The sequence below is a fragment of the Bacillus sp. GbtcB14 genome (genome assembly GCF_019091205.1).
Taxonomy (GTDB): domain Bacteria; phylum Bacillota; class Bacilli; order Bacillales; family Bacillaceae_G; genus Bacillus_A; species Bacillus_A cereus_AG.
The window spans coordinates 173,014-230,403 of sequence record NZ_JAGXJT010000006.1 but is presented as its reverse complement, the minus strand read 5'-3'; the positions used below and the strand labels follow the sequence as shown (position 1 = coordinate 230,403).

The window sequence follows — 57,390 nt, the reverse complement described above, 5'->3', positions numbered from 1 at the left end:
GTGAGAACGCTTTTTTTTTGTGAAATATGGTTGTTTTACACATTGTTACGCTACTTGTGATAAAAGTCTATTTACAGCGTAACAGTGTTATGTTACATTGTTATCAGGAAGGAGTGTTATACAGTTGAGTACAGATTTAATTTCAAAAAAAGATTTATTAGAACTAACTGGTATTTCATACGGACAGTTATATAGGTGGAAAAGAAAAAATTTAATACCGGAAGATTGGTTTGTACGAAAGTCAACATTCACAGGTCAAGAGACATTTTTTCCGAAAGAAAAGATATTAGAGCGTATTGATAAAATCCAAACGATGAAAGAAGATTTATCTCTTGATGAACTAGCGAATATGTTTTCACCGAGTGTAAGAGAAATCCTTTTAACAAAGGAAGACGTCTTACGTAAAGGGATTGCATCAGAGCCAGTTTTACAATTCTTCATAGAACAAACGAATAAAACAACAGAGTTTCAATTTGTAGATATTCTTTATGTGTATATGTTAGAAGAATTACTACAATCAGGAGAGATTAGTTTAGAAGAAGGAAAAATGGTCTTACAAGTTTTACGTGAAAATTATGAAGCGATTAAGCATAAAACTTGTGATTTAATCATCGTTCGAAAGTTAGGGATTTCTACATGTTTCTTAGTTTCAAACGTGGATGATTTAATTTTTGAAAAAGGAACCAAAATTGTTTTACGCGAAGCGATTATGAAATATACCGAAGCATTAAAAACGAAACTGTTGTAGTGGAGGAGAAAGTATGCGTACAGATAATTTGATTATAAATGGTTACGGTTCATCGAATGGCGGCGAGTTTCATAAAGTGCAATTAAATGGAAAAGGGACAGTTAATGGAAATATTGATTGTGACCAGTTTGAATGTAACGGTTACGGTGCCGTTACTGGAAATTTGAAAAGTAGCAATGCAAGAATTAGTGGATCAGGTAAAGTTGATGGTACAGTTATTGCGGAAACGATGCGAATTGATGGGAAGGCAACAATTACGCAAGATGTGAAGGTGAACAGTTTAAAAATTGCAGGAAAAGGTACGATAAGTGGAAATGTCACTGGTGAAGAATTTAAAGTCAATGGTCAAGCGACAATTGACGGTAATTGTGAAGTAGATACTTTTTCTTCAGAAGGACAATTTACAATTGGTGGATTATTAAGCGCCGATGAAATCAATATTAATATTCACGGTACATGTCGAGCGAAAGAAATTGGCGGTCAAACGATTAAAGTAAAACATAGACTAAGTACTTTTAGTAGACTTTTTAAATCAGTATTTGGTGTGCAGTTAGAGGCTGAACTATTAGAAGGTGACAATATTGATATTGATTATGCTCACATAAGAACGGTAAGAGGAAACAATGTGAGAGTAGGAGCGAACTGTGAGATTGAACTCATTGAATATACGGGTGTTCTTACTGTCGATAAAAGCGCAAATGTAAAAGAGATTAAGCAGGTTTAATGGGAGGGAGAAAATAATATGGAACATCAACATAGCCTTACGGTCAATGGTTCTGGTAGTTCAGCAGGCGGGGATTATAACAAAGTGAAGATACGCGGCGAAGGAACGATTTCTAATGATATGAGTTGTAATGAATTTAAAACGTACGGAACGAGTGATGTACAAGGTAATATGAAAGTAAAAGATTATGTTGTGTATGGAGATAGTGAAGTACAAGGAAATGTAACTGCGGAATATGTAAAAGTATATGGAAATACACAAATGAATAGTGATGCTCATATTGAAAAAACGAAAGTAAGAGGTATGATAGAAGTTAAAGGGAAGTTTACTGGTGATTTCGTAGATGTGAAAGGTGCTTTAAATGTGAAAGGAGATATTGAAGTAGAGGAATTATCACTAACGGGTGGCCTTGAAAGTGATGGATTACTTAATGCTGAAAATATTGAAATTTCACTTCGTTATGAAGGAAGTAAAGTGAGAGAAATTGGTGGTAAGAAGATTTCCGTTCGTAAAAAAGCGAGATTCATTCCATTTACAAGTCACGCAGGAAGTCTCCAAACGTCTATCATTGAAGGGGATGAGATATATTTAGAGCATACGATTGCTGAAGTAGTAAGAGGAAACAACGTTACCATTGGTCCAGGATGTGAAATTAGTGTTGTAGAATATCATACTAGTTTTAACCAAAAAGGTAATGCAGTTGTAAAAGAACATAAACAAATATAAGTAGTACGAGGGAGAGCAAGGTTATGGTTGAGAAGAATAATAAGCTCGGCTTTGTTGTGGCGGGCTTATTGCTAGGTATTTTAATGGCATCAATGGATAATACCATTGTCGTAACAGCGATGGGCACGATTGTTGGTGACTTAGGAGGCCTTGAAAACTTTGTATGGGTCGTTTCTGCCTATATGGTCGCAGAAATGGCAGGTATGCCGATATTCGGTAAACTATCAGATATGTATGGTAGAAAGAGATTTTTTATTTTTGGTTTAATCGTCTTTATGATTGGTTCGGCACTTTGTGGTACTGCTGAAAATATTACACAGTTAGGTATTTATCGTGCGATTCAAGGTATTGGCGGCGGGGCATTAGTGCCGATCGCGTTTACTATCGTTTTTGATATTTTCCCTCCTGAAAAGCGCGGGAAAATGGGTGGTTTATTCGGAGCGGTATTTGGTTTATCAAGTATTTTCGGGCCGTTACTTGGTGCGTATATTACAGATTACATTAGTTGGCACTGGGTATTTTATATTAACTTACCACTTGGCATTTTAGCACTTATTTTTATTACATTCTTTTATAAAGAATCACGAGTTCATAGAAAACAAAAAATTGATTGGTTTGGTGCAATTACTTTAGTTGGTGCAGTAGTTTCGTTAATGTTTGCGCTCGAACTAGGTGGACAAAAGTATGATTGGGATTCTAACTTTATTTTAAGTTTATTTGGCGGATTCGCTATTTTAATTATTGCATTCATTTTTATTGAACGTAAAGTAGAAGAACCGATCATTTCATTTGAAATGTTTAAACAACGTTTATTCGGAATGAGTACGATTATTGCATTATGTTACGGAGCTGCGTTTATGTCAGCAACTGTGTACATTCCGTTATTTATTCAAGGTGTATACGGTGGTACCGCAACAAACTCAGGATTATTACTTTTACCGATGATGTTAGGATCAGTCGTAACAGCCCAGTTAGGTGGATTTTTAACGACGAAGCTTAGCTACCGAAACATTATGATCATTTCTGCGGTTATTATGCTAATTGGACTCTTCTTATTAAGCACGTTAACGCCAGAAACAAGTCGTGCATTATTAACGGTTTATATGATTATTATCGGATTCGGAGTAGGTTTCTCATTCTCTGTACTAAGTATGGCAGCTATTCACAACTTCGGTATGGAACAGCGCGGCTCTGCGACTTCAACAAGTAACTTCATTCGTTCATTAGGAATGACACTAGGTATTACAATCTTCGGAATGATTCAAAGAACCGGTTTCCAAGATCAATTAGAAGAAGCATTTAAAGGTATGAACGGAGGAATGAATACAAACGCTTTAGGAGATTCAAGAGCTATTCTATCAGAATCAGCGAGATCTCAAATTCCAACGCAAATATTAGATAAAATTATTGACGCTCTATCTAGTTCAATTGTTCAAACATTTATGTGGGCATTGGTACCAGCTGGTTTAGCATTCGTATTTATTTTCTTTATGGGAAATGAACGTATGGTAATTAAGAAACAACAAAAGAATAATAAGAGCGAAACATCAAAAGCGTAATGAAAAAGCTCCTTTCCAATTGGAAGGGAGCTTTTTCGTATGTACGGGATTAGCCGTCGATAATTTCGTATTCTTCGTCTGCTAATAATAAAATTTGTGTTTTCTTACCTTTGTTTTGAACTTCGATTACATCATATGTACCTAAGTCTCTTAGCTTGCTTTGAGAAGCGTTAACCATAACTTCCATAGAATCAATTAAGATATCTTCTTCAATGTATGATTCAGGCAATGCCATATCTTCAGTTTCTAATACACATGCGTATAGACTTTGTAAGTTTTCAGCAGTTGGGTTTTGTTCCTCAACATCAATGATGTTTTTTACTGTTTCCATATTTTCTTCTTTTGCTTGGTATACTTTAATTTTAGCCATTGTTTTAATCTCCTTTATAACGTAATCGTAGAGGCTACACCTCATTATAACGTTTTTTTCATGAAAGATGAAATTGTTATATGTATTTATAGGGAAATTTATGTGTTATTACTCATTATTGGCGTAATTTTATTAGTAATTCTATGATTAGGCAACTATATTCCTATGTTAAAGTTATATTGTCCAAGCTTTTCTCACATTCCGCTCATATTATATGTATTAGATAAAAACATATAGGGAAGGGATGGAGTGTAAGTGGGTTGTGAGCCGAAATGAAATCGTCGATGCTGCCAAAAAAGCATATGTGAATTTTTACAAAGTCTAGAACCATTTACTAAAGTTGAGAGTATCGTAATAGCCGGAAATGAAATTGTTGTATCCTATTTCCTTTCATTTAATGAGAGGAAAGGAATTGTATCATTCGTACAAGAGGGCGATGAGGTTATCTTTATAGATTGTTCGAGAATTGATGCAATCCGAATAGGAAAAGTATGTAGTTGCAAAACGAAAGTTAAATATATCGAAGAGGACTTTAGCTTGCTAGGAAATGTTTGCCCACAATGTTTAACAGAGGGGAGTACAATCTTTTTCGATTTTAATAATCCTGAATTAAATGTATCTTTACAAGCAGCAACAATTAATCCACCTAGATGTACTGAATTTACAGATGAACTTGGGAATGTCGTTAAGCAAATTACTATAGTCGGTAAGGCGATTGTTTCTAAAGATTTCGTTCAAGTTCCTGAACTGTTAAGTTTTCGATTGCTTTTATCACATCCAGCTGGAGATCCTTTAAACTACGGATTGCTATTTATAAATTTCCCTGATGTTACGTATATTTTTATTTTGGCATCAAGCGGATATCTTTCCATTTCAAACTGTTTAAAAATAGAGAGTGGGACTGGTAATACGGAAATAGAAGAGATGAAAAAGATGATAATGAGTGAAAATAATACGTATAATTCAGTTGTTAAATTAACGAAAGTATATAACAATGGAGTAACAGAATCATATATTTATAAGAATGAGTCATAACATATGTATTTAAATGAGCCCTCAAACTAATGTTGAGGGTTGTTACATAATAAAAGATTATAGATTGTAAATTATGATTAAGTATAGTAACTGTTAACCTTTATATAGGACAGTCAATTACTATTCATTAGATGTTATAATAAATTTATATTTATATAGAGTTTAGTAAACGTTTGCTTATATGTAGAATAAACAGACTTATGAAAAAGTAGGGGTACATTGATTCTAACGAAAGAAGGAATTTGAATGATATATGAAGCGAATATACATACGAGAGAAAAATTAGTTACTATGTTCGAAGGTTTCAATAATGTTGTTTTACTTTCTTATTTACAAGGACATATGGGTACTGCTTGGGTAAATGATCTTGAAAATCCAACAGTAGCGCAAGTTACCGTAGGGATTTTCACATTTTACGCTGGGGATTCAAATGTGAAAGAAACAGAAGAATTACTGCGTAACATTCCTGATAGAATGTTAGTAATCGTAAATAGTGAAGAGTGGAAAAAGCGTTTAGAAACATTTTACGAAAGAAAAATAGATAAGTTTTTACGGTATAAATTCAAACGTAATGCGGAAGTTTTTAATCCTTCAAAATTACAATCTTTTATATCAGCGCTTCCAAAAGGATACGAGTTAGGAAGAATAGATGAACATATCGTAAATAACCCTACATTACATAAGGTCTCTGAAGATTTTACAAGTCAATTTCAAACGGTAGAAGATTATTTAAACCGAGGTATAGGGTATAGTATTTTATACAAAAGTGAAGTTGTATGCGGTGCATCATCATACAGCATTTATGATAATGGGATTGAAATCGAAGTGGCGACTGATCATAATCATAGAAGAAAAGGGTTGGCAACTATAGTTAGTGCGGCATTAATCTTGGATTGTTTAGAAAAAGGTATATATCCAAACTGGGATGCAGCAAATACTACGTCTGCTAAACTAGCAGAAAAGTTAGGATACGTTTTTGATAAGGCGTATGATACATATTTTGTGGATAATAGATGAATTCGTTTTAAATAAAAGAGCAGCTAGCAAAAGCTAACTGCTCCTCTCCAAGGGGGAATGGAGAAATACAATCATGTTATGTACATTATTGACGACACAGTGATTTTTAATCAAGCAACTATAAAAGTTTAGATAAAATATCTTTAATTAATCCTGAGGCTCCGATTAAGAGTACTGATAAAAAAACGATTGAGAATATACTTTTTTTAGGTTTATTAAATTCTAAGTAAATGTTAATAATGGCACCAATTGCAACTACAATAAAGATAACGAGTCTTACTACATCTATCATGAATAACGCTCCTTTTAATTACTTAATTGTATTATATAGGAGTTTTCCTTTTGATTAGTTTGTTGGAATACGATTTAAGGTAATTTTAAACAAAATAATCTTTGACACAAAAGTAAGACTAGAGGTAAAAGGAAGCGTATGTAGTAATTGTATATCTTGTAGAAGCTGATGGTGACCAAATAAAGTACGGTTATTATTTAAGTCGGAAAGTATATAATTAATAGGAAGTAATTTATATTTTTATATATGCTCTCTTTAAGCACATTTACAACTTACATAATAAAACATGCTTATCATAATGATTCAAACACCAATTATATTTTTTTAGAATAATGGGATGAACAACTTCTTTCGTAGTATCGACCTCAGTATAGCCATATTTCTTATAAAACTTTTTTAATTCCTCAAAAGGAAGACAATATATATTTTGTACTTGCAATTTCTTAGCAGTTTCTACTAAAAATGAAACAAGTTCCCCAGCTAATTGTAGGCCTCTAAATTGAGGGAGAATAAAAATCCCACCCATTTCTATAGTATCTTCATCTATTTGGACTAATCGCCCAACACCTGCATACTCATTGTCGTATGTAATGATTGCAACTTTATCTCTTTTTAAATCACTTGGTACAAACTCTATCGATTTATATTGATTATTAACCCATTCTAAATCATTAGAGGTGGCTAACCGAATACTCATTTGAATCACTCCTTTGGAAAATTCGATATATTTGTATTATACAGAATGTAAAGCGGTTAAAGTTAGATGATTTTTAATAACAGTTCAAGTTTTGAAGAATAGTGCATACAATATAAAGTCTTTTCCTTTCTTCATTTAAGTTTTACGTATATAATTTAAAAGTACTATTTTTATTTTATATTTTTTATATTTATAACAGAATAGAGGTTTAAAAATGGGTGTTAAAATCATTACGGATAGTGCGGCGGATTTACCGGTAGAATTGCTGCAAGCATATGATATTGATTTAATTCCACTCCGTGTATATGATGAAGCAGAAACAGAGTATTTAGATGGAGTTACATTAGAGTCAGTTACATTATTGCAAAACATGAGAGAAGGCGCAGTTTATAGAACGTCATTGCCTTCACTTGAAACTTTCCAAGAAAAATTTGTTTCTTATGCAAAAGAAGGTAATCCTTGTATATATTTAGCTTTTTCATCTGAACTGTCCGGTACATATCAATCGTCAGTTGTTATTAAAGAAGAAGTAAAAGAAACATATGCTGATTTAGATTTAGAAATTATTGATACGAAATGTGCTTCGCTTGGCCAAGGGCTTGTCGTATTAGAAGCTGCTAAAATGGCGAAAGACGGCGCATCAAAAGAAGATATTTTAAAACGTGTTGATTTTCTAATGAACCATATGGAACACATCTTCACTGTAGCTGACTTACAGTACCTCGTGAAAGGTGGACGTTTAAGTAAAGTAGCTGGTTTTATCGGTGGTTTACTAAACATTAAGCCAATTTTAAATGTGGATGAAGGAAAACTTGTACCACTTGAAAAGGTAAGAGGGAAAAAGAAAGTATTAAGCCGAATTGTTGATATTATGGAAGAGCGCGGAAAAGACCTAAAAGGTCAAACAATCGGTATGACACACGGCGACGACTTAGAAACAGCCGAAGCATTAAAGGCATTAATTACGGAGAGATTTGGCTGTGAAGTATTTATTGTGAATACAATTGGAGCAGCAATCGGTGCGCATACAGGACCTGGCGCGTTAACATTGTTCTTCTTAAATGAAGTAGAGTAAAGGATTGATCTTTTGATCAATCCTTTTTTAATCTAATTTATATGTAATTATTTATTAACTTTCTCTTTAAAAGGTAAGAAGGTAGATAGGAAAGTGATAATCGCTAGTCCAAAGCCGAATCTTTCAGTTTGATCAATTACTAAGTCATTTTTCCACTGATAAATGAAAGAAGCGATTATTAAAAGTAAAGCAGCGCCTCCAACATATCTTACTATTTTTCGTGAAGATTCATCTTTAAGTCTTACAAACATGTATATCATCCTTTCGTTTTTATTAAACAATTCGACAAACTAATTTTTAGGATTTGATATTAATAATTCATCTATTAAATTTATTTAATTTTTTGGATTAAAATAGATATCTTCTATGTACTAGGTAAATGTAATGAACTATAACTATCTAAATGAAGAATGATAGTTTACATGTAGTTAAATCCTTTTCATTAAGTTTATCGTAATTCAAGTATATGATGCTGTGTTTGTTAATAACAAGTAGTAAAATCACATGAAAAAAATGGACGAAAACCCCAAATTTTAACCATAAAATTTAACAAGCCATCTAGAAATAATCATAGTATGAATGTAAAATTAAAATGTGTGATACATTTTTTTACATTTGTGAAATTATACATTTTCTTAATATGAAAGATTAAGCAATACATAATGGCTTATTTAGTAAAAAGCATGAAATGGTTAAGCAGGGAGAGTAGAAAGATGGAAATAGGGGAACGTATTCGCCATGTTCGAATGCATAAAGGATTAACTCAGGGGGAGCTCGTATCAGGAATATGTTCAATAACATATTTAAGTAGAATAGAGAGTGGAAAAATAAAACCGTCATCTTCTTTTATAAAAAAGGTTTCTAAGAAGTTAGAATTTAAGAGCGATTATCTTATAAATGGAAATTACGAGGAGATACAGCTTACTATTTTTAAAATATGTAATAAGTATAAAAAAGATAAAAGTATTACAGAAGCTGACTTATCTTTGTTAGAATTATACGTTCGTGAAGTAGATTCAATCCCTTTATTACTAAAGGGATATGGTGTACTTATATACTATCATGCCCGACAAAAAAACGTGTTATATGTGAAGTCGCTTATAGATCAAGCTTCGCAAATGATACCAAGTCAGGTCGAAATGCAAGATCCTGAAGATTATATTTATTATTTAAAAGCTCGAGGTTTGTATTTTTATAATAAACAAGACTACAGTGCTGCTCATGATATTTATGTACAGGCTGAGAGTTTACTTGGTGCAGAAGAAACTGAACAACATGGTCATATATACTATAATTTATGTCATGTATATAAGGAGCTTTATAAAGATAAAAGTATTAGTCGTTTGTATGCCTTAAAAGCTTACAACATATACAGAAAAAATGGTATGCAGAAAAACGTAATAAATACACTTTTAATGCTTGCAATATTGTATATTATGGATGAGTTATATGAAAAGGCACTTGAAATTTTACAGCAAGTAGAAAATAGTTTGGATACTAATGGTGATTCAAAGTATTTACCTATCATTTCATATGATTACGGTAAAATTTATCAAGGTTTGAAAGACTATACGAATGCTATTAAATACTACGAAAAAACTTTGGAATTAAGTGAATTTTTATCACAGAAAGATCAAAAAGTATATGCGTTACGAAACATGTTGGAGATTTACATAGAACTTAAAGATTGGAAAAATGTTAATAAGGCTATGAATGAAGCATTTCATTTTTTATCGATTTATGATGTGCCAATTGCATTTGTCCAACTATATGGTTTGAAAGCTAAAGTATTCAAAATACGTGGGGATTATTATGAATATGAGAAAAATATGCAAAAAGCAATTGAAGTGGGATTAGAAAAAAAACAACATCGCTTAGTTGCTGAACTATCCTATGAACTAGGTAACTTTTATAATGAAAATCGCTCTTATAAATTATCTGCGAAATTTTATAAAATATCAGTTGAAAATAAAATGGATTTATAAAGAAGTTTAGTCAAAAATTCTTATAAATTGTAAAAGGTTATCCAAAAAGTATATTCTATACTTTTTGGATAACCTTTTTTATTGCCATTCTATTATTATTGTTTGATATGGTAAGACTTCCTTTTATTAGAAATTAATACTTTTTCCAGTAGCAATACCATTCATCTGTTTATGCTATTTGCGTTTTAGTAGCAGAAGAAATGAGTATAAATAAAAATGCGTTAATAGAAATCTAAATATTTAAAGATATTAAAATTTTATCATTTCATATATAATTGTGTTGGGAGAAATATCTGTAACTATTTGTAAAAATAGGAGGCGGCTATAAACATGCAAGAAATTGCTAGGTGGAATTTAGATCGATTGTATCCGATGGAGGATATTCTAACCCCACTATTGGGGTTGAAAGAACAATATTTTGTAACAAAAGATAGAGAGATTCTTTCAAAACTTATACAAGCTATTGAAAAAGCAGAATACTATTTGTATTGTCGATCGGCTGAAGAAAGTATTTTATCTAACAATACTATATTGACTGTGAAGGTAAAGGAACTGAAAAGTGAAGTACAGCAAGTAATACAACAAAGTGAAGTGGAAACTTCCGATAATACTAAGTTATTAAAAGATGAACTGCATGCATGGGAAAATATGTACATACAATTAAGGGATAAGATAGAAATAGAGCACAATAATAAACAATTATCATTTGGCCAAGCAAATAATATTGCAATGAATAGCGATAATGAAAAGGAAAGATTAGAAGTATTCGAGTTATTAACAAGTGCCTTACATAAGGAAAAAGAAATCTTCGCTACTGTCTTAAATCAAATTGGGAGATTACGCAATACAAAGAGTAATGAATTAGAAGATAGAGAGATTTTAGCAGGGTCCCTTCATGCGAATGGTATTTCTGAAACTGTATTATTACAAATGTGGAATGCGACAGAAGAAAATCTTGATACATTAGTAAGTGCTTTAAATGTGTATAAGAAGGGTAAAGCTTCGATTACATGGCATGAACTTATGACTGTAAAGGAAAATAATGAGGTTAATATCCCTTTTTCAGTAGCAGTACAAAACATATATGATGCATTAAAAGATATTGATGAAGAATTAGCAGAATTTGCACGGAATGCAATAGAGAGTGGATGGATAGATGCGGAACTGAGAGATAATAAACCACCAGGTGGCTTTTGCGCTCCTTTTTTCAGTGAAAAAGAATCACGAATATCTATGCGTTATGACGGAAGTATTGATAGTGTAAGGATACTTGCGCACGAACTAGGACATGCTTGGCATTTTTATAATATGAGTTTTGAGCAATCTACTTCTTTTTTAGATGATTATTTGCCAATGAGTACGGCTGAATCGGCGTCTATTTTCTTTGAAACGATACTCTTAAACTATCTAATTCAAACAACAGAAAGTATAGATATGAAAAAGTCATTGCTTAGTTGGAAAATAAGAAACTGTTTTAATTATGTAATGGCAATACGAGCATCGTTTCAATTTGAGAAGAATTTTTATGAAAAGTGTAAAGAAGGTTCTTTAAGTGCTGATGAAATCGAAAAATTATCTATAGCAGCGCAAGAAAAAGCATACGGGAATGCATTATCAGAATATCAGCCGTTTGTTTGGATGAAATATGTTCAGTTTTATATAGCTGATGTTCCTTTTTACAATTATCCGTACACATTTGGTTATTTAGCTAGTTTTAGTTTATTAGAGATGGCTCAAGAAAGTAAAAGTACTTTCCATCCGAAATATAAAGAGTTTTTACGAGATACAGGAAAAGCTCCAGTGGAAGAGCTTATGAAAAAATATTTTGAAATAGATATAAGAAATTATGAATTTTGGAATAAAGCTTTTATTCAAATTTCTAAAGACATTGATGAATATTTGCAGCTTATATAAGGGGAGAGTATAGTGGATCAGCAGTTTATAAAAGGTATACCTTTTTCAACTTTAGAATATGCAAAAGCTATAAGTTTATTAAAAGGTTGGATACATGATGAACAACAAGAGAAACCAAGGTTTGTAGTAACTGCAAATCCTGAGATTGTTATGTCTGCAAAGGAAAACACGAAAAAATCAAAGCAGTTTAAAAAGATGTTACTATCTGCGGATTTAATAACAGCGGATGGCATTGGTGTCATAATTGGCTCGAAAATATTAAAAGGAACGCTGAAAGAACGCGTCACAGGGGCAGATATCACTCACGATTTAATCAAATATTGTAACGACAATGGATACCGTGTCTTTCTTTTTGGAGCTGCACCAGAAAGTAATAATAAGGCATTAGTAAAATTAAATGAGCAGTTCCCAAGAGCACAGTTTAAAGGGCAGCATGGATTTGTAAATAGTGAAGAAATAGAAGAAGTAAAAATGAAAATTAAGCAATTCAAGCCGCACTTATTGCTAGTCGGACTAGGTTCACCAAAACAAGAAGAATTTATCTATGAAAACATACAAATATTAAACGTTCCGCTATCTATTGGTATTGGAGGAATGATTGATATAATATCTGGTACTGTAAAAAGAGCACCAAAAATTATGAGGGATACTGGAACTGAATGGCTATATAGGTTACTCTCACAGCCGAAAAGGTTAAAGAGACAACTTGTACTTCCGAGATTTTTATTTTCGGTTATGTCTGAAAGAATTAAGGGAAGTAATTAATAAAAGGGACAACATACATGAACAGAATAGGAATTATCGGAGCAATGCAAATTGAAATAGACTTACTTTTAGAAAAACTAGCTATACAAGAGGAACAGACGATTGCGGGAATGCCCTTTTACATTGGCGAATTCATGGGAACAGAAGTAATTATTACACGTTCTGGTGTAGGGAAAGTAAATGCAGCTGCATGTACGCAAACGTTAATTCATAAATTTGGTGTAGATGCTATCATTAATACAGGTGTTGCTGGCGGGTTACACCCAGATGTAAAAGTTGGTGATATCGTTATTTCAACGAATGTTACCCATCATGATGTAAGTAAAACTCAAATGAAAAATTTATTCCCGTTCCAAGAAGAATTTGTCGCAAGTAAGGAATTAATAGAGTTAGCACGTATTGCATGCAATAGTAGTAGTTTACATATGGAGATTCATGAAGGAAGAATCGTCAGCGGTGAATGTTTTGTTGAGGATTCAAAACTAAAAGCGGAATTAATAGACGATTATGCACCACATTGTACAGAAATGGAAGGTGCAGCAATTGGACATGTTGCGTACATAAATAATGTACCGTTTCTCGTTATAAGATGTATTTCTGACAGTGCAGATGATGAAGCTCAAATTTCGTATGATGACTTCGCGAAAACTGCCGCAAATTATTGTTCAGAAATTATCGTTGAGATGCTGAAAAATATATCGAGTAATACTTATAGTTCAAAAGGAGAGAATGAAATGTTACAAGCATTAATTTTTGATATGGACGGTACGTTATTTCAAACAGACAAAATTTTAGAATTATCGCTAGATGATACATTTGATCATTTACGTTCATTACAATTATGGGATACGATAACACCCATTGATAAGTACCGTGAAATCATGGGTGTGCCTTTACCGAAAGTTTGGGAAGCTTTATTACCAAATCATTCTCTTGAAGTAAGAGAACAAACCGATGCATATTTTTTAGAAAGATTAATTGAAAACATTAAGAGTGGAAAAGGTGCATTATACCCAAATGTAAAAGAAATTTTCACATATATAAAAGAAAATAATTGTTCAATTTATATTGCTAGCAATGGTTTAACTGAATATTTACGAGCAATCGTATCTTATTATGATTTAGACCAATGGGTTACGGAAACATTTAGTATTGAACAAATAAACTCACTTAATAAAAGCGACTTAGTAAAAAATATTTTAAACAAATATGATATAAAAGAAGCAGCTGTAGTTGGGGACCGGTTATCTGATATAAACGCAGCGAAAGATAACGGCTTGATTGCGATTGGATGCAATTTTGATTTTGCACAAGTAGATGAACTTGCTCAGGCTGATATGGTAATAGATGATTTACTGGAGTTGAAGGAGATATTGCCTGCTGTGCAGAGATAATAAAGGTGTTTAATTTATAATAAAATCATTTGAAAAATAATATAATTATTTAAAAATCCTTCTTCCACTAACAAAGTAGATTAGCTCATTAAGGAATTAAAATAAGAACTTGTAGTTTCTGAAGAAATGGAAAATAGAAAGATTTTTTTATTCAAAATAGACACTGTTATTCAGAGGTAGATTGAGATTTCAATTCATTTGTTATGAATTAGTAATAGTTTAATTTCTTGAAAAGTGAGTAGAGGATTATAAAGTGTGTGTAGTTTTTTGCTAATTTCTATATATATTATTTTACGGAGGAAATATGCTTAAAGATAATTTTAAAATTGGTGATATTCCCGCGGTTTTATGGGGAGATAAAAGTGAAAAAATTTTTATTGCAGTACATGGAAATATGTCAAATAAGCAAGATGAAGTTATTCAAATATTAGCTGAAGAAGCTAATCAAAAAGGTTATCAAGTATTAAGCTTTGATTTACCTGAGCATGGAGAAAGAAAAAATGAAAATACTCCTTGCAAAGTACAGTTTTGTGTTAGGGAATTATCTATAATTATGGATTACGCAAAAGAACATTGGAAAGAAGTAAGTGTGTTTGCATGTAGTATGGGAGCGTATTTTAGCCTTTTATCTTATCAAAATGATGTGATAGAAAAGGCGTTATTTTTATCACCAGTAGTTAATATGGAACGAATTCTTGAAAATATGATGAAATGGTTTAATATAACACCAGAGCTTTTGCAAGAAGAAATGATTATAGAGACACCGATTGGTCAAAAGTTATATTGGGATTATTTATGCTATGTAAAAGAGCATCCTATTAGTACATGGAATACAGATACATATATTATGTATGGAGCTAAGGATGAGTTATGTGAATTTGAAACTATAAAATATTTTACAAAAAAATATCGTTGTGAATTAGAAATCATGGAGACAGGTGAACATTATTTTCATACTGAAGAACAGTTAAAGATTTTTGAACTGTGGTTACACAAGCATATAGATTAACAAATTATAACTTAGCTTGAACATGTTAGAGTAGAATGATGAATTTATAAATGGATATTATATTTGAGAGACACTATAAATGTAAATGTATTCACTTAAGTAAACAACTGCTTTAGTTCAATAAGACTTAAAGAACTATATTATCGATTTAAATCTGAAGTGAAGAATACACATACTAAGAATTGTATAAAGTAACAATCATAAAAATGCTCAGAATAAATGATTCTTGAGCATTTTTATGTATTTTTAAATTAAGGGGGAATTTACTTGAAAGATATACATATTCAACAAATTAAAGATTTAATGATATACGAACACGATTATCTTGTTCAAGAAAGCAAAGACGAAGGATTTAATTTCCTAGTAAAACTAATAAGTGATTATGAAAATAAAATAAACACATTTAATAAAACTGGAGAATGTTTATATGGTATTTTTCAGGGGGAAAAGTTAATTGGAATAGGAGGGCTAAATCAGGATCCGTATACAGAAAAAAATAAGATTGGTAGGGTAAGGAGATTTTATATTGCAAAAGAATACCGAAGGAAAGGATTAGGGAGGTTACTGTTGGTGCGAATTTTAAGCGAAGCTAAAAAACATTTTAATATTGTTGTCTTACATACAGATACAGAACAGGGTGACAAATTTTATACTTCGAGTGGATTTGTGAAAGGGACAGAATATGTAGGAGCAAGCCATTATTTGAACTTATATAAAAGGATGTAATAAATTATTATTTACCACTCTAATAGAACTTTTGTTCTGTCTAGTGTAGATTGATGTTATAATTTATATGAATCTAATATTAGAATGGGGAATTGGATGATGGGAGAAAATAAAATTATTAATGATTTCAATGAATATTCAATTTGGATACATACATTGAAAGGTATGAAAGAGGAATTGTGGGTGGCACCAATATCAGAGGGGAAATGGACTGTTGGCGAAATCGTATCTCATATTATGAACTGGGATGACTATCTATTACGTGAGACATTATCATCAGTGAGAGATGGAAAGGGAATGGAGTTCCCGGATTTTGATACATATAATAAACTAGCATCTAGTTATGCCAAATCCGGTATATCTAAGGTGAAACTTCTTGAAGAAGCAAAAGCTAAAAGAGAGTTACTCGTAAAGGAACTTAGATTACTGCATGATGAAAAACTAAAGAAACCTTTAACAGCCAATGGAGTATCACACTGTCCTCATACTGGAACGCCGTATTCTCTTATATATATTATTAAAGAATTTATAGAGCATGATAATCATCATAAAAGACAGGTGATTCATTTTTTAAATGAAAATGCAGTTGCTAACTGATAAAGAAAGATCCCACAAATGATATTTATGGGATCTTTCTTACATTATAATTTAACATTCATTTCTTTCAATAATCCCTTCGGATCACCTTTTACATAATAGAAATGTGGATTATTTTCATCATCGTAAAGCATAATATAAGGTTTTTGATTAAGGGGTAGAAGGATTAGTACTTCATCAATTGTTGTATGTAACCATTGATTTGTAATAGAAACTGGTTTAGATAAAGGGATTTTTATCATGTGACCATCTTTTGGAACGACATTTAAGTTTTTGAACGGGCCAGTAATGGATTTAGCATATTGAACAGCTTCTTTTTGAATAGCTGGATCTAAAGATTGTTTTTGAACGACCATTTCTTTTTGACAATCAAATACTTCAATTTGTTGATTTGTATTTGCGAACACATTTGTCGATAATAAGAAACAAAGAAGAGTAATGACCCCGATTTTTTTAATCATAATACAACACCTCGTTTTTACTATACCCTTAAAAGGTTCAAATATTTTTCTGTCACATACATGTAACAAAGAAGTTGTATAATACAATTGATTTTTGTTTAAAAGCAATGGAGGATAATTCATGAAAGTATTAATCGCAGATGATGAACAGGATATGTTAAGGATTTTAAAAGCTTATTTTGAGAAAGAAGGCTTCGAAGTTTTATTAGCGAAAGATGGCGAGGAAGCACTTCAAATATTTTATGATGAGAAAATAGATTTAGCGATTTTAGATTGGATGATGCCAAAACATAGTGGTATTACTGTTTGCCAGGAAATAAAAAAGAATTCAAGCGTAAAAGTATTAATGCTTACGGCGAAAAGTGAAAGTGAAGATGAATTAGCAGCGCTTCAAAGTGGTGCAGATGAGTACGTAAAAAAGCCATTTCATCCAGGCGTACTCATTACTCGAGCGAAAAAGCTTATACAGCATGATGATGTCATTCAAGTTCAAGATTTGAAAATAGATTTTACTAAAAATAAAGTTTATAAAAATGACAAAGAGTTAGATATTACAAAAACAGAGCTAGAATTAATAAAGTGTTTTTTAAATCATAAAGGCATGATTCTGACTCGTAAAAAATTGTTAGATATCGTATGGGGATTTGACTATTTTGGAGAAGAACGAACAGTTGATACACATGTAAGAAGGTTACGTAAAAAAGTAGGAGAAAATATAATAAAGACGCATCGCGGGCTAGGATATAGTTTGGAGGAACAGAGTGAATAAACTTGGAAAAAAGCTATTTCTCAGCATTTCTTTAACTGTAATTCTTATTTTTACGATTTCTTTATTATTAATTAACTACTTATTACCGAAATATAATATTTACAAAACGCGAGAAAGTTTAGAAGGTATTACAGCACAAATACAGTCCATACCGAGTGAACAACTAGATGAAGCAATTTCTAGCATTGAAAATGAGGGGAATGTTACGATTGCGTATACATCCATAAAAGATTCAGAAGATCATATTAATGATGAGTTACGTATGCAACTTACAAAAAAGAGAGTTGCTCTTAATAAACTTTGGATTACAAAAAAAGAAATAATGAAAGTAAAGAATTTCGGCCAGTCGAATAAAATATATGATCAAGAAAAGATGAAATCTAGTTTTTTTGTGAAATTTATTGCGAAAGACGATATGTTAATTTTGGTAGGGGTTTCTATCGCACATTCAAATGAAGTGCTAAAAACGCTAAACGCATTTTATTTATACATATTAGGTATTACAATTTTTCTCATTATCGTACTTGTATGGATACTTTCAAAAACAATCACCAGACCATTGAAAGAATTAAGTGATGTTGCAGAAGATATTTCACGTCTGAAATTTGAACGAGCGAAAGTGAAAACAAATGATGAAATAGGAGACTTAGCTAATAGTATTAATATCATGAGTGAAAAACTACATGAAGCACATGAAGATTTAACAGATCGTAATGAACATTTAAAACGATTTATGGGGGATGTGACGCATGAATTAAAAACACCAATCGCGTTAGTGAAAGCATATTCTATGGGAATAAAAGATGGTTTAGATGATGGTACGTACGTGGATACTATTATTAAACAAACAGATCAAATATCAAATTTAATTGAAGAATTATTACGATTTTCTAAAATGGAAAGAGATGTGCTGCAAAAAGAAGAATTTCCTATTGTATCACTAGTCCAAAGTATATTAGATAAGCATAAGATTGAGCTAGAGTCGAAAGAAATCAATTTACAAGTGAATTATAATGTTGGTAATGCAATTATTTATGCAGATGTAAATAAAATGAGAATGGTGTTTCAAAATTTAATATCTAATGCAATAAAGTATACAGCAAACCAAAATATAAAAATCACATTAGAAGATCGAAATGAAATTGTATATTTTCAAGTTCAAAATGGTATGAATGCTGAGCAAATGAAAGATATCGATAAAATTTGGGAACCTTTTTATGTCTTAGACTCTTCTCGTAGTAAAGAACATTCAGGTACAGGACTGGGCTTAGCAATCGTGAAAAGTATTTTAGAAAGACATGGTTTTGACTATGGAGTCTCTACTATAGAGGGAGAGATACAATTTTATATTCATATGAAGAATGAATAATTCAATACTATTAGAAGCATCGCCTATTAATAGGCGATGCTTTTTTATTGATTATATGTGAGTAGTAAGTCAAAATATATAACCTTGAAAGCTCGTTGAAGAGTGTTATACAAATTTCTCAAGTTATTGTATAAAATATAAACTGAATTTTCAGTAATTTTATTGTATAGTAAAAGGAGAAATATATGGGGAGGAAAGGGCATGGGGAAAAAGAAAATAGCTACACTATCAGCAATATTATCTTTATCAATTACATCAGGAGTTTCTAGCATGACTGCGTATGCAGACAATAAAGAAACAAACTACATAAATGAGAATGACGTAAAGTTAAATGGAAAAGTTTCAGAAGTGTTACAATCAAACACAAAAATTGAATTAGAAAACGGGATGACAAAACCGATTTATTCGCTTGATGAAGCAATTATTGAAAATTTATTTGTAGAAACAGAAGTTGATAGTGATCGAGATGGAAAAAAGGATCGTGTATCGGTAAAAGTTATGCGTCCAAAAACCGATTCGAATGTGAAAGTTCCCGTTATTTATGAAATGAGTCCATATCGATCTGGCTTAAAAGATGTTCCTGTATATAATGTAGATGAAGAATTGTATGCGTATGAAGGGAAACCGTATGGAGCTGTTAATCTGGGTTCATACGGAAATTATTATGTGCCAAGAGGCTATGCAGTCATTTTAGGTGAAAGTATCGGAACTGGGAAATCAGATGGATGTCCAACTACTGGGGATGAGCAAGAAATACTAGGAACGAAGTCTGTCATTGATTGGGTAAATGGACGTGCGAAAGCATATACAGAAAATGGTGAGGAAGTTAAGGCTGATTGGTCTACAGGAAATGTAGGTATGACAGGAGTTTCTTATAATGGTACGTTACCGAATGCCGTTGCGACGACTGGTGTTGAAGGTTTAAAAACAATTATTCCAATCGCAGCAATCAGTAGTTGGTATGATTATTATCGTGCAAACGGTGCAGTCATTGCACCAGGTGGATACCAAGGAGAAGATACAGATAATATGGCAGAAGCAGTACTAACAAGAGAAAATCCTGAAGTTTGCGGACAAGTAATAAAAGAGTTAACAGCTGGACAAGACCGAAAAACGGGTAATTATAATGATTTTTGGGATAAACGTAATTATGTAAAAGATGCTAAAAACGTAAAAGCGAGTGTATTTGTTGTTCATGGTTTAAATGATTGGAATGTAAAGACGAAGCAATTTGCGCAATGGTGGGATGCGCTTGGAGAGAATGATGTTCCTCGTAAAATGTGGTTACATCAAGGTGGACATGGTGGAACATCAACGAATGATTGGCAAAGAACACAAAATAAATGGTTCGATTATTGGTTATATGGAATTGAAAATGGCATTATGAATGAACCAATGGTTGATGTACAACGTGAAAATAAAACGTGGGAAAAATTAAAAAACTGGCCGGATCCAGCAGCTGTCCCGTCAAAAGTTCGTATGTATTTAAGTAATAAAGCAGTTAATTTGCCATTAAGTATGGGCTCTGTAAATAAAGTTTTCTCATTCGTAGATGATGCAAAAATGAAATCAAACCAATTAGTAGCAAACCCAGAATTAGAAGTAGCAAATCGATTAGTGTATACAATGCCTGTACTGCAAAAAGATACGCGTATAAGTGGTACAACAAAGATTTCAATTACAGGGAATATTGATCGATCTGTATCAAATTTAACAGCATTACTTGTTGATTATGGAGGAACGAAGCCAGAAATCGTAACGAGAGGCTGGATGGATCCGCAAAACTTAAAGAGTATAGAAAATTCAACAGCAATTCAACCGGGTAAAGATTATACATTTACCTGGGATATGCAGCCAGATGATTATGTATTTAAAGCAGGGCATCAAATAGGGGTCGTTGTAATCGCAAGTGACTATGATTATACAATTAGACCGAAAGCAGGCACGAATCTTACAGTGAAATTAAGTGAAGTGACATTGCCAATTGTGAAATAAATAGTTAAGGATAAAGAGCTTACTGCATAGTAAGCTCTTTACATTTGGAAAGGGGGAGTTTATTATGAATTTTTATTAGCAGAAACAAAAATACTTATGATAAATAAAACAATCGCATTTAGGATTAAAAGTCCACTAAAGGTTAACCCAGCAGCACCTCCAGCGAATCCATCTCCAACTTTTTCGCCAATTACATGCAAAGTGGCGAAGAAAACGATGGGGGAAGAAAGAATGAAAATGCCACTGGTAATTTTCCATATTTGCCTATATTTCTTTGCTATAAAGAAAATTAAAGCATTAAAAGCAATAAGAAGTAAAAGAAATATAATTAATGAATTCATTATATCCTCCTTTTAATAAAAGTCTGAATTTTCATTTTTTCATTTTCGTTTCGAAGGGAATATTATACAATAGGATTATATTGTATGGAAAGCGAGTGATATATTATGACAGTCAGCTCTTTCGAATTTTTATTAAAAATAAAGGTACAGGAAGATTAATTGAATGAAAATCTTCCATACGTAAAAAACGGAGGAGAAAATAAATGTTTAGTTTTTATAGTACACTTTGCACGGAACTGTATGATTACACAAAGCCTGTCGGTTATTCTTTAAATGGTGATATTGAGTATTACGAAAAACGTTTAAAAAATTGCACCGGAAGAATTCTCGAAGCAGCAGTAGGATCAGGGCGCGTCATCATCCCGCTTCTTGAAGCTGGTTTTACAGTTGATGGGGTTGACTATTCACCTGAAATGCTAGAATCGTGCCGCATACGATGTAAAGAGAGAAGCTTACATCCTAATTTATATGAAGGAAGCTTACAACAATTTTCACTGCCACATAAATATGAAGCAATTATCATTCCAACTGGATCTTTTTGTTTAATTGAAAATCGTACGGATTCTATAAACGCATTGAAATGTTTTTATGAACATCTTAATCCAGGCGGGCGATTAATCGTAGATGTTATGCTTCCGTATAACTGGAAGACTGGGGAGATTCATACATCGACTTTTTCTTTGCCGAGCGGAGAAGGAATTACATTAGAAAATAAATCAATTGAAATAGATTGGCTGAACCAAGTTACTCTATCATATTTAAAATATGAAAAATGGAGTAAAGGACAGTTAGTACAAACAGAACTACAACGCTTTGCGATGCGCTGGTATGGAATAGACGAGTTTAAACTTCTGTTAGAAAGTATAGGTTTCTCTAACATTACTTGCTCCGCTGACTATGTTTATGGAAAAGAACCGTCAAATGCAAATCAAATGTTTACTTTTGAAGCTGTGCGAAACGAAAAATAAAAAACTATGTATGAAAACAAGGGAGTCGATATAATATCGACTCCCTTGTTTTAGTTGTGATTTCCTTGTGGGTTATTATATATGCATTGTCCAAGCATTTTTCTACTAATTACATATACTATTTATGTTAAAGTCAGTCATTATTTTAAATAGGGCTGTTATTTTACTATAAATGATATTTTAGAGCAGTAGGGGGGATAAATTTGGAAAACGTAGAACAAGGAAGAATTGAAAATCAAGTGTATTCAAATCGTGTAGTAAGATCTGAATTTGATGCAAATTGGGAAACATGTATATCAAAAAGTGGTTATGTAATTTATGTAGCAACAAGTAATAATGCTGAAGTAATAGTACTTCTTGCAGATGCTTCAAGTAAATTATTAATTTTCGAAAAAGGCGGTAAAGTAGTAGTAGGCGGCGGTGGAACAAGTCACTACAGTAAGCCACATATTGCAAGAAATATTTAAGGTAGTACATGTATTTGAGAAGAAGCTGGAAAACGGATAGTCATTCATGTTTAGAGCATGTATGACTATCCGTTTTTATTTATTTAAATCATTTTAGAAGGACTTGATTTGTTATAAATAATTTTAGATGACCAGAGAAATTAGGAGGGAATTGTACGGGTAAGAGTTTAAGATATATTGTAGGTTCGGAAGAAACATATAAGCAATTTAAAAAAGCATTTCTTATTTCGGGAAATGCTTTTTCTATGTTATAGTATAATAGTGTTTTAAAACGATGTTATTTTAATATACCTCAAGTTTAGTTGTGTATTATTTTTATATTAAATTAGCTGCGTAAGTATTTTTTTATATAAGGAGTAATAATTAGAGAAATGAAAAATATAGACTTTATACTAGAAAGTGACGAAGCATTAAAACCGTCTGAACGATTAGTACTATTATTATTAGAGAAGCATAGAATGTTATATACGAACGATCTATTAGCATTATCTAATTTATCATATAAAACATTAACAGATTCATTAACAGCGCTCGTTTTAAAATCATATGTGTTAAAGGAAACCGGTAAGGGAAGACGACAGAATTGTTATAGATTGGTATGATAAGACTACTGATTTTAGAGAGTTTATACTAACTTTTTCAAATGTAAGGAAAAATATTATTTTTGTTTTCAAATGAAAAACAATCTACAATGCACGCTTAAATATTTAGATTTCATTTTTATTAATGGTAATTCTATTGTTGTTAAAAATAGAAAAATAAAATAAACTGCATAAAAAAGAAATAAAAAAACAATCCGTTTTAAAAATGGATTGTTTTTTTATTGGAATAATATTATTTGATATGTTGAGAGTATGAATGATTACTCTACTTCGCTTGTATACTTTTCAGGTAATAATTCCATGACGTTACATTTTACAAGTTCACCATTATAAGAAAGTATAACATTCGTATTTTTTCCGTAATCACTTATCAATTCTCGACACATTCCACACGGAGCAACAACCCAACATTTTTCTATATCTTCATGAGGGTGTGGGTGAGCAACTGCTACAATGGTATCAAATTCATGATCACCTTCGGAAATAGATTTTCCGATTGCCATTGCTTCACCACATACTGTTATTCTTCCAACATTCGCTTCAACATGCACTGCTGCATAAACATTACCTGTTTTAGTTCTTACTGCTGAACCGATATGATGACGACCATATTTATAGTTTTTTTCAATCACTTTTTCAGCGGCTTTAATTAAATCATAGTCTTCACTATGTAAAGGCATTACTTGTAACATAATTTCTCCTCCATATTAAACATGATTAATGTTATTTTAACAGAAAATTTTAATATTTAAAATAAAAGATAGGGTTGGATAGATAATATTATTATGTAAACTGTTGTTTTGACAGGAAAATATAATAATTAATAGAACATACTAAAGAGATTACTTTTAAAATTTGATAGGTGGGAGATTATTATGAAGATTTTACAATCAATAGCACAAGCTGCCATAAGTGGTAATAAGGAAAAAATAGTGGATTTTATAAAGACGAATCCAAGTGCAGTTAACGAATTTAGTGACGATGGCTGGACTTTACTTCATTTAGCGGCTTATTTTGGGCAAAAAGAGTTAGCAAGTTTTCTTTTAGAAAGTGGAGCAGATATACATAGTAGAGCAAAAAACGAAAATGAAAACACACCTTTGCAAGCTGCCATCGCGAATAAGCAAAGTGAACTGGTTGCTTTCTTAATTGAAAAAGGGTCGGATGTAAATGTTATACAAAGCGGCGGTTGGACGGGTCTCCACGAAGCAGCATTATTAGGAAATGAAGAAATTATTGTATTGCTTCTTAAAAATGGAGCTAATAAAACGATTAAGAAAAATGATGGAAAAACAGCATATGATATTGCATTAGAAAAAGGACATGAGCACCTTTTAGATCATTTGCACCAGGGAGCGAACGTATGATGAATAAATGGAGTGTAGGTATATTTTTATTTGATGATGTAGAAGTGTTAGACTTTGCAGGGCCATTTGAAGTTTTTTCTGTAACTGAAGTACATGAAGAAAAACCATTTACTGTGTATACAGTTAGCCAAAATGGAGAAATGATTACAGCAAGAAACGGATTAAAGGTAAAGCCGGATTATAGTATTGAAGATTTACCACCAGTTGATATTTTAATCATACCAGGTGGTAAAGGCGTTAGGGAAAATGAAGTGAAAAATGAAACTATAATAAATTGGGTTCGACAGCAAATGAAAGAAGTAAAGCTAATGACTTCAGTTTGTACTGGAGCACTATTACTCGCGAAAGCTGGTTTACTGGAAGGGTTACAAGCAACAACACATTGGGCTAGTATTCAAACTTTCAAAAAAGATTTTCCGAATGTAGAAGTAATGGAGAATGTGAAATTTGTAGATGAAGGGCACATCATTACATCGGCAGGGATTTCAGCTGGTATTAACATGTCATTTCATATTGTGAAGAATTTGTTAGGTGTGGAGATTGCTGAGGAAACAGCGAAAAGTATGGAATATGATATTGATTTACAAAATTAAAAAAGTCCAATTTGGGCTTTTTTCTTATTTTGAGTGTATATAGGTTATGATCTATGCTCTAAACCTAAGCTCTTAAACAGTTATTCTGGTTTTATCGAATGTACGACAATGCATCTTTTTTCTCCTTGTAAGTATGTTGAAATAAGGAGAAATTTGTGTGTAAAAAAACTCTTCTACAATAGTAGAAAAAGAATAACAGAAACTACTATTTTATGGCAGCATACATAAAAAAATTCAATGTAAATATGGAAATGTCGTCGAATGCTATCTTTAATTGGTTAATTTGTGAGATATTTTTGTGAAGGAGCTTATTTTATAAGAATAGAATTAAAGTTAGTAAGAGATCATGCCGATGGTAGTGAAAATATATGTGTTAGGGGGATTTCATAATGAGGAAACTCAAGCGAATAAATGTTCCTAATATACAAGAACAACTATCACAGTCTAATGAGAATCGAGCAATTAATAAGAAAAAACTAAGGCGATTTATATTCATGTTTATATTTATTGCGGCGGCTACTTTGTACGTTCAATTTATTTTAACGAAACAACAAGAAATAATTGTAGAAAAAAAAGATACAATAACGAATCAAAAAAAGCAATTGGTTTCTTTAAAGAAAAATCAAGCTTCTTTAAAGACTAACATAGAAAATTTAACAGACGACGAGGAAGAAATTTTGAAGTTTGCGAGAAAAGAATATCAATTTTCAAAGTCAAATGAAACAATATTTGTTTTGCCGAAGTAATGTAATAGAACAGTTAGCGATTGCTAGCTGTTTTTTCATGTATGGATGGCATGGTACAAGAAACAATCACATATTGTAAAAATGAAGAGTTTGAACTGTTTTCATAATTATGGAATATATACCGCGATAAATGTTGTTAAAATTCTGTCAATTGTATTATAATACAAGGTAAGCGGATACATTTCTTAATCAACGTTGAGTTTATCGCTCATACGACTATTAAGAAAACCGTTATCCCGTAGTAGAAAGGAAGATAGCTGTGTACGCTTCAAATACAATTTATGTCATAGGGGATGCGAAAGCACCCCAAAATAATCCTATTACCGAAAAGTTCAAAAGTTTTTTTGTAGCATTTGTACTTGTTAAGGAAACAGGGGAAATTGTAGATGCAGATTGCTCAGCGACAATTGCATTAACATCACAATTTGTTAAATATTTGTTTCTACATAAAAATATTAATGATCCACTATTGGTAACAGAAATAAAAAATAGATACTTTGGTTCGTCTCAAAAAGCACTACTTGTAGCATTAAAAGATGCACAGAAAAAATATAATCAAATCGCTGCTTTGTCTACCCATTCCTAGACAAAATCCAGCCATAAGAATCTTCTTATGGCTGGATTTTTTATTTCACATTAACTTCCTACATGAAAAGTAAGCGAAAGAGGAGATTTATTGTTCCCAAAAAATTAATCATTTTTTGGGGATTAAGGTTCCACTTTGTCAGACAACGAAAGGATGAACAATATGAAAATTACCGATGTAAAAGTAAATCGTAGACGTGTAAATCTTCATACACCGTTTAAAACGGCGCTTCGTACCGTAACCGAAATAGAAAGTATAGATGTATATATTCATACGGATGAAGGAATTGTTGGCAAGGGGGCTGCAGCCGCAACACCAGTTATTACGGGGGATTTCGCTAACGGGATTGAAGCAGCAATTTTAGGGCCGATGCGTTCCTGTTTAATTGGTCAAGAGATCATTCAGTTTCAGCAGTTACTGCAGCGCATTCAAATGAGTTGTATTGGAAATCCAAGTGCGAAAGCGGCGATAGATATCGCTTTATATGATGTATATTGTCAATATCAAAACGTTCCACTTTACGCATTATTAGGCGGGAAGAAAGAAATTCACACAGACATTACGGTGAGTGTAGATGAGCCTTTCATTATGGCAAAAGAGGCAAAGCAACATGTAGAAAAAGGATTTCAAACTTTAAAAATTAAAGTGGGGAAATCTGCTCATTTAGATTTAGAACGTATTGAAGCAATTCGAAATAGTGTACCAAAAAATACGACGTTACGATTAGATGCAAATCAAGGGTGGAATCCAAAAGAAGCGGTTACGATTATTAAAGAGATGGAAAATCGTAATTTAAATATCGAATTTATTGAACAACCTGTTCATGCGAAAGATTGGGATGGGTTAAAGTACGTCAGAGATCATGTACAAACGCCTATTATGGCAGATGAAAGTATATTTTCAGCAAGTGATGCATTGAAAATTGTTCAAGGAGGATATGCAGACTTAATCAATATAAAATTAATGAAATGTGGCGGCATACGTGAAGCGTGGCGTATTGCAGATATTGCTGAAACAGCGGGTGTAAAATGCATGGTCGGAAGTATGATGGAATCTTCACTTTCTGTTAGCGCTGTAGCCCATTTAGCTGCGGCACATCCTAATATTCATTACTTCGATCTAGATGCACCACTTTGGTTAATGGAAGAACCGGAAGGAATGACGTATTCTGGATCAAAGGTAAACCTTCAATCGACAGTGAATAGTAAATCTTAGGAGAAGAGACTAGTAAACTATCTTTTAAGGGGGATATTCATGAAAAAAGTAGGAACTGTATTTTTAACAACTTTATTTATATTTTCATCGTTCACATCAGCACATGCTGAAGAGAAGAAAGATAGTAAAGCGTTTATCGATGTATCTGCCGCAACACTTTGGACTGCACCTGATTCATTACGGCCAATTGATGCACCGAGTGCTACAAATCCAGCTGATTTGTGGAAGTGGACGAAATCAATGACGCTTGATGAGAAACTTTGGTTAACAAATGCAAATAAATTAGAAACGCAAGCGTTATTAGGTCAAGAAGTAACGGTTGTTGATAAAAAAGGTGACTGGGTGAAAGTGCTAGTCCATGGTCAGCCAACACCACGAAATGAAGAAGGTTATCCAGGTTGGATGCCTGAAAAACAATTAACATATAATCAAGGATTTGCAGATAAAACAAACGCCCCTTTCGTTTTAGTAACGAAACCGACAGCCATTTTGTATATTAATCCTTCTGAAAAACATAAATCGCTTGAAGTGAGCTATAATACGCGACTGCCGCTACTTAGTGAAGATACAATTTCATACCGCGTGTTGTTACCAAACGGACAGAAAGCTTGGCTACGAAAAAATGATGGAACGATTTACCGTTCGCAAAATGATATTCCAACTCCGGCGGCCGATGATTTAATAAACACTGGAAAAATGTTTTTAGGATTACCGTATATTTGGGCTGGTACAAGTGGTTTTGGATTTGATTGCTCTGGATTTACACATACAATTTATAAATCGCACGGTATTACTATTCCGCGAGATTCTGGTCCGCAATCGAGAAATGGAGTTGCAGTTGATAAAGAAAATTTACAAAAAGGCGATTTAATCTTCTTTGCACATAATCAAGGAAAAGGTAGTGTTCACCATGTTGCTATGTATATTGGTGATGGAAATATGATTCACTCACCGAGAGCTGAAAGATCGGTAGAGATTATACCGCTAAATACACCAGGTTATATAGAAGAATACGCTGGAGCTCGTCGTTACTTACCTTAAAAAAAGAGGGGGTTTTTAAATGGAAAAATTTGTTCGTTACTCATTAGTTAGTACTCTATTAGTCTCTTCATTTTTAGTTGGTTGCGCAAAAGAAAAAACTGCAACAAAGCCGAAAGAGGAGAAGAAAGTATTACAGTTACTAGAAACTGGTGAAATTCCGTCGTTAAATTCAGGGAAAGTAACAGATGCGGTCTCGTTTAACGTTTTAAATAACGTAATGGAAGGACTATTCCGTCTATCGAAAAATGATGAAGTAATTGAAGCCGGTGCACAAAAATATGAAGTGAGTAAAGATGGAAAGACATATACATTCCAATTGCGTGATGCGAAATGGTCTAACGGAGATCCAGTAACCGCTCATGATTACGTATACGCTTGGAAGCAATTGATTAATCCAGATACCGCTTCTCAATATGCATACATTGCGTACGATGTAAAAAATGCTGAGAAGATAAATAAAAAACAACTAGGTCTAGATGAATTAGGAGTAAAAGCGAAGGATGATAAAACATTCGTCGTAGAGCTAGAACATCCTGTACCGTATTTTACGAAACTACTTATTTTACCGTCTTTCTATCCAATTAACGAAAAATATGCGAAAGAACAAGGCGATAAATACGGATTAGAAGCAAATAAAGCGGTATATAATGGGCCATTTACATTATCGGAGTGGAAGCATGAAGCGAGTTTTACAATGAAGAAAAACGAGAAGTATTGGGATAAAAAAGAAGTGAAGTTAGATGAAGTAAACTATCAAATTGTTAAAGAAATTTCAACTGCGGTAAATTTATATGAAACAGATAAAGTTGATAGAGCGGTCATTTCAACAGAATTCGTAGATAAATATAAAAATAATAAAGAGTTAAAACAATATACAGATCCGGTTATGTACTTCTTCCGATTCAATGAAAATGTACCAATTCTTAAAAATAAAAACGCAAGGCTTGCGCTAAGTACAGTGTTTGATAAGAAAGGTCTTGCGACTTCATTTTTAAATGATGGTTCGGTTGCTGCAAACTATTACGTACCAAAAGGATTTTTAAAGGGGCCAGATAAAAAAGATTTTAGAAGTACGACAGGTGAGTTTAATAAGACTGATGTAAAACAGGCGAAAGAATATTGGGAGAAGGCTAAGCAAGAGACAGGTACAAATGAAGTGACGCTTGAGTTATTAAACTATGACTTAGAAAACTTCAAAAAAGTAGGAGAATATATTAAAGAAGAGCTGGAGAAAAACTTACCAGGATTAAAGGTAAATGTGAAATTACAACCACATACGCAAAAACTAGCGCTAGAGAAAAAGAAAGAATATGAAATGTCATTATCACGCTGGTTACCGGATTATCCAGATCCAATGACTTACTTAGAAGTATTCCTTTCTGGAAGCAGTGTGAATAATACAGAATATGCAAATCCAGAATATGATGCGTTAATTAAGAAGATTAAAACAGAATTAGGCAATAATGAAACAGCTCGTTGGAAAGCAATGCAAGATGCTGAAAAAATGTTACTGGATGACGCAGTAATTGCACCGGTATTCCAGCGCGGGTTATCGTACTTACAAAAGCCGTATGTGAAAGATTTATATGTACATCAATTCGGTCCAGCCACAAGTTTAAAATGGGCAGATGTACAAAAATAAAAGTATGGAAAAACAGACTGCACATGTGTGACAGTCTGTTTTTTTATTTAAAGTTAGATGAATAGTCCAAGTTAGAATTTACCAGTCTGTAAACAGCGATTGAAGGGGCATGATGCTTATGTTAGAAGAAAAGAAAGTAATAGGTACAAAAAAGATTGTTCATGAGGATTTATTTCATTGTATTAAAATAACAAAAGTGAACGTAAAAAAATGGGTTGATAACAAAATAGGTATAGTGTAAAATTACACTAAATAATACATAAGTTACTTTTCGGAGGGTGAGAGAATTGAATAAAGAGCTTACAATCGAACTCATATCAACAAAAATAAAGTTAATTCGTACGGAAAAAGGATACACACAGGAAAAAATGGCTGAAGTTCTTGGTATTTCAAAAAAAACGCTTGTTCAAATTGAGAAGGGACGAACAAATGCAGGATGGACCAATACCGTAGCAATTTGTGCATTGTTTAGGGATAGCGAGGTTTTACAGTCTAGTCTAGGAGATGATCCATTAGTAGTCATTGCAACTATAGCGCATAAAAGCATGAACAACGCCAAACAGAAAACACTGGGAGGAAAAGTCTGGTGGAAACAGATTCAAGAAAAAGGGAACTTTCGTTTACAACAAAATCTAATTAGTCAGCATTATCGTATTTTAGATAAACAAGATTATCGTTGGTTTAACTCGTTTGATTTAGAAGAATCACTTGGTCACCTTGAAAAATTAGCAGCAGATTCAGAAAATTAATAGACTACAATGACCCAAAATAAATAGGAGGAATTTACATATGCTCATCTTAAGTCTTCTTTGGATTCTATACTCACCTTATCTCGTATTATGCGGATTTGCGGGTGGGATTTACTTAATAATAACAGGGGCCAAATATCATAAACTACTCGTGAGTATTATGGGATTACTCAGTGTTTCCTTTGTCGTACTGCCTTATATTTTTTGGGGGCTTGGCGTTGAGGGTAGTCAATATCTTGATATCCCAACCGAACTATACTGGATCCTATTTTCTTTAACGGGTCTACTATCAGGGGTTATAGGTTTACAGTCAAAAATTAAAGGCATACGCAATATGGGATTTATTATTTTTACTAGTGGAATAATCGGAGTCTTTTTCTATTATTTAATGTCTGTACCTGGTTCTATGTATATTAGATAGTTTTTTCTAAATTTGACTTATCTACTACTATATGATACTGAATTCAAAAGGATAGTAATAGAAAGGAGATGCTATAGCGTCTCCTTTCTACTGTGGTCAAAATGATTGAGATCTTTGCTAATACACGCTTGTTTAAATTTCTTAGTATTTAGTAGATAACGAATATCAAAGAGATTATCATAAGAAAGCTGAATATGATAATTAATAAGATCAAGTACTGCAAAAACAAACGAAGAAGAGTAGGGAAAAGACTATCCTTCTTTTCTGCTAGCGCCATATATATAAGTATTATAAAATGGTACGAGAAATGAGGGAAATATACTTTACATAATGTAAAATATATCACCTGATGGATTATAGACATTTTATATATTTTTTCATGTCTTAAAAATAAAATTATTAGTAAAATTCCAGTGTGAAATGTATGTAGAATCTTGTATAATTAACGTGTTTCTATGGAAACATTTCCTTGAACTATTTATATAGTACTTAATAGAACAAGGAAAGAAATACATACATGTATATAATAGATAAATAGAATGGAACATGTATAGAGAAAAAGGAGAAAAAGATGACGTGTCAAAAACAAGGGTTACAATTTAATAGCGATAGAAAGAGGAAGAGACGATGAAAATGAAGCATGCTTTTGGACCTATAATTTTAGCGTGTGTGCTTTTTTTCATTATCATACTTATCCCATCGAAAAGTTTAGTATCACTTATTAGTGATAAGAAGGTAGAAGATGCGGCAACTTCCTTACAAAAAGAAAAATTACAAAGTGTTTTCTTACAGCAAAAAATGTTAGAGAATTCGCAGTATTTACCGATGTATGGTTCATCTGAATTTTTACGAATGGATGCATATCATCCGTCTAATTATTTCAAAGTAAATCCGGCAGGTTTTACACCATTTTTAATTGGAACTGGTGGTACACAAAGTTTGGCTCATATTTTAAATATGACGTCAACATTGGATGAGTTGGAAGGGAAAAAAGTCGTCTTTGTTCTTTCGCCACAATGGTTTACAAAGACTGGGGTATCACAGGGGGATTTTACAAACAATTTCTCCAAACAACAAGCATATCATTTTATTTTTAATGATGAAATAAAATTTGAAATGAAGAAACAAATCGCGAAACGACTATTAGATTATAAAGTTGTTCAAGAAGATGATATATTAAAAAATTCTTTGGAAGGAATTGTATATAACGATACGAAACATAACATAAAAGCAGGTTTAGTCAAACCAATCGCTTATATGCATCGAAATATTTTAGATCATAGAGATTTATTTAACTCCTTATTTAAGATTGAGCCGATGAAAGAAAAAACAAATATGGGACTACGTTCAATTTCTTGGGTAGATGCACGTAAACATGCGGAGGAAGAAGGGAAAGCGGAATCTACTACAAACACATTCGGAATTGAAAATCCGTATTATCATAAGAATAATTTTAAGAAAAAACTAAAAGGTTTAAAAAACTTTAGAGCAAATGAATCGTATGAAGAATCACCAGAATATGATGACTTACAAATTGTTTTAAATATTTTTAAAGAGAAAAATGTTAAGCCGCTCTTTATTTCTGTACCTGTAAATGGACCATGGTATGATTACGCTGGTTTCCCTAAAGAACGCCGAGAAGTGTATTATAAAAAAGTTCGGGAACAAGTTGAGAAAGCAGGATATCCAGTAGTCGATTTCTCTGGCCATGAATATGATAAGTATTTCTTAAAGGATACAATTCATTTAGGTTGGAAAGGCTGGATTTACTTTGATGAAGCAGTGCAAAACTTTTATGCTGAGAAATAAAAACGAATAAAAAGGAACGGCTATAAGCTGTTCCTTTTTTTAGTATAGAGGATTTTGATGTGGACAATTCGGAAAGGCATGTATATCTTGAATTTGTCTAAAATCATAATGTTTCATTGCGAACTGAGCTTGGTAAAGGTATTCATACACATATAATTGACTATCATGTACTGAACATAATACACCAGAAATACCTTGCCCATTGATAAAGGAAATGCCTATAGGGCGTCCAATTAAGTACGGTAGCTTTTGCTGCCAATGCATAGTAAAATCACTCCTTTTTGAGATAACATACGAAATGAGTGAGTGAATTGTTGCTTATCCACGTAAATATTAGATGAAAGGATTTGAATGTAATTTCTAAAGGATATTCAGTAGTAAAATAAAAACCGCTATAATTCTGAATGAATGTATAGCGGTTTTTATTTATATTTTTACGCAAGATTTTTACGCTTTTTTGTCCATTTTTTTATAACGAAGTATAAAAGAATAAGTACGACGCCACCAATTGCAAAAGATTTCACATACGGTCCCGCAACATCGTTAATATTCTCCCAATTTTCACCTAATTTTTCACCTAAGTAAATGAAAATGATAGACCAAGGGATGATTGCGAGTGCTGTTAATGTAGTGAAACGCAGGAATGACATTTTTGTAATACCAGCAGGAATTGAAATTGCATGGCGTACTACTGGAATAAAGCGTGCTGTAAAAATTACGCCAGTTCCGTAACGATTAAACCAATTTTCAGCTGCATCTATTTGTTTTTTATGAATGAAAATATATTTTCCGTAACGTTCTAGTATAGGTCGCCCACCGTATCGTCCAATCCAATAAATAAAGATTTGGGCAATAACACCGCCAATTGTACCAAATACAACTGCGCCTATAAATGAGATACTACCGTTGAATACTAAGTAACCTGCATAAGCAAGGACAATTTCACTTGGAATAATTTCAATCATAAGTCCAAGCATAATGCCCCAATAACCTAATCCTTCAAAAAACGTTAAAACTGAGTGAATAAAACTACTTACCATTGTTGCACCTTCTAATTTATGAATTTTTGAATATATGCCCCTTTATTTAACTATATAAAAGGTTCACCATATGTAGATTATACCTTATTTATATAGGTGATTGCTATTTCAATTCTTTTGTGTCTCTCATACGTATTATAGTAAAGCATATAAGCCCGGTTTTCATGAAGAGATAATGAAAAGATTATTAAAAATTTCTCATTTGTAAATGAGAATAAAGATGATAATAGATTGAACCCCCCCTTAAATGATAGGGGCTTTTAATTTATAAAATGAGAAGGGGAATGTATGCATAAAACGAATCAAATTTATGGACCATTTTTTATTTGGGATAGAGATATGCTTCGGTGGATAGAAACAAAAGTATTTCAAAGGCTGGCTTATAGATTCAAAAATTTAAAAATAATTCAAGGAGAATAAAAACATAAATATTCTCTTATCACTTAGACAGGTACTTCACTTTCAAATAACGAATTATAATGGTAATAAAATTTTATAGAAAATTAACATGATGAAGGTGAAAATATGAAAAAGGAATTATTAGAAAAGGCCTCATATCTACATAAAGCAGAATTAGAAGAATTATTTAAAGCTATATTAGTTTCCGAGAAAGCTCATGAAGGACAATTTCGCGTTTCGGGTGAGCCGTATATTACTCATCCATTTGCAGTTACAGAAATTTTGTTAGAGTGTAAGGCAGATATTATAACTTTAGTTGCAGCATTACTACATGATGTGGTGGAAGATACAGATTATACAATTGAGTATATACATGATATATTCGGTGGAAAAGTGGCTGATATTGTAGAAGGGTTAACTAAAATTGATAAAAAGCAAATCCCTAATAAAGAAGAGTATGAAGCAATAAATTTAAAGAAGTTATTGTTAGCTACACAAGAAGATATACGAGTAGCTATTATAAAAGTGATAGATCGTCTCCATAACATGAGAACTTTACAGGTGAAAGCTGTAAAGAAACAAGTTCCTTATGCAAATGAAACACTCAAAATTTTCGCTCCGATTTGTAAAAGGCTAGGGCTACTACATATTCAGCACGAATTAGAAGAGTTAGGTTTTTTGTATCTTAATCATTCTAAATATAAAGGAATGAAAATACTTTTACAAAATTATGTTAAGTTATTAGAGAGTTTGTCTCAAAATATAATGCAAGATATAAATAATTTTCTAAATCCATCTTTAATGTTTGAAGTGGAATATGAAGTAAGCCCTATTTATACAGCTTATTCCCGTCTCCAAGATAGTCAAGAGATTACAGCAGTTTCAAAAATAATTATCACGACCTCAAATAATTTAGACTGTTATAAAATATTAGGGGTTATACATCAACTATACAAACCAATTCCTTATCAATTTGAAGATAATATAGCAATTGAAAGTGATGGATTAAACCAATACTTAAAGACCAAAGTGATGATCAATAACCATGAAATAGTGATATGTATTGAAACAAAAATAAATCAGGAGATACGACATAAAGGGGTATTTCATATTCTTACAAAAAGTATAACTGATAAAGATATGCAAAATATAATTCATAAATTGATGGATCATTTTATTAAGACAAATGATTTAGTAACCCAAGATGCAATTGAATTTTATGATTTAATATCATTTGAACTATTCCAAGATAACATTGTTGTATTTACTCCTAAGTTAGATTCCATGAACTTACCGCAAGGTGCTACTGTAATTGATTTTGCTTTTGCATTAAATCCTGAGATTGCTAAGTATATATCAGGTGCTAAAGTTAATGGTATAAATAAACCGATAACAACTAATGTTTCACATTTAGATATTGTTGAACTTTTGGTAAATGATAATAAAAGCAATGTGAAGCAGTGCTGGTTAAATTTTGCTAATAGTTCAAAAGCTCAAATTGAAATTTATAAAGAATTACAAAGATGAAGGAATTAAATTTATCGAGAAAATCTGTTCGAAACTTAATAGAATGAAATGGCCATTTAAGTATTTATAATAGGTGATTATATTTTTTCGTAATTAATACCTAAAAAAACAAGCATACCCCTGACGTGTATTGAGTACAGGGGTATGCTTGTTTTGATTTTTAAAAATAACAACCTTTTTTACGGTTTCACATCTAAATTTTGTAAAAATAACGTTGCTGTTACGTATCGTTTCGCTAACATTTGTACATAAGCGGTATGCACAGATAATGTTGCAATAATAATGGCGTTACGAATTGCTTCGCGTTGTTCATTATTAATTTGATCGAATTGACTTGCGATTTTATCAGCTTTTTCTTTTACGATATTTTCAATTGTATGAACTGTATCTGTTGCATTTAGTTGTAGGCAGTTCCCTTGGTTAAGCTCTTCAAATAGAGAAGAATATGCTACATATAAATGAACAGGATTGATTAAATCATCACTTCGATCGGCTGGGTCATTAACGATTAGGCGTAATAACTTACGAATGGATTCAAAATCAAGTGCTGTTTTTAAATCTTCGACAATGAATAGTAAGGCTGCTTGTTCAATTGAATATTTTTTCCCTTTTTGAGGAGAGCCAATCATTTCTTTTATATCTCGTTTCACCCAGTTTTGCATAGCAGTTACAGAGAAACTCGTGTTTTCGATCTGATTGCCGAGCGCGACAATTTCATTTAAAGAAAAACCGACGTCAGTATCGTCAATTTTAATCAGTTTTTCGAAAATAGGTGAAAGTGCGGTAGTAATAAAAGCAGTTACGCTTTGTCCGCTTTCAATATCTTTTTTATGTGACTTTGCCCAAGCTTCTTGTAAAATACCGAGAGGCTTTTTCGTATTCCATCCTCTTAATGATAGAAGGAGGGTTGCCATTTCGTTTCGTGTGAGATGAAATGTTTCCATCTTTTCACCTCCAAAATAATAAAAAGTTCTTATGAACTTATAATATGTTTTGTTTCATTTAAAGTCAATTCAGTTTTGCTTAATTTTTCCTTTGTCACTAAACTGTTGGAAGTAAATAATACTTGCATATTTCGACAAAAGTTCATATAATGAGTTCATAAGAACCTTTAAATGTTCTTAAAAACAAATCTATCATTCTGAATTTACTAGAAAGGTAGATTTCACATATATCTATATAAAAGGAGAATGGATATAATATGTTGAAAAAACTTGTAGCAGTAATGACAGCATTCATGGTGATTTTTGGGGCTAGTAGCTTTATGTTCGTAGATCATGCGGCAGCGAAAAGTTACAAATCTGGTAAAAAATCATTTACACCAAGTTCAGGTCAAAAATCAAAAGTTGATTTAAACAAAAAAGATTCAAATGTAAATTCTCAAAAAACGACTCCAGATTCAAAAACAAAAGCAACAAACACAGCACCAAAAAGTAATAAAGGAAGCTTTATGAAAGGTTTATTACTAGGTGGTCTTGGTGGTTTACTAATGGGTAGCTTATTTGCAAATATGGGAGCTCTTGGTTCTGTATTAGCGTTTATGGTAAATATGTTAGTAATGGCTGGTATCGTAATGTTAGCAGTTCGTGCATTTAAATACTTCAAAGATCAACGTAAGAAAAAGGCAGATGAAGTAGCATGGAAACAATAAAAATTTCTGAACAAGAACTTATCAATGCGCTTTGCGTATATATCGCTGAAAAAAGACAAGTTGGTCCAGAAGAAGTTTTAGTTGAACTAATGTACGACGATGACTATGGTTTCTCTGCTGAAGTAGAGGTAAATGGCCGCCAGCAAATTTTGATTCAAGCGAACTTAATCGAAGCACTACGCTTATTGCTTGACAGAGAATATAATGTCAATTCATTTGCAGCAAGATTGCAGCTTGAATTAGATGATGAAGAAGGCATTTACGCATTAGCAAAATTTAATAACTCAAATGAGTAGGAAAAAGAGCTGTTGAGAGTAATCTCAGCAGCTCTTTTTAGTATGTGCATATGCAAGGGAATAATCACGCCAAATTTCATTCATTTTGTGTCTACCGCCATCAACCATCGGGTTAAATTGAATGGTAGCTTGTTGACGTACGGCATGTACATGTTGGATTGCTTGCTGCAACAGTTGTTCAACCGAATAGGATCTTTTATTTGCTTGTTTTACAATTGAATATCCAGCAACAGTTCCTTGTGCCATTGCAATTTTCCCGCTTTCAATGCCAGTTATATTACCGGCTACAAATAAACCAGGCAGAGGGGTTTCCATTGTTTCAGAATGGAGAGGAACGTGCCCGCCTAATTCCGGGATGTAACGGAAAGGACAGCCAGCTATAGCGGCTAGCTCAGCAAGAGGGTATAAGCCGCCTGCAATACAAACGAAGTCTGCCTCATATATTTGTTCCGATTCAGTAATGATGTTTCCTTTCGTATCAAGATTAGCAACCCGTACACCTTCAACTTGATCTGTTCCGATAATTTCAAGAGCTGCTTTTCGAAGGTGAAGAGGTGTACCGTTTATTTTCATTCCGCTGTTTGGATAGAAGCTTAATCCAGCTTGTTTAGCCCAATTATATTTCATCAATTTACTACCTATACGTAATAAAGGCGATGGGGCAAGGTGTGCAGCATGTAATAGAGAATTTAAAACTTCTTCTGGTTCACCAGCCTTTTGACTTAATTCACTTTTTTCAGGAAGTACGATATGTTCAACTTTAATGCCGGCTAATTGTAATTCATTTAAGATAGCGAATGACAAAATGTTAGCGCCAATAATGATTCCTTTTTTTCCTACTTGAACGCGATGTACATTCGTCATGACTTGTGCTGCCCCAATCGACATGACTCCAGGAAGTGTCCAACCAGGGAGGGGGATAGAGTACTCAGCAGCGCCAGTAGCGAGTAATACGAACGGTGCGTCTAACGTACCGATATTCGTATGTACGTACCAAGAACTTTCATCTTTATCTAAATTATAGACGGAAATACCGCATCGAATATTAACTGAAAGTGACTCTGCTTCTTCACGAAGTCGCTTCGATTCTTCTATTCCGTTCCACCATTCTCCAGTAGGCTCTTGGTGTAATTGTCCTAATAATCTTCCGCCAGGCTTCATAAATTCATCGATAACAAGTACATTTAGTCCAAAACGAGCACAAGAGATAGAGGCTGATAATCCCGCTGGTCCAGCTCCGATAATAATGACATCGTTCATCGCTTTTTCACCATCTCTCTCACGATATTGGGGTGCTGTTTTCCACTTTCCACAACCATATTATCTTCTACAACAGTTAAGCATGCTCGTACGTTCATTTGACTATTTACATTGACGCGGCATTCAGAACAATGTCCAATATTGCAGTAAATACCTCGTGGTGTCCCGCTATCTTCATGCACTCTTAATGTTCTTATTCCATTTGCAAGTAAAGCGGCTGCAATCGTTTCATGTTCATAGGCTTCATATTGTTGACCGTTAAATTGGAAAGTGATGCGCTTACTACTATTTAAACTCCCTAAAATAGGGTGATGTGTAATTCTACTCATTTACTTTCACCTACCGATCCAAAAGTAACTGCACGCACTGGTGGTTGATATTTTAATGGGATTTCATTAGTAGTTACGCCGGGATTTGCACTTTCAATCATTCGATCTATCATCATTCTACATGTGCGGCCACCGCAAAATCCCATGCCAGCACGTGTTCTTAGTTTTAATTCTCTTGCCGAGCATTTATATTCAGCAATTGTCGATTGAAGTTGACCGTATGTAACTTCTTCACATCGACAAACAATTAATTGATCTTTATTCGTCATATGTATTCCTCCTCTAGTTCGATTTGCATAAATTATATAATGCAAAAACTATGCCAATATAGAGGAGGGGAGGTTTATTGTAACCCAAGTTTTTTTAAACGGTTATATAAGGTGGCCCTCGTAACACCGAGCTGTTTCGCACATTCTAATTTATTCCCATTTAAAATGTGTAAAGCCCTCTCGATGACTTTTTTCTCATGCTCTTCCATCTCTTCTTGCAAAGAGAGGATTGTATGATTGTTGCTGAGTAATAGGGAATGAGTTGTATGATTGTTTACCGTTTCAGTTGTATGAAATGGTAAATATTCTTGTTTTATAATACCGTCAGTCGCAAATACGACGAGTCTTTCAACAACGTTACGAAGCTCGCGAATATTACCTGGCCAATTGTAATGAAGTAGTTCATGCATAATACTTGAAGGTAAGTCACGAATTGGTCTGTTATAGTTGATTGAAAAATCGTTTAAAAAAGAATAGGTTAATTCAATAATATCTTCGCGTCTTTCGCGCAGCGGTGGAATATGTAAGCTAACTACATTGAGGCGATAGTATAAATCTTCTCGGAACGTGCCTTTTCTCATTTCTTCTTGTAAATCACGATTTGTAGCAGCGATAATGCGGAAATCGATATTAATCTCTTTTTCTCCACCAACTCGGTAATATTTTCGTTCTTGTAGTACACGTAAAAGCTTTACTTGCATATCGAGCGGCATTTCTCCTATTTCATCAAGGAATAATGTACCGCCTTGCGCGAGCTCTATTTTACCCTTCTTTCCTTTACTACTTGCACCAGAAAACGCCCCGCGTTCATACCCGAATAATTCACTTTCGAATAATGCTTCTGGAATGGCGCCGCAGTTAATTGAAATGAAAGGTGCCTTAGCGGCCTCGCTTGCTTCATGTATCGCTTTCGCAAATACTTCTTTTCCAACACCACTTTCGCCGAGTATTAAAACAGTTGATTTCACTGAACAAACCTTTCGAGCTAATTGTATTGTTCTTTGTATAACAGGACTTTTTCCATTCATTGCAAGGAAAGGATCTGATTCATCTTTATATTTTGCTACCTCTAGTTCTAATCGGTGCATTTCATGTGACATATTAAATAGTTTTTCATTTAAAGCAACTTGATTTGTAACATCAGTTTCTGAAACGACTGCTCCAATAATTTCATCGTTACAATACACTGGATTTGAGTTAATTAATACGAACAAATCTGGACGAGGCTGATGGAACTGAGCGATTATGCTTTTTCCGTCATGTAATGATTGCAAAATTTCCAAGTCTTTATAGTCAAAAAAACGAGTAATAGGTTGCCCAATAATTTCATTATGTTTGACTGAAAAAATCTTTTCGGCGCCATCTGTCCAAGTACGAACACGTTCTTTATCATCGATGACTGTAACGGAAGAATCAGTTGTTTGTATTACGGCGTTATAAAAAGATTGTAGTTCATAGTAAGACTTAACAAGAAACGGAATGATTTGCTGAGCCGTTATACAGCATATAGGCTCTTTATTTTTGTTCATTACGATAACGGCCATTTCATTAGAAAATGCGTCAATTAAAGCAGTGAATGAGTCATTTTCATATATTGCTGCGCAGTTATATTCTTCTTTAGTAGAAGAGCGGTAATAATACTTTTCGTTAACTTGCTCAATATGTTGCAAGCTGTATGTATGATCAATTGATAAAGTCTTTAGAAATTCTTTTATTGTAGGAAATGAGAATGCCATATTGTCCTCCTGTTATGTATAAAAATTTTGACAGTGATAAAAAAATAATACACCTATTTACGATAAATTTAAAATATTTTTACAAATAAAAATATTATTTATAAAAAGTGTATATATGTACAGTTGGCACGTCAATTGCATAAAAGAAAGTGAGAGATGAAAAAGAAGGGAGGGGTGCTACGTGAGGCACTGTGACGTTTTAATAATAGGCGGTGGTATTATAGGCTGTTCTATCGCTTATTACACTTCAAAATACGGAAGAGACGTAACAATCATTGAAAAAGGGGAATTTGTCAGTGGGACGTCTTCACGGTGTGACGGGAATATTTTGGCTATTGATAAAGACCCAGGTTTTGATAGTCAAATGTCGTTAGTAAGTCAAAAATTAGTAACTGATTTAAGTGAAGAGTTAGAGCACTCGTTTGAATATAGGGCGCCAGGAAGTATTCTCGTATGTGAGTCAGACGAAGAAATGGAAGCAGCGCAGCAATGGGTGAATCGTCAAAAGAAAGCTGGATTACCGTTTCGAATGCTTGATAGGCAAGATATAAGAGAAGAATCACCATTTTTCGCAGATGATTTATTAGGCGGGTTAGAATGCGCAACAGATTCGACTGTAAATCCATATCTTCTTGCTTTTTCACTTCTTGCAGAATCGAAGAAATTTGGTACGAAAGCTTTTAATCATACGGAAGTAAAAGAAATGAAAAGAGATGTAGGCGGTTCTTTTATTGTTGAAACAACAAGTGGGACGTTTACTGCGAAGCAAGTGGTGAACGCAACTGGTGTGTGGGCTCCGAAAATCGGACAAATGTTGGATGTAAATATACCAATTGAGCCGAGAAAAGGGCATATTATTGTAGCTTCAAGGCAACAACACGTTGGCTGTCGTAAAGTAATGGAATTTGGTTATTTAATTTCTAAATTTGGTGGAAAACGAAAAGTGGATGCTTTAACTGAAAAATATGGGGTAGCTCTTGTATTTGAGCCGACAGAAAGCCAAAATTTTTTAATTGGTAGTAGTAGAGAGTTTGTAGGTTTTCATACGAGGATAAATAACGAGGTTATTAAATGTATTGCGAACAGAGCAATTCGTTTTTATCCGAAAATGGCGGATATGATGGTGATTCGTTCATATGCTGGATTACGTCCGTGGACAGAAGATCATTTGCCGATCATTTCACGTGTGGAACATATCCCGAACTACTTTATAGCAGCAGGGCATGAAGGGGATGGCATTAGTCTTGCCGCAGTTACTGGGAAAGTGATTGAAGAGTTATTAAACGAAAAGGAAACAATCATTCCTATTGAACCACTTCGTTTGAGTCGTTTTACAGAAAGGGTGTTAAACGGATGAGGTCACAAAGAGTCTTTACGACGATTGATACACATACGGGTGGAAATCCAACGAGAACATTGATTAGCGGACTGCCTCAGTTAATTGGAGAGACGATGGCAGAGAAGATGTTACATATGAAAAAGGAGTATGACTGGATTCGCAAATTGTTAATGAATGAACCGCGTGGTCATGATGTAATGTCAGGAGCACTATTAACAGATCCATGTCATCCTGAAGCAGATATTGGTGTTATTTACATAGAGACAGGTGGATATTTACCGATGTGTGGTCACGATACAATTGGTGTATGTACAGCTTTAATTGAATCAGGTTTAATTCCGGTAGTTGAACCGATTACCTCATTAAAGTTAGACACGCCAGCTGGCTTAGTTGAAGTTGATATCTTTGTTCAAGATGGAAAAGCGAAAGAAGTCTCTTTCTGTAACATACCAGCTTTTTTACTGAAACATATTACTGTACAAGTCGAAGGAATTGGAACTGTAGAGGCCGATATTGCGTACGGAGGGAATTTTTATGCCATTATTGATGCGAAGTCAGTAGGTTTAGAGTTAGTACCGGAAAATGCATCTACAATCATCGATAAGGCAATTCATATTAGAAATATCATTAATGAGAAATTTGAAATCATTCATCCGCAGCATTCGTTTATTAGAGGATTAACCCATGTTGAATTTTATACAAGTCCTACTCATGAAAGTGCGCATGTGAAAAATACAGTTGTCGTTCCGCCAGGAGGAATTGATCGCTCTCCATGTGGTACAGGAACATCAGCGAAGTTAGCGGTATTATACGCTAATCAAAAAATTGAGATTAATGAAGAATTTGTTCACGAGAGTATCGTTGGCTCTCTATTTAAAGGATGCGTCATAAATACGACAAATGTTGAAAATATTGAAGCTGTCGTAACGAAAATTACAGGTTCAGCTTGGCTTATGGGGATGCATAGATTTTTTTACAATGAAAAGGATCCACTTAGAGAAGGCTTTTTGCTAATTCCGCCGATGGAACATGAAACGGAGGATGTAAAATGAACATTCAAAAAATGTATACAGCAGTAGACGTACATGTAAATGGTGAAGCATTTCGTGTAATGAAAGATGTACCATGCAAATACTACTACAGTTTAGAACATTTAAATGAACAATTTTCAGGTGAATTAGCAGAAGAAATGAAGCTTTTATTAAATGAACCACGCGGTTTTATCGGTTTAAATGGATGTATTGTCGTTCCTTCTATTCATACGGAAGTCGATGCAGCTGTATTGTTTTTTAATCATAAAGGATCCATTCCGCTTCATTATGGAGGCATTGTCGCAGTCATAACGATGTTATTAGAAAGCGGGTATTTAAAAAAGAGAGAGACGAATCAATACAAAATCGAAACGTTATCTGGCATATTTTCAGTCCATGCGTATGTAGAGAATGATGAGGTTGTATCTGTTTCATTTGAAAGTAAATTATGTTATATGATTGAGCAAAATTTACAAGTTGGTAATATAAGTTACTCTCTCATTCAGGCAGATAAAGTATATGCAGTTGTAGAAAAGGATTTGTATTCGCCAGAAATTAGTATTGAAAACATCTCTAAATTAAAAAAATGGGGAGGGGCTACACTACAAGCTATACAAAAACAGTCATTTATAAAAAGACTTATTTTAGTAGATTCCGGGGAAAAAGAAAAGAACCATATAAAGTCGATTACATTTCATGAAGATAACTTTATCGTTCGTTCGCCAGGTTTTGTTTCTACTATTGTGTCTTATGTTCATGCGTTATTTAAAAATAATTATATGGCGGATAAACCTTTTATAAATGAAAGTATATTTAATAGTTTTATAACAGTTGAAAAAGTGAAGAAGGAAGAAACAGGTTACATTTTCCGTTTTGAGAGTAGAGGATTTATTACAGGCATGCAGACGTTTCTATTAGACTCTACAGATCCGTTTCCGACAGGATTTTTATTAAAATAAAATAGAAAAGGGAGAGATAAATATGAAAAATATTAAAGGAGCATTTCCAGTATTAATCACACCAATGGATGAGTTTCAAGAAATTAATTGGAACGGTGTAAAACAAAACGTAAACTACTTTATTGAGCAAAAAGTAGCTGGGATTATTATTAATGGAAGTACAGGAGAGTTTGTTAGTTTATCAAAAGAAGAACGATTTAAAATGGTAGAAACAGTATTAAAAGAAGTTAATGGCCGTATTCCGGTTATTGTTGGGACTGCAGCAGAAACGACGAAAGAAACGATTGAATATACGAAACATGCAGAAGCGCACGGAGCGGACTGCGCATTAATTATTAACTCATACTATTGTAAACCGAAAGAAGAAGAAATTTATTTTCATTTTAAAGAAATCTCAAACGCTGTAAATATACCAATTATGTTATACAATAATCCGTTTACATCTGGTGTTGATATGAGTACAGACCTCATGTTACGTATTGGAAAAGAATGTGAAAATGTTACACATATTAAAGAATCTAGCGGAGATATTCGAAAAGCAAGAGATTTAGTAAGACAAGGCGAAGGTGCTTTTCAAGTTTTCTGTGGATCTGAAGATTTAGTTATGGAATCTTATTTAGTTGGTGCGACGGGATGGGTTTCAGTAGCAGGAAATATCGTACCGGGACTTGTTACGAAAATGTATGAGCATTTCCAAAATGGCGAATTAGAAAAAGCTTGGGAAATAAACGATGCGATTTTACCTCTTTGTGAGTTTCTTGAAGGATCAGGAAAATATGTACAAATCGTTAAACGTTCAATGGAATTACACGGGCAAGCTGGAGGACCTTCTCGCTATCCAAGATTAGGATTAACAGAAGAAGAAGATCAAAAACTTCAAACGATTATTTCAAAAATCGCAGCTCATGCAGCTGTTTAAATAAGGAGGAGAGCATATATGTTAACGGCAAAAATTGAACTGAAACCAAAAGTGAAAGCGTTTTTAAATGAAGAAATTAAAATGTTTATTAATGGTGAATTTGTTCCTTCCATTAGCGGGAAGACATTTGAGACATACAATCCAGCAACAGAAGATGTTCTGGCTGTCGTATGTGAAGCGCAAGAAGAAGATATTGATGTTGCGGTAAAAGCGGCAAGACTTGCTTTTGAAACCGGCCCTTGGGCGGAAATGACTACTGCTGAAAGAGCGCATCTTATTTATAAATTAGCAGATTTAATTGAAGAGCATAGAGAAGAATTAGCACAGCTAGAAGCTTTAGATAATGGAAAACCGTATCAAGTAGCACTTGATGATGATATTGCAGCGACTGTAGAAAATTATCGCTATTACGCGGGATGGGCTACAAAAATTATCGGACAAACAATTCCGATTTCAAAAGATTACTTAAATTACACACGCCATGAACCGGTTGGCGTTGTAGGTCAAATTATTCCGTGGAATTTTCCACTTGTAATGTCTTCTTGGAAAATGGGAGCGGCACTTGCAACAGGTTGTACGATTGTATTAAAACCAGCAGAGCAAACACCTTTATCTTTACTGTATACAGCGAAGCTTTTTAAAGAGGCTGGTTTTCCAAATGGTGTTGTAAACTTTGTGCCAGGTTTCGGCCAAGAAGCAGGAGCGGCAATTGTAAACCATCATGATATTGATAAAGTAGCTTTCACAGGTTCAACAGTTACAGGGAAATATATTATGCGACAATCTGCAGAAACAATTAAACATGTAACGTTAGAACTTGGTGGTAAGTCACCAAATATCATTTTAGAAGATGCTGATTTGGAAGAAGCGATTAATGGTGCATTCCAAGGTATTATGTATAATCACGGTCAAAATTGTAGTGCAGGATCTCGGGTCTTCGTTCATCGAAAGCATTATGAAACAGTCGTAAATGAACTTGTAAAAATGGCAAATGAAGTGAAGCTTGGAGCGGGTATGGAGAAGGATACTGAAATGGGTCCACTCGTATCTAAAAAGCAACAAGAGCGTGTGTTACATTACATTGAACAAGGAAAAGCAGAAGGCGCTACGGTTGCTGCTGGTGGTGAACGTGCATTTGAAAAAGGTTATTTTGTACAGCCAACGGTATTCACAAATGTTACTGACGATATGACAATTGTGAAAGAAGAAATATTTGGACCGGTTGTCGTTGTACTTCCGTTTGATTCAACAGAAGAGGTCATCGAAAGAGCAAATCGCTCTTCATACGGACTCGCTGCAGGCGTATGGACACAAAATATTAAAACAGGTCATCAAGTTGCCAATAAATTAAAGGCAGGAACAGTATGGATTAATGATTATAACTTAGAAAATGCAGCTGCACCATTTGGTGGTTTTAAACAATCTGGTATCGGTCGTGAGTTAGGTTCATATGCGCTGGATAACTATACAGAAGTGAAAAGCGTATGGGTAAATATAAAGTAATAGAGAATCTAACTGTTAATAAATAGAGGGATGAAATAATGAGATACGCGGACAACTGTAATGTTTAATAATAGTTGTCCGTTTTCTTATATATAAAATAGTTTTAAAAAGAATGTTAAGGGGGATTTGGATGGAGCAATTAGTAGAGTGGTTAGTAGGTCAAGTATGGAGTATTGGGTTAGTTGTTTTTGCATTAGGGGCAGGTGTGTATTTTACAATTGCCACTCGTTTTCTACAAATTCGTTATTTTAAAGAGATGATTAAACTATTATTTGAAGGGAAGAGCTCGGAGACGGGAATTTCATCCTTTCAAGCATTTTGTTTAGCCTTATCAGGTAGGGTTGGAATAGGTAATATTGCAGGGGTCGCGACAGCTATCGCTTTTGGCGGACCTGGAGCTGTATTTTGGATGTGGGTAATGGCACTTTTAGGAGCAGCGAGTGCATTTGTGGAATCAACATTATCTCAAGTGTATAAAAGTAAAGTTGGGAATGAATACCGCGGTGGTACACCATATTTCATTGAAAAAGGCCTGAAAATGAAATGGTTTGCAGTCATTGTAGCGGTTGTTGTAACACTTTCATATGGCGTTTTATTACCAGGTATTCAATCTAGTAGTATCGCAGTTGGATTCGAAAACTCTAATGGTATTAGCAAATCTATTACTGGTATATTGTTAGTCATATTATTAGCATCAATCATTTTTGGTGGCGTAAAGAGAATTGCGGGCGTTTCGCAAATGCTTGTTCCATTTATGGCAATTGGTTATGTAATTGTTACATGTATCGTATTAATTGCGAATGTAACAGAAATTCCAAGTATGTTCGCTTTAATTTTCTCTAGTGCTTTTGGTGTAAATGAAATGTTTGGCGGAATCGTCGGTGCAGCAATCGCATGGGGGGTAAAGCGCGCTGTATTTTCAAATGTTGCTGGTGTTGGAGAAGCGACGTATAGCTCCGCTGCTGCTGAAGTATCCCATCCTGCAAAACAAGGGTTAGTTCAAGCATTTTCTGTATATATTGATACAATTGTCGTATGTACAGCGACAGCTCTTATGATTTTAATAACAGGTATGTATAATGTTATACCTGAAGGGAAAAACGCTATTGTAAAAAACATAGGGAATGTTGATGCAGGTCCGATCTATACACAACAAGCAGTTGAAACTGTTATGACAGGGTTTGGTCCATTATTCATTTCAATTGCAATCTTCTTCTTCGCATTTACAACGTTACTCGCATACTACTATATCGCTGAAACGACACTTACTTATTTAGATCGTGAGCTGAAACATAGCTGGTTAAAACCAGTTTTAAAAATTGGATTTTTAATTATGGTTTACATCGGTAGCGTAGAATCAGCGTCGCTTTTATGGAATCTTGGTGATTTAGGAATTGGTAGTATGGCATGGTTAAATCTAATCGCGATTCTACTATTAAGTAAAATCGCATTAAAAGTGTTAAAAGATTATGAAGCGCAGAAAAAAGAAGGGAAAGATCCAGTGTTTGATCCTAAAAATGTAGGAATTGAAGGATTAACATTTTGGGAAGAAAGAAGTAAAGAGGTTGCAAGAAAAGACTCTACTGAGAAAGTAACAGTGGATGATAGTCTGAAATTGTAAAGTTTAAAAACTGAAAATTCAATCTTTTAAGTGAGGAATTCTATTTAATGGCATTACTGTAAGGCTGTGCAACAAAATTTTAATTTTTAAACATAAAAAGTCTCACCTTAAAATGAAAAGGGGAGACTTTTTATTGTATTCTAATCTTTTCGAAATAGTTTTAACTGTTTCATATAGTCAATGGCCTTTGTTTTGTTCTTTTGATTAGATACATATTCGAATTCGTTCGTATCTCTATAATAACTATTCATTACATCTTCTGTAAGAATTCCGTCAGAAATAGCTTTTTTAATTGCGCATTGTGGTTCATTTGTATGAGAGCAGTTAGAAAATTTACACCTCATAGATATTTCTTCGATATCTCCATAGCCATGATCAAAGTTGTCCTCATGATTTATTAAGTCAAAACCTATTTTACTAATGGTTAATCCCTCCACTTTTCATCGTTTTTAAGTTCAATGTAATTTAATATTCCATATTTTTATAAATCGATTTCTCTACGTCCGGAAGAACTCTGTATATACTTTTACCAATTAAAGATTCTAATTCATTTTTAATTGTGTAGAAACCTTTCCAATGTAAAGAGGAATGAGAGGTTGTTCCATGTCGTAAACCAACTGAAATTAATCTTTTTTCAAGAGTAGTAAAGCCTTCTGCATCAGCAAGTGCGTCACAAAGGGTAATGATCTTATTGTATAAGTCGTAGTCGCTATTTTCATTTAATATTTCAATTAATCGGCTTTCCATATAATCAGGAACAAGGCTCCACTCCGCTGCTATTTCTAAATGCTCATTTTTGCACGGGAATGAATGTGTCACGCAAATAATCGCGTTTCCTGTATACCCTAAATCATTCATATACATATAACCATCATAGGAATGAATAACAGATTTAGTAAAACCTTTATATCTTCCTATATCATGCAGAAGAGCAGCATTATATGCTATGTCAGCATTTAGGTCATCATGTCCATTATTAATAAGTTCCACAACTATTTTTTCAGTTGCAAGGGCAACATTACGTGAATGTTCGAACCACGGACCGGGGTTTTGTTCATTTGCCCACTCGAGTAATTCTCTTGCGTATGTCCTATCTAATATATACTTCATATATGTATCCTTTCTCTAAAAAATTGTATCTTACATAATTTCATCTTAGTAATTCGTTTTTCCTTCCTTAAAACTTGGTACAATGAAACAAAAGGGGGGTTAGTAATGCAAAATGTAGTAATGGAAGAGATTAAGCGAATAAAAGATGATGTGGAGGAGCTTTCTACACTTTTGAAAACGGTTGTAGATGATGGGGCGTCAATTGGTTTTTTACCTCCACTGGAACAAAAAGAATCAGCGAAGTATTGGGAAACCGTCTTAGCACCAGAAGTGATCTTGTATGTTGCTAAAATAAATAATGAAGTGGCAGGGAGTATTCAATTACATTTAGTTACAAAACCTAATGGGGTTCATAGAGCTGAAATTTGCAAGTTAATGACTCATCCGAACTTTAGACGTAATGGCATTGGACGTTTACTTATGCAAAAAGCAGAGGAGCGAGCAAAACAAGAAAATAGGTCTCTTTTAGTACTAGATACGAGAGAAGGAGACCCTTCCAATAGATTGTATAAATCTTTAGACTATAAAGAAGCTGGAAAAATACCAGAATACGCAATTTCTCCGAGTGGTGATTTAGATGCCACAGTTATTTATTATAAAGTTTTATAAGTTATGATAAAAAGCTATTATGCTAAAAATAATAAACTCCGATTTTTAACACCGCCTATATTTTTATAGCGGTGTTATTTGAATGTATCAATAATATTTATTTAATGTACTCAATGAATTTGAGAAAGTTTTTAAAGGGTTTTTTTAGTTACGTACCTCGACTTATAATGAATGTAGAGAAGATGACTAGGCAACTATAGTTATTTTCGTTTTATTATGGGAAAGGGGATGACGGGATGAAAACGAAAGGTTTACAGAAGGTGAAGAAAGTTATATTAAGTGGTGGTATATTACTTACGGGATTGTTAACTTTCGGTTTTTCAGAAAAAGCTTCCGCTCATGGATATGTTGAATCACCAGCGAGCCGCTCTTATTTATGTAAGCAAGGGGTAAATGTAAATTGCGGTCCGATTCAATACGAGCCGCAAAGTGTAGAAGGAATAGGTGGATTCCCACAATTAGGACCTTCTGATGGACAAATTGCAGGAGCTGGCCATTTTCCTGCTTTAGACGTTCAAACAGTTGATAGGTGGAAGAAAGTTACGTTAAACGGCGGGACGAATACATTTAAGTGGAAACTAACCGCACCTCATAGTACGAAAGAATGGAAATACTATATTACGAAAAAAGATTGGAATCCAAATAAGCCTTTAACAAGGTCTGATTTAGATTTAGTACCGTTTTATGTGAAAAATGATGGGGGAACAAGACCAGGAACTTCCGTAACACATGAAGCAAATGTGCCTACTGATAGAAATGGCTATCACCTTATTTTAGCTGTATGGGAAATTGCAGATACGGGGAATGCGTTTTATCAAGTTATAGATGTTAACCTTGTAAATAACGGTTTCGCATCGAATTTTGCGCTAAATCATGTAGTGCAAGTTCCTACACTATTTTAAATAAAAAATACATTTTGATCATCTAATTCATTTTAGATGATCTTTTTTACGAAAAACGATGAAAAATATAGTAGAAAGTGCAATTATTTATAAAAAAATGGGCTTTAAATATTGTCATATTTGCTTCTTTAAGATATCCTTTTCATGAAGAGGTGGAAAACATGGAAAAAGTACTAGTTTTCGGGCATAAAAACCCAGATACAGATGCAATTTGTTCTGCAATTGCATATGCAGAATTGAAAAAAGAATTAGGAATGAATGCTGAGCCTGTACGTTTAGGCGAAATCAGCGGTGAAACTCAATTTGCGTTAGACTATTTTAAAGTAGAAGGACCGCGTTTTGTTGAGACAGTTGCAAGCGAAGTGGACAACGTTATTTTAGTTGATCATAACGAGCGTCAACAAAGTGCTAACGATATCGAATCTGTTCGTGTGTTAGAAGTTATTGACCATCACCGTATTGCTAACTTTGAAACAAGCGATCCTATTTACTACCGTTGTGAGCCAGTTGGTTGTACAGCTACAATCTTAAACAAAATGTACAAAGAAAACGGCGTAACAATTCGTAAAGAAGTTGCAGGTTTAATGTTATCTGCAATCATTTCAGATTCTTTACTATTCAAATCTCCAACTTGCACAGAGCAAGACGTAGCAGCAGCTCGTGAATTAGCAGAAATCGCTGGTGTAGATGCTGATAGCTACGGCTTAGAAATGTTAAAAGCTGGTGCTGACTTAAGCGGAAAAACAATGGAGCAATTAATCTCTCTTGACGCTAAAGAATTCCAAATGGGTAATGCGAAAGTTGAAATCGCACAAGTAAACGCTGTTGATACAAACGACGTTCTTGTACACCAAGGGGAACTTGAAAAAGTTATTTCTGCAGTAGTAGAAGAAAAAGGTTTAGACCTATTCTTATTCGTTGTAACTGATATCTTAACTAACGATTCTGTCGGTCTTGCAATCGGTAAAGCATCAAACATTGTTGAGAAAGCATACAACGTATCTCTACAAAACAACACTGCTACTTTAAAAGGTGTTGTATCTCGTAAAAAACAAATCGTACCAGTATTAACAGAAACATTTCAAGCTTAATTGTATTGAGTACAGATAAACAAAAAGGACAAGTAGTCAGATTGGCTACTTGTCCTTTTTTATCTCTAAAAAACAGAAAATTGAAATTTAAAAACGGGAGGATTGTGTATGTTTAATGATTTGGAAAGTAAATTACAGTCACTTTTAGAGCGAAATATTACTTCTGTTTCAGAGTTAGAGCGTTGGCTTTTGGAGGAATTGCGTGTAAACGCTGAAGTAGAAGAGGAGATAACCAGTAGTTTAATCGCCATGTATAGAGATACAAATGACAGAAATATACGTGATTTACATATGTATAATCAAAATACAATTCAACCACTTTTAAAAAGATACAATGCAAAATTTGACCAGAAATTTAGAGAGTGTCCGTTTTCAGACTTATTAGATGAGCAGAAATATGGATTTATGAAAAAAGTAAGATTTGTGAAGAGTAAAATGTTTAATGAAAAGAACATTACTCTTTCCGTTAAAGAGCAAGAGCTTATTACGAAATATAGAGAAATAATGTCAAACATATCTATTAATTGGGAAGGAGAGCAAAAGACATATGCATACGTAAAAGCAAAGCTAGATAACCCTAATAGAGCTATTCGCAAAAAAGCTTGGTATGCTTTATGTGAAGCAAGAAGTGTAGTGAAAATAAAAATAGATTGTATTATGAATGAACTCGTACAATTGCGGAATGAGATCGCATTACATGCAGGATTTCATAATTATAGTGAATATGCTTTTGAACAAAAAAACAGAGATTACAATATTGAAGAGTGTTATAAGCTTCATGAATCTATAGAAAAGTATGTTGTACCGATTTGGAAACAGTTAGGAAGTCTTTCTAAAAAGAATCTCGGTGTAAAAACGTATCGCCCTTGGGACCTTACTCCATGTAATTTACCAAAAGCCCCGTTTCAAAATGTCATTGATTTATTGGATGGGGTAGAAGAAATGTTTCGGAAGACAGATTTATATTTTTATGAGAAATTTATACATTTAAGGAAAGTGGAATTCATTGACGTAGAAGAACGTGAAAATAAAGCACCAGGAGCTGCTTGTTTTACCTTGCCTCATAGTAAAGAGGTTTTTGTGTATTCTAATTTTAGTCCATCATTTTATGCAATTAATGCACTCATACATGAAGTGGGACATGCATTTCATTTTTATAAACAATTTAACAATGATAGTAGCATGCAGGAAAGATATCTTCGTGAAGAAGTGGCTGAGCTTTATTCCCTCAGTCTTGAGTTGCTAGTAATGGATAAGCTGAATATCTTTTATAAGCACGAGGATGAATATAAAGAAGTGCAGCGAGTACAATTATATCGCGCTTTGTCTTTGTTAATGTCATCAGTTGCAGGAGATGTATTCCAGCACTGGCTCTATACGAATCCAAACCATACACCAGAAGAACGTGATAAGAAATACGCTGAAATATGCAAAAGGTATCAATATTCATCAGTCGATATTACGGGATTAGAGAATGAAATCGGTGTAAGCTGGTTAGAGTCATTTCACTATGTTCAGTTTCCTTTTTATCAAATTGAATACGCAATTGCACAAATAGGAGCAATGCAAGTGTTTCAAATTTATCAGGAAAATCCAGAAAAAGCGATTGTTTTCTTTAAAGAAGGTGCGAGTGCAGATTGGAATTTACCTATACAAGTAATATATGAAAAAACAGGTGTCACGTTTGATTTTTCGGAAGAAAGGATAGAAAGTACTGCAAGTGTAATTTTTGATCTGATTAATGAATTAAAATAAAGGATAGCATTAGCTATCCTTATAACTGTTTATTCGTAGATTTTTTCTTATTTATATAAAATGTAATAATAGCTGTAATTAGGAAGATAGGTATGGCATATGCTTGTGCAACAAACAACGTCCAGCCAACATGATTATAGCCTTGAGACGCTGGAGCAAGCATAGCGATTATGCAAACAATAATATAGAGCACTAGTGCAGGGAGAAGATTCTTCATATGTTCACCTCCTTTTAATAACATCAATACACATATATTTATATAATACATTATACTTTGGGATAAGGGATATGTTTTTTACAATTATTTAAATAAAAGGGTTATTTTTAAATGGAGTAGAAGTGATATATGTAGAATGATATAGGTGGGGATATAATGGACAATATATTAAATAAAATAAAGCAAGATATACATATGGATTTATTGTATGAACTATGGCCTGGTTTTATGGGGGCTGCATTTGCATTATATAATGATGAGCATGTGTATGTATTTCATCATCCTCTATTTTTGAAAGATGAGTATACCGTATTAAAGTGGGATGAACAATTTAAAGGTGATACATGTATTTTATTCAAAGATTATCCAACTGCAATTGTGAATATGAATAGGTATAAAGACTATGAAAGTTTACTTGCGATTGTGGTGCATGAACTTTATCATTGCTATCAATATTTAAATAAAGAAAGAAGATTTCCAAATGAGTCTTTAGGATTTCAATATCCTATAACAGAAGAAAATATAGAATTACGAAATAGAGAGCGAATTTGTTTATATGATGCTGTTCATTGTAATTCACAAGCTGAGAGAAATAATTATATTAAACAATTTATTGAACTAAGGGAGCAAAGAGCTCGTTTTATAAAAGAAGAGTTTATAACTTATGAATGTATGGTTGAAAGTATAGAGGGACCTGCTTGGTATGTTGAAATGAATGCTTATATTGCAGTATGTAAAAATGATGAAAGTAAAACATTACGAAAATATAGCGGACTTATTTTAGATGCATATGAAGCTAATTATAACATTAGGAAGAGCTGCTATAGCTCAGGAATGCTTTTATGTTTATTATTAGATGAAATCCTCCCTGAATGGAAAACAAGCTTCTTTAATAGTGATAAATCGTTATATGTTTTTTTAAAACAAAATGTAAATGTGGATTTAAGTTTAAATAATGAAATTGCAATAAGTAAAGAAACGAAGCAAATCTTTCATTTTGTACAAAACGAAAAAAACAAGGATTTCAACCACTTTTATGAGTGGAAAGGGTATCATCTATATATTATAGGCAATATAAAATTAAATTCGTTTAATCCCATGAATGTAAATTTAAACGGAAATAAAGCATTACATAAGACTTTTTTAAGTGTAAGTATACGTAATAAAACATATATGATAAATCAGCCTGTTTTATCATCTTTTGAAGAAGATTTTAAAAATATAACACAAGTCCATATTATAATGAATGAAAAGCCGATAGAATCAAATAATGGTTGGAACGTAGTGGGAATTGGAGATATAGAAGCTGAGTATGAAGAAGTAGAGGGTTCTATATTTTTATATTTAAAAAGTTAGAAGTGAGGTAAGAAATATAAATGAAAAGGTTATGCATAATTCCATGTGGAAAAAAGAAGATTTGGGATAAGTATCCGGATTACGGACCGATGGAGGCAAAAGATGTATACATTAGCCCGTTCGGAAGAGCATGTCAGGCGTATGCAACTATGTTTTTCGAGAATTGGGTTATATTATCAGCGAAGCATGGATTTTTAAGACCAAATGATATTGTACTAGAAAACTATGATCTTGCCTTTGATTCAAAGAGCGATGAAATTATTAGTATGGAACAATTAAAACAACAATTGATTGAAAAAGATTTGCTTCAGTTTGATGAAATTGTTTTACTTGCAGGCAAGAAGCATAAGAAAGTAGTGACACAATTATATCCAGAAGAAATCATTACGTACCCATTAGCTGGGTGTAAAGGAATTGGGTATATGTTGCAGAGATTGAAAGGGGCTGTGGGAGAAGGTAAGGAATTATAGGGAATATATTATAGCCAGCTTTGCATATAGGTAACGAATGTATAATTAAGGTATGAAGATGGAGGTGAAGAAGGTTTTCAAAAGTAATGTATCTAGTTTTGTTTGTATAGGTCTAGTGTTATTATTAATTGATTTTAATAATTTATCGATATTAGAATACATATTCTTAACAACGAGCACCCTTGCTTTTGTTGCATTTTTAGTGAACTTAGCAGTTACATACTATT

The 57,390-nt window shown here is 33.3% G+C and carries 64 protein-coding genes; 47 read left to right on the top strand and 17 right to left on the bottom strand.

The window, feature by feature from the left end:
- Window positions 1-124: 124 nt before the first annotated feature.
- Genes KVT31_RS19510 through KVT31_RS19495 form a run of 4 tightly spaced genes read left to right on the top strand, consistent with a single transcriptional unit; the run spans window position 125 to window position 3,757 of the window.
- A complete protein-coding gene (locus KVT31_RS19510; RefSeq protein ID WP_087980731.1) occupies window positions 125-748 on the top strand; it encodes a YhbD family protein in 624 nt (207 codons plus the stop codon).
- A 13-nt stretch (window positions 749-761) separates the two neighbouring features.
- Entirely contained in the window at window positions 762-1,472 is a 711-nt protein-coding gene (locus tag KVT31_RS19505) for a polymer-forming cytoskeletal protein (protein WP_088096700.1), read from the top strand.
- An 18-nt stretch (window positions 1,473-1,490) separates the two neighbouring features.
- Window positions 1,491-2,198, top strand: coding sequence for a cytoplasmic protein (locus tag KVT31_RS19500; RefSeq protein ID WP_088096699.1), 708 nt, complete (start codon window positions 1,491-1,493; stop codon window positions 2,196-2,198).
- Between the two features lie 23 nt (window positions 2,199-2,221).
- Entirely contained in the window at window positions 2,222-3,757 is a 1,536-nt protein-coding gene (locus KVT31_RS19495) for an MDR family MFS transporter (protein WP_088096698.1), read from the top strand.
- A 49-nt stretch (window positions 3,758-3,806) separates the two neighbouring features.
- Here the strand turns inward: KVT31_RS19495 and KVT31_RS19490 are convergent, their stop codons facing one another.
- Window positions 3,807-4,127, bottom strand: a complete 321-nt coding sequence (locus KVT31_RS19490) for a hypothetical protein (protein ID WP_088096697.1) — start codon at window positions 4,125-4,127, stop codon at window positions 3,807-3,809.
- 300 nt (window positions 4,128-4,427) lie between these two features.
- Between KVT31_RS19490 and KVT31_RS19485 the strand changes: the two genes are divergently transcribed.
- Together KVT31_RS19485 and KVT31_RS19480 are read left to right on the top strand one after the other, a co-directional pair.
- Window positions 4,428-5,162: a BC_2878 family exosporium-associated protein gene (locus KVT31_RS19485; protein ID WP_249276713.1), complete on the top strand. Its 735-nt coding sequence runs from the start codon at window positions 4,428-4,430 to the stop codon at window positions 5,160-5,162.
- Window positions 5,163-5,408: 246 nt separating this feature from the next.
- Entirely contained in the window at window positions 5,409-6,179 is a 771-nt protein-coding gene (locus tag KVT31_RS19480; RefSeq protein WP_088096696.1) for a GNAT family N-acetyltransferase, read from the top strand.
- A gap of 118 nt (window positions 6,180-6,297) precedes the next feature.
- On the opposite strand, the gene KVT31_RS19475 is transcribed toward KVT31_RS19480, so the two are convergent.
- Entirely contained in the window at window positions 6,298-6,471 is a 174-nt protein-coding gene (locus KVT31_RS19475; RefSeq protein WP_088096695.1) for a hypothetical protein, read from the bottom strand.
- Between the two features lie 265 nt (window positions 6,472-6,736).
- Window positions 6,737-7,168, bottom strand: coding sequence for a GNAT family N-acetyltransferase (locus KVT31_RS19470; protein WP_088096694.1), 432 nt, complete (start codon window positions 7,166-7,168; stop codon window positions 6,737-6,739).
- A gap of 214 nt (window positions 7,169-7,382) precedes the next feature.
- Between KVT31_RS19470 and KVT31_RS19465 the strand changes: the two genes are divergently transcribed.
- Window positions 7,383-8,243, top strand: coding sequence for a DegV family protein (locus KVT31_RS19465; RefSeq protein WP_088096693.1), 861 nt, complete (start codon window positions 7,383-7,385; stop codon window positions 8,241-8,243).
- A gap of 47 nt (window positions 8,244-8,290) precedes the next feature.
- On the opposite strand, the gene KVT31_RS19460 is transcribed toward KVT31_RS19465, so the two are convergent.
- Entirely contained in the window at window positions 8,291-8,494 is a 204-nt protein-coding gene (locus KVT31_RS19460; protein WP_000498066.1) for a hypothetical protein, read from the bottom strand.
- Between the two features lie 462 nt (window positions 8,495-8,956).
- Here KVT31_RS19460 and KVT31_RS19455 point away from each other — a divergent pair, with 462 nt between their 5' ends.
- From KVT31_RS19455 to KVT31_RS19425, 7 genes are all read left to right on the top strand, one after another.
- Window positions 8,957-10,228: a helix-turn-helix domain-containing protein gene (locus KVT31_RS19455; protein ID WP_088096692.1), complete on the top strand. Its 1,272-nt coding sequence runs from the start codon at window positions 8,957-8,959 to the stop codon at window positions 10,226-10,228.
- A 330-nt stretch (window positions 10,229-10,558) separates the two neighbouring features.
- Complete coding sequence (locus KVT31_RS19450) at window positions 10,559-12,142, top strand: M3 family metallopeptidase (RefSeq protein WP_088096691.1); 1,584 nt, start codon at window positions 10,559-10,561, stop codon at window positions 12,140-12,142.
- A 12-nt stretch (window positions 12,143-12,154) separates the two neighbouring features.
- Window positions 12,155-12,907, top strand: a complete 753-nt coding sequence (locus tag KVT31_RS19445; protein ID WP_088096690.1) for a WecB/TagA/CpsF family glycosyltransferase — start codon at window positions 12,155-12,157, stop codon at window positions 12,905-12,907.
- A 17-nt stretch (window positions 12,908-12,924) separates the two neighbouring features.
- Window positions 12,925-14,301: a 5'-methylthioadenosine/adenosylhomocysteine nucleosidase gene (locus KVT31_RS19440; RefSeq protein WP_217613540.1), complete on the top strand. Its 1,377-nt coding sequence runs from the start codon at window positions 12,925-12,927 to the stop codon at window positions 14,299-14,301.
- A 304-nt stretch (window positions 14,302-14,605) separates the two neighbouring features.
- Window positions 14,606-15,310 (top strand): alpha/beta hydrolase, encoded by a 705-nt coding sequence (locus tag KVT31_RS19435; RefSeq protein ID WP_088096689.1) that lies wholly within the window; start codon window positions 14,606-14,608, stop codon window positions 15,308-15,310.
- A 267-nt stretch (window positions 15,311-15,577) separates the two neighbouring features.
- Window positions 15,578-16,036 (top strand): GNAT family N-acetyltransferase, encoded by a 459-nt coding sequence (locus tag KVT31_RS19430; protein ID WP_088096688.1) that lies wholly within the window; start codon window positions 15,578-15,580, stop codon window positions 16,034-16,036.
- A 99-nt stretch (window positions 16,037-16,135) separates the two neighbouring features.
- Entirely contained in the window at window positions 16,136-16,633 is a 498-nt protein-coding gene (locus KVT31_RS19425; RefSeq protein WP_088096687.1) for a DinB family protein, read from the top strand.
- A 44-nt stretch (window positions 16,634-16,677) separates the two neighbouring features.
- Here KVT31_RS19425 and KVT31_RS19420 read toward each other — a convergent pair whose 3' ends face one another.
- Window positions 16,678-17,094, bottom strand: a complete 417-nt coding sequence (locus tag KVT31_RS19420; protein WP_088096686.1) for a hypothetical protein — start codon at window positions 17,092-17,094, stop codon at window positions 16,678-16,680.
- 121 nt (window positions 17,095-17,215) lie between these two features.
- On the opposite strand from KVT31_RS19420, the gene KVT31_RS19415 reads away from it, so the two are divergent.
- The 3 genes from KVT31_RS19415 (at window position 17,216) to KVT31_RS19405 (ending at window position 21,227) form a co-directional block, all read left to right on the top strand.
- On the top strand, window positions 17,216-17,863 hold the full coding sequence (locus KVT31_RS19415; protein WP_000865980.1) for a response regulator transcription factor: 648 nt from the start codon (window positions 17,216-17,218) through the stop codon (window positions 17,861-17,863).
- Entirely contained in the window at window positions 17,856-19,232 is a 1,377-nt protein-coding gene (locus KVT31_RS19410) for a sensor histidine kinase (RefSeq protein WP_088096685.1), read from the top strand. The genes KVT31_RS19415 and KVT31_RS19410 overlap by 8 nt, the downstream gene beginning before the upstream one ends.
- Window positions 19,233-19,433: 201 nt before the next feature.
- Window positions 19,434-21,227: a Xaa-Pro dipeptidyl-peptidase gene (locus KVT31_RS19405; protein WP_088096684.1), complete on the top strand. Its 1,794-nt coding sequence runs from the start codon at window positions 19,434-19,436 to the stop codon at window positions 21,225-21,227.
- Window positions 21,228-21,289: 62 nt separating this feature from the next.
- Here the strand turns inward: KVT31_RS19405 and KVT31_RS19400 are convergent, their stop codons facing one another.
- Window positions 21,290-21,568: a hypothetical protein gene (locus KVT31_RS19400; protein ID WP_088096683.1), complete on the bottom strand. Its 279-nt coding sequence runs from the start codon at window positions 21,566-21,568 to the stop codon at window positions 21,290-21,292.
- 203 nt (window positions 21,569-21,771) lie between these two features.
- On the opposite strand from KVT31_RS19400, the gene KVT31_RS19395 reads away from it, so the two are divergent.
- The 3 genes from KVT31_RS19395 to KVT31_RS19385 all read left to right on the top strand — a co-directional run bounded on the left by KVT31_RS19395 (window position 21,772) and on the right by KVT31_RS19385 (window position 23,605).
- Entirely contained in the window at window positions 21,772-22,536 is a 765-nt protein-coding gene (locus tag KVT31_RS19395) for a class I SAM-dependent methyltransferase (RefSeq protein WP_088096682.1), read from the top strand.
- A 203-nt stretch (window positions 22,537-22,739) separates the two neighbouring features.
- A complete protein-coding gene (locus KVT31_RS19390; protein ID WP_088096681.1) occupies window positions 22,740-23,003 on the top strand; it encodes a hypothetical protein in 264 nt (87 codons plus the stop codon).
- A 371-nt stretch (window positions 23,004-23,374) separates the two neighbouring features.
- Window positions 23,375-23,605 carry a hypothetical protein gene (locus KVT31_RS19385; protein WP_000789031.1) on the top strand — a complete coding sequence of 77 codons (231 nt, stop codon included), beginning with the start codon at window positions 23,375-23,377 and terminating at the stop codon, window positions 23,603-23,605.
- Window positions 23,606-23,865: 260 nt separating this feature from the next.
- Here the strand turns inward: KVT31_RS19385 and KVT31_RS19380 are convergent, their stop codons facing one another.
- Window positions 23,866-24,297 carry a cytidine deaminase gene (locus KVT31_RS19380; protein ID WP_088096680.1) on the bottom strand — a complete coding sequence of 144 codons (432 nt, stop codon included), beginning with the start codon at window positions 24,295-24,297 and terminating at the stop codon, window positions 23,866-23,868.
- Between the two features lie 183 nt (window positions 24,298-24,480).
- On the opposite strand from KVT31_RS19380, the gene KVT31_RS19375 reads away from it, so the two are divergent.
- From KVT31_RS19375 to dltD, 11 genes are all read left to right on the top strand, one after another.
- Window positions 24,481-24,972, top strand: a complete 492-nt coding sequence (locus KVT31_RS19375; RefSeq protein WP_088096679.1) for an ankyrin repeat domain-containing protein — start codon at window positions 24,481-24,483, stop codon at window positions 24,970-24,972.
- Entirely contained in the window at window positions 24,969-25,565 is a 597-nt protein-coding gene (locus KVT31_RS19370) for a DJ-1/PfpI family protein (RefSeq protein WP_088096678.1), read from the top strand. The genes KVT31_RS19375 and KVT31_RS19370 overlap by 4 nt, the downstream gene beginning before the upstream one ends.
- A gap of 389 nt (window positions 25,566-25,954) precedes the next feature.
- Window positions 25,955-26,311: an FtsB family cell division protein gene (locus KVT31_RS19365; protein WP_088096677.1), complete on the top strand. Its 357-nt coding sequence runs from the start codon at window positions 25,955-25,957 to the stop codon at window positions 26,309-26,311.
- A gap of 259 nt (window positions 26,312-26,570) precedes the next feature.
- Complete coding sequence (locus KVT31_RS19360) at window positions 26,571-26,897, top strand: DUF3870 domain-containing protein (RefSeq protein WP_088096676.1); 327 nt, start codon at window positions 26,571-26,573, stop codon at window positions 26,895-26,897.
- A gap of 153 nt (window positions 26,898-27,050) precedes the next feature.
- Window positions 27,051-28,112, top strand: coding sequence for a dipeptide epimerase (locus KVT31_RS19355; protein ID WP_140392490.1), 1,062 nt, complete (start codon window positions 27,051-27,053; stop codon window positions 28,110-28,112).
- A gap of 39 nt (window positions 28,113-28,151) precedes the next feature.
- The gene (locus KVT31_RS19350; protein ID WP_088096674.1) at window positions 28,152-29,153 is read left to right on the top strand and encodes a C40 family peptidase; all 1,002 of its coding nucleotides are present in this window, start codon (window positions 28,152-28,154) and stop codon (window positions 29,151-29,153) included.
- A gap of 19 nt (window positions 29,154-29,172) precedes the next feature.
- Window positions 29,173-30,795 (top strand): peptide ABC transporter substrate-binding protein, encoded by a 1,623-nt coding sequence (locus KVT31_RS19345; protein WP_088096673.1) that lies wholly within the window; start codon window positions 29,173-29,175, stop codon window positions 30,793-30,795.
- Window positions 30,796-30,913: 118 nt separating this feature from the next.
- The gene (locus tag KVT31_RS30610) at window positions 30,914-31,036 is read left to right on the top strand and encodes a hypothetical protein (protein ID WP_255260243.1); all 123 of its coding nucleotides are present in this window, start codon (window positions 30,914-30,916) and stop codon (window positions 31,034-31,036) included.
- Window positions 31,037-31,082: 46 nt separating this feature from the next.
- Window positions 31,083-31,544: a helix-turn-helix transcriptional regulator gene (locus tag KVT31_RS19340; RefSeq protein WP_088096672.1), complete on the top strand. Its 462-nt coding sequence runs from the start codon at window positions 31,083-31,085 to the stop codon at window positions 31,542-31,544.
- Window positions 31,545-31,584: 40 nt separating this feature from the next.
- The gene (locus tag KVT31_RS19335) at window positions 31,585-31,965 is read left to right on the top strand and encodes a hypothetical protein (RefSeq protein ID WP_002120023.1); all 381 of its coding nucleotides are present in this window, start codon (window positions 31,585-31,587) and stop codon (window positions 31,963-31,965) included.
- A 627-nt stretch (window positions 31,966-32,592) separates the two neighbouring features.
- Window positions 32,593-33,774, top strand: a complete 1,182-nt coding sequence (gene dltD / locus KVT31_RS19330; RefSeq protein WP_088096671.1) for a D-alanyl-lipoteichoic acid biosynthesis protein DltD — start codon at window positions 32,593-32,595, stop codon at window positions 33,772-33,774.
- Window positions 33,775-33,813: 39 nt separating this feature from the next.
- Here dltD and KVT31_RS19325 read toward each other — a convergent pair whose 3' ends face one another.
- Window positions 33,814-34,038, bottom strand: coding sequence for a hypothetical protein (locus KVT31_RS19325; RefSeq protein ID WP_088096670.1), 225 nt, complete (start codon window positions 34,036-34,038; stop codon window positions 33,814-33,816).
- A 170-nt stretch (window positions 34,039-34,208) separates the two neighbouring features.
- Entirely contained in the window at window positions 34,209-34,814 is a 606-nt protein-coding gene (gene uptA / locus KVT31_RS19320; protein ID WP_088096669.1) for an undecaprenyl phosphate transporter UptA, read from the bottom strand.
- Between the two features lie 288 nt (window positions 34,815-35,102).
- Here uptA and KVT31_RS30605 point away from each other — a divergent pair, with 288 nt between their 5' ends.
- Both KVT31_RS30605 and KVT31_RS19315 read left to right on the top strand, forming a co-directional pair.
- On the top strand, window positions 35,103-35,234 hold the full coding sequence (locus KVT31_RS30605) for a hypothetical protein (RefSeq protein ID WP_255260244.1): 132 nt from the start codon (window positions 35,103-35,105) through the stop codon (window positions 35,232-35,234).
- A gap of 105 nt (window positions 35,235-35,339) precedes the next feature.
- Complete coding sequence (locus KVT31_RS19315; RefSeq protein WP_088096668.1) at window positions 35,340-36,740, top strand: HD domain-containing protein; 1,401 nt, start codon at window positions 35,340-35,342, stop codon at window positions 36,738-36,740.
- 179 nt (window positions 36,741-36,919) lie between these two features.
- On the opposite strand, the gene KVT31_RS19310 is transcribed toward KVT31_RS19315, so the two are convergent.
- Window positions 36,920-37,684, bottom strand: a complete 765-nt coding sequence (locus KVT31_RS19310) for a DUF1836 domain-containing protein (protein WP_088096667.1) — start codon at window positions 37,682-37,684, stop codon at window positions 36,920-36,922.
- A gap of 257 nt (window positions 37,685-37,941) precedes the next feature.
- On the opposite strand from KVT31_RS19310, the gene KVT31_RS19305 reads away from it, so the two are divergent.
- Together KVT31_RS19305 and KVT31_RS19300 are read left to right on the top strand one after the other, a co-directional pair.
- Window positions 37,942-38,391: a hypothetical protein gene (locus KVT31_RS19305; protein ID WP_000914478.1), complete on the top strand. Its 450-nt coding sequence runs from the start codon at window positions 37,942-37,944 to the stop codon at window positions 38,389-38,391.
- A complete protein-coding gene (locus KVT31_RS19300) occupies window positions 38,379-38,687 on the top strand; it encodes a YxcD family protein (protein ID WP_088096666.1) in 309 nt (102 codons plus the stop codon). The genes KVT31_RS19305 and KVT31_RS19300 overlap by 13 nt, the downstream gene beginning before the upstream one ends.
- A 24-nt stretch (window positions 38,688-38,711) precedes the next feature.
- Here KVT31_RS19300 and KVT31_RS19295 read toward each other — a convergent pair whose 3' ends face one another.
- The 4 genes from KVT31_RS19295 to KVT31_RS19280 form a co-directional block, all read right to left on the bottom strand.
- Window positions 38,712-39,947, bottom strand: a complete 1,236-nt coding sequence (locus KVT31_RS19295; protein WP_088096665.1) for an NAD(P)/FAD-dependent oxidoreductase — start codon at window positions 39,945-39,947, stop codon at window positions 38,712-38,714.
- On the bottom strand, window positions 39,944-40,276 hold the full coding sequence (locus KVT31_RS19290) for a (2Fe-2S)-binding protein (RefSeq protein WP_088096664.1): 333 nt from the start codon (window positions 40,274-40,276) through the stop codon (window positions 39,944-39,946). The genes KVT31_RS19295 and KVT31_RS19290 overlap by 4 nt, the downstream gene beginning before the upstream one ends.
- Entirely contained in the window at window positions 40,273-40,545 is a 273-nt protein-coding gene (locus KVT31_RS19285; RefSeq protein ID WP_088096663.1) for a (2Fe-2S)-binding protein, read from the bottom strand. The genes KVT31_RS19290 and KVT31_RS19285 overlap by 4 nt, the downstream gene beginning before the upstream one ends.
- A 74-nt stretch (window positions 40,546-40,619) precedes the next feature.
- Window positions 40,620-42,281, bottom strand: coding sequence for a sigma-54 interaction domain-containing protein (locus KVT31_RS19280; protein ID WP_088096662.1), 1,662 nt, complete (start codon window positions 42,279-42,281; stop codon window positions 40,620-40,622).
- A 181-nt stretch (window positions 42,282-42,462) separates the two neighbouring features.
- Here KVT31_RS19280 and KVT31_RS19275 point away from each other — a divergent pair, with 181 nt between their 5' ends.
- The 6 genes from KVT31_RS19275 (at window position 42,463) to KVT31_RS19250 (ending at window position 49,653) form a co-directional block, all read left to right on the top strand.
- Entirely contained in the window at window positions 42,463-43,638 is a 1,176-nt protein-coding gene (locus KVT31_RS19275) for an NAD(P)/FAD-dependent oxidoreductase (RefSeq protein ID WP_088096661.1), read from the top strand.
- Window positions 43,635-44,672 carry a proline racemase family protein gene (locus tag KVT31_RS19270; RefSeq protein WP_088096660.1) on the top strand — a complete coding sequence of 346 codons (1,038 nt, stop codon included), beginning with the start codon at window positions 43,635-43,637 and terminating at the stop codon, window positions 44,670-44,672. The genes KVT31_RS19275 and KVT31_RS19270 overlap by 4 nt, the downstream gene beginning before the upstream one ends.
- Complete coding sequence (locus tag KVT31_RS19265; protein WP_088096659.1) at window positions 44,669-45,610, top strand: proline racemase family protein; 942 nt, start codon at window positions 44,669-44,671, stop codon at window positions 45,608-45,610. The genes KVT31_RS19270 and KVT31_RS19265 overlap by 4 nt, the downstream gene beginning before the upstream one ends.
- Before the next feature lie 22 nt (window positions 45,611-45,632).
- Window positions 45,633-46,529 (top strand): 4-hydroxy-tetrahydrodipicolinate synthase, encoded by an 897-nt coding sequence (gene dapA, locus KVT31_RS19260; RefSeq protein ID WP_088096658.1) that lies wholly within the window; start codon window positions 45,633-45,635, stop codon window positions 46,527-46,529.
- A gap of 18 nt (window positions 46,530-46,547) precedes the next feature.
- Complete coding sequence (locus KVT31_RS19255) at window positions 46,548-48,032, top strand: aldehyde dehydrogenase family protein (protein ID WP_088096657.1); 1,485 nt, start codon at window positions 46,548-46,550, stop codon at window positions 48,030-48,032.
- A 130-nt stretch (window positions 48,033-48,162) separates the two neighbouring features.
- The gene (locus tag KVT31_RS19250; protein ID WP_088096656.1) at window positions 48,163-49,653 is read left to right on the top strand and encodes an alanine/glycine:cation symporter family protein; all 1,491 of its coding nucleotides are present in this window, start codon (window positions 48,163-48,165) and stop codon (window positions 49,651-49,653) included.
- A 140-nt stretch (window positions 49,654-49,793) separates the two neighbouring features.
- On the opposite strand, the gene KVT31_RS19245 is transcribed toward KVT31_RS19250, so the two are convergent.
- Entirely contained in the window at window positions 49,794-50,090 is a 297-nt protein-coding gene (locus KVT31_RS19245; protein ID WP_088096655.1) for a P-loop NTPase family protein, read from the bottom strand.
- A 28-nt stretch (window positions 50,091-50,118) separates the two neighbouring features.
- Window positions 50,119-50,763 (bottom strand): HD domain-containing protein, encoded by a 645-nt coding sequence (locus KVT31_RS19240; protein ID WP_088096654.1) that lies wholly within the window; start codon window positions 50,761-50,763, stop codon window positions 50,119-50,121.
- Between the two features lie 105 nt (window positions 50,764-50,868).
- Between KVT31_RS19240 and KVT31_RS19235 the strand changes: the two genes are divergently transcribed.
- From KVT31_RS19235 to KVT31_RS19220, 4 genes are all read left to right on the top strand, one after another.
- On the top strand, window positions 50,869-51,372 hold the full coding sequence (locus KVT31_RS19235; protein WP_088096653.1) for a GNAT family N-acetyltransferase: 504 nt from the start codon (window positions 50,869-50,871) through the stop codon (window positions 51,370-51,372).
- Between the two features lie 236 nt (window positions 51,373-51,608).
- Window positions 51,609-52,274 carry a lytic polysaccharide monooxygenase gene (locus tag KVT31_RS19230; protein WP_088096652.1) on the top strand — a complete coding sequence of 222 codons (666 nt, stop codon included), beginning with the start codon at window positions 51,609-51,611 and terminating at the stop codon, window positions 52,272-52,274.
- A 161-nt stretch (window positions 52,275-52,435) separates the two neighbouring features.
- Window positions 52,436-53,365 carry a manganese-dependent inorganic pyrophosphatase gene (gene ppaC / locus KVT31_RS19225; protein ID WP_088096651.1) on the top strand — a complete coding sequence of 310 codons (930 nt, stop codon included), beginning with the start codon at window positions 52,436-52,438 and terminating at the stop codon, window positions 53,363-53,365.
- Between the two features lie 108 nt (window positions 53,366-53,473).
- Entirely contained in the window at window positions 53,474-55,120 is a 1,647-nt protein-coding gene (locus KVT31_RS19220) for a M3 family oligoendopeptidase (protein WP_088096650.1), read from the top strand.
- Between the two features lie 19 nt (window positions 55,121-55,139).
- Here the strand turns inward: KVT31_RS19220 and KVT31_RS19215 are convergent, their stop codons facing one another.
- Window positions 55,140-55,337 (bottom strand): DUF4017 family protein, encoded by a 198-nt coding sequence (locus KVT31_RS19215; RefSeq protein WP_088096649.1) that lies wholly within the window; start codon window positions 55,335-55,337, stop codon window positions 55,140-55,142.
- Between the two features lie 156 nt (window positions 55,338-55,493).
- Between KVT31_RS19215 and KVT31_RS19210 the strand changes: the two genes are divergently transcribed.
- Both KVT31_RS19210 and KVT31_RS19205 read left to right on the top strand, forming a co-directional pair.
- A complete protein-coding gene (locus KVT31_RS19210; protein WP_088096648.1) occupies window positions 55,494-56,693 on the top strand; it encodes a peptide ABC transporter permease in 1,200 nt (399 codons plus the stop codon).
- A gap of 20 nt (window positions 56,694-56,713) precedes the next feature.
- Window positions 56,714-57,163: a DUF6884 domain-containing protein gene (locus KVT31_RS19205; protein ID WP_088096647.1), complete on the top strand. Its 450-nt coding sequence runs from the start codon at window positions 56,714-56,716 to the stop codon at window positions 57,161-57,163.
- The last annotated feature ends 227 nt before the right edge of the window (window positions 57,164-57,390 follow it).

Bases quoted from the DNA above. Each gene is read 5' to 3' on its own strand.
- KVT31_RS19505 (WP_088096700.1), top strand. From the start codon at position 762: ATGCGTACAGATAATTTGATTATAAATGGTTACGGTTCATCGAATGGC.
- KVT31_RS19500 (WP_088096699.1), top strand. From the start codon at position 1,491: ATGGAACATCAACATAGCCTTACGGTCAATGGTTCTGGTAGTTCAGCA.
- KVT31_RS19495 (WP_088096698.1), top strand. From the start codon at position 2,222: ATGGTTGAGAAGAATAATAAGCTCGGCTTTGTTGTGGCGGGCTTATTG.
- KVT31_RS19490 (WP_088096697.1), bottom strand. From the start codon at position 4,127: ATGGCTAAAATTAAAGTATACCAAGCAAAAGAAGAAAATATGGAAACA.
- KVT31_RS19480 (WP_088096696.1), top strand. From the start codon at position 5,409: ATGATATATGAAGCGAATATACATACGAGAGAAAAATTAGTTACTATG.
- KVT31_RS19475 (WP_088096695.1), bottom strand. From the start codon at position 6,471: ATGATAGATGTAGTAAGACTCGTTATCTTTATTGTAGTTGCAATTGGT.
- KVT31_RS19470 (WP_088096694.1), bottom strand. From the start codon at position 7,168: ATGAGTATTCGGTTAGCCACCTCTAATGATTTAGAATGGGTTAATAAT.
- KVT31_RS19465 (WP_088096693.1), top strand. From the start codon at position 7,383: ATGGGTGTTAAAATCATTACGGATAGTGCGGCGGATTTACCGGTAGAA.
- KVT31_RS19460 (WP_000498066.1), bottom strand. From the start codon at position 8,494: ATGTTTGTAAGACTTAAAGATGAATCTTCACGAAAAATAGTAAGATAT.
- KVT31_RS19455 (WP_088096692.1), top strand. From the start codon at position 8,957: ATGGAAATAGGGGAACGTATTCGCCATGTTCGAATGCATAAAGGATTA.
- KVT31_RS19450 (WP_088096691.1), top strand. From the start codon at position 10,559: ATGCAAGAAATTGCTAGGTGGAATTTAGATCGATTGTATCCGATGGAG.
- KVT31_RS19440 (WP_217613540.1), top strand. From the start codon at position 12,925: ATGAACAGAATAGGAATTATCGGAGCAATGCAAATTGAAATAGACTTA.
- KVT31_RS19435 (WP_088096689.1), top strand. From the start codon at position 14,606: ATGCTTAAAGATAATTTTAAAATTGGTGATATTCCCGCGGTTTTATGG.
- KVT31_RS19425 (WP_088096687.1), top strand. From the start codon at position 16,136: ATGGGAGAAAATAAAATTATTAATGATTTCAATGAATATTCAATTTGG.
- KVT31_RS19420 (WP_088096686.1), bottom strand. From the start codon at position 17,094: ATGATTAAAAAAATCGGGGTCATTACTCTTCTTTGTTTCTTATTATCG.
- KVT31_RS19415 (WP_000865980.1), top strand. From the start codon at position 17,216: ATGAAAGTATTAATCGCAGATGATGAACAGGATATGTTAAGGATTTTA.
- KVT31_RS19405 (WP_088096684.1), top strand. From the start codon at position 19,434: ATGGGGAAAAAGAAAATAGCTACACTATCAGCAATATTATCTTTATCA.
- KVT31_RS19400 (WP_088096683.1), bottom strand. From the start codon at position 21,568: ATGAATTCATTAATTATATTTCTTTTACTTCTTATTGCTTTTAATGCT.
- KVT31_RS19395 (WP_088096682.1), top strand. From the start codon at position 21,772: ATGTTTAGTTTTTATAGTACACTTTGCACGGAACTGTATGATTACACA.
- KVT31_RS19385 (WP_000789031.1), top strand. From the start codon at position 23,375: ATGAAAAATATAGACTTTATACTAGAAAGTGACGAAGCATTAAAACCG.
- KVT31_RS19380 (WP_088096680.1), bottom strand. From the start codon at position 24,297: ATGTTACAAGTAATGCCTTTACATAGTGAAGACTATGATTTAATTAAA.
- KVT31_RS19375 (WP_088096679.1), top strand. From the start codon at position 24,481: ATGAAGATTTTACAATCAATAGCACAAGCTGCCATAAGTGGTAATAAG.
- KVT31_RS19370 (WP_088096678.1), top strand. From the start codon at position 24,969: ATGATGAATAAATGGAGTGTAGGTATATTTTTATTTGATGATGTAGAA.
- KVT31_RS19365 (WP_088096677.1), top strand. From the start codon at position 25,955: ATGAGGAAACTCAAGCGAATAAATGTTCCTAATATACAAGAACAACTA.
- KVT31_RS19355 (WP_140392490.1), top strand. From the start codon at position 27,051: ATGAACAATATGAAAATTACCGATGTAAAAGTAAATCGTAGACGTGTA.
- KVT31_RS19350 (WP_088096674.1), top strand. From the start codon at position 28,152: ATGAAAAAAGTAGGAACTGTATTTTTAACAACTTTATTTATATTTTCA.
- KVT31_RS19345 (WP_088096673.1), top strand. From the start codon at position 29,173: ATGGAAAAATTTGTTCGTTACTCATTAGTTAGTACTCTATTAGTCTCT.
- KVT31_RS30610 (WP_255260243.1), top strand. From the start codon at position 30,914: ATGTTAGAAGAAAAGAAAGTAATAGGTACAAAAAAGATTGTTCATGAG.
- KVT31_RS19335 (WP_002120023.1), top strand. From the start codon at position 31,585: ATGCTCATCTTAAGTCTTCTTTGGATTCTATACTCACCTTATCTCGTA.
- dltD (WP_088096671.1), top strand. From the start codon at position 32,593: ATGAAAATGAAGCATGCTTTTGGACCTATAATTTTAGCGTGTGTGCTT.
- KVT31_RS19325 (WP_088096670.1), bottom strand. From the start codon at position 34,038: ATGCATTGGCAGCAAAAGCTACCGTACTTAATTGGACGCCCTATAGGC.
- uptA (WP_088096669.1), bottom strand. From the start codon at position 34,814: ATGGTAAGTAGTTTTATTCACTCAGTTTTAACGTTTTTTGAAGGATTA.
- KVT31_RS30605 (WP_255260244.1), top strand. From the start codon at position 35,103: ATGCATAAAACGAATCAAATTTATGGACCATTTTTTATTTGGGATAGA.
- KVT31_RS19315 (WP_088096668.1), top strand. From the start codon at position 35,340: ATGAAAAAGGAATTATTAGAAAAGGCCTCATATCTACATAAAGCAGAA.
- KVT31_RS19310 (WP_088096667.1), bottom strand. From the start codon at position 37,684: ATGGAAACATTTCATCTCACACGAAACGAAATGGCAACCCTCCTTCTA.
- KVT31_RS19305 (WP_000914478.1), top strand. From the start codon at position 37,942: ATGTTGAAAAAACTTGTAGCAGTAATGACAGCATTCATGGTGATTTTT.
- KVT31_RS19300 (WP_088096666.1), top strand. From the start codon at position 38,379: ATGGAAACAATAAAAATTTCTGAACAAGAACTTATCAATGCGCTTTGC.
- KVT31_RS19295 (WP_088096665.1), bottom strand. From the start codon at position 39,947: ATGAACGATGTCATTATTATCGGAGCTGGACCAGCGGGATTATCAGCC.
- KVT31_RS19290 (WP_088096664.1), bottom strand. From the start codon at position 40,276: ATGAGTAGAATTACACATCACCCTATTTTAGGGAGTTTAAATAGTAGT.
- KVT31_RS19285 (WP_088096663.1), bottom strand. From the start codon at position 40,545: ATGACGAATAAAGATCAATTAATTGTTTGTCGATGTGAAGAAGTTACA.
- KVT31_RS19280 (WP_088096662.1), bottom strand. From the start codon at position 42,281: ATGGCATTCTCATTTCCTACAATAAAAGAATTTCTAAAGACTTTATCA.
- KVT31_RS19270 (WP_088096660.1), top strand. From the start codon at position 43,635: ATGAGGTCACAAAGAGTCTTTACGACGATTGATACACATACGGGTGGA.
- KVT31_RS19265 (WP_088096659.1), top strand. From the start codon at position 44,669: ATGAACATTCAAAAAATGTATACAGCAGTAGACGTACATGTAAATGGT.
- dapA (WP_088096658.1), top strand. From the start codon at position 45,633: ATGAAAAATATTAAAGGAGCATTTCCAGTATTAATCACACCAATGGAT.
- KVT31_RS19255 (WP_088096657.1), top strand. From the start codon at position 46,548: ATGTTAACGGCAAAAATTGAACTGAAACCAAAAGTGAAAGCGTTTTTA.
- KVT31_RS19250 (WP_088096656.1), top strand. From the start codon at position 48,163: ATGGAGCAATTAGTAGAGTGGTTAGTAGGTCAAGTATGGAGTATTGGG.
- KVT31_RS19240 (WP_088096654.1), bottom strand. From the start codon at position 50,763: ATGAAGTATATATTAGATAGGACATACGCAAGAGAATTACTCGAGTGG.
- KVT31_RS19235 (WP_088096653.1), top strand. From the start codon at position 50,869: ATGCAAAATGTAGTAATGGAAGAGATTAAGCGAATAAAAGATGATGTG.
- KVT31_RS19230 (WP_088096652.1), top strand. From the start codon at position 51,609: ATGAAAACGAAAGGTTTACAGAAGGTGAAGAAAGTTATATTAAGTGGT.
- ppaC (WP_088096651.1), top strand. From the start codon at position 52,436: ATGGAAAAAGTACTAGTTTTCGGGCATAAAAACCCAGATACAGATGCA.
- KVT31_RS19220 (WP_088096650.1), top strand. From the start codon at position 53,474: ATGTTTAATGATTTGGAAAGTAAATTACAGTCACTTTTAGAGCGAAAT.
- KVT31_RS19215 (WP_088096649.1), bottom strand. From the start codon at position 55,337: ATGAAGAATCTTCTCCCTGCACTAGTGCTCTATATTATTGTTTGCATA.
- KVT31_RS19210 (WP_088096648.1), top strand. From the start codon at position 55,494: ATGGACAATATATTAAATAAAATAAAGCAAGATATACATATGGATTTA.
- KVT31_RS19205 (WP_088096647.1), top strand. From the start codon at position 56,714: ATGAAAAGGTTATGCATAATTCCATGTGGAAAAAAGAAGATTTGGGAT.